The following is a 57,671-nucleotide window of genomic DNA, read 5'->3' as shown; positions in this document are numbered from 1 at the left end:
GTCGATTTGCAGCACATGAATGCCGGCGTGAAGCGCAGCCTCTGCCAGTTTGGGCAAATCAGAAAAACGATACATGATGCTGTCTTCGGGATAACTGATAATGGTGCTCTGCCAAGCATCTTCGTCCGTCAGCCACGTCCGCGCAGGTTTGGTTTTCAACACGGTGTTGTCAAACCATTGCCGGAAGAAGTCCGCGCCTTCACGCCACGTGCCGTCGTGAAAATGGACGACAATGGGTGCGCCTTGCAGCGTTTCACCCGGTTGGAGGAAGGGAAACGTCGACCAGCCAAGCATCATGCCAATCGGTGTACCGGGCATGTCCACCGGTTTGGGCCAACGGCTCTCACGTTGTTTTGCACGGGAGTTGATCCCCGGAAACAGTTGTGCATAAGCAGCACTGTGTCGCGGTGTTTTGTCGTGAACGCCAATATAAACGCCTCGGCTCCGCTTCGCGTCATATAGGTCAATCCAGGGGAGACTTTCGTAATTCTTGATCCACACCGGATTTTCTGGGCCAAGATACGTGCCGGGGAATGTTTTAAAAGCCGTCCACTCTCTTCCTTTTCCGCCCCAGTCCGCTGCGTGCAGCATCCAATCGTCAGATTCTTCAAAGTTTGCCAAACCGCCAATGGCAGGGTAGATGGTTTCTTCCACGATGAATTCGGAGTTGTTTTCGACGGACAAGGAAAACGTAAATGTTTCACTCTGTAATTTGACACGCAGTGTGACGCGTATTGGAAAATTGCCCTCCCTGGACGTCAGCGTATCCCAAACCAGCATACATTCATCTTCTGTCAATTCATAGGACGAGAGCATCTGATCTTTGCCGCTGATGTAGTGGCCGCGCCAGTGCGCGAGTGGCAGAAGAATGCGAAAATTTTCCGCCAGTCGCGTCTCTCGAACCAATGAGATGCCCCTTGACACGTCGCCCAAGGCCACGATATTCCCGTGCTGTTCGTCAAATTCAATGTACTGGCTTCCGTTGGCAAGCCGTATTGTTTTCCCCATGACAAGTCTCCTCTCAATTCACAGTCCAGCGGCATTGACATGCTGGAAAAGTACATGGAACAAGTGCGTTTTTTAGCAGAGTGTAAAATCATAAATGATTTATGATAAAAAATATACTTTGTCTATTGAATCTGTCAAGCAATGATAAGACATTGGGGGACGTATCAATTTTGCAAATAAGGGAGGCGACTGCCTATGCAAACCGCTGATACGAAGATAGAGCGCGGGAAGGGGGAGCGCATATTTGAGATTCTCATTCAGCATAAAGATGCAGTGAAATATATGACCATCATAAATGGACTAGTGTACCCATCTTTGATTCTCGGTGGTTAGCTGTTCAACCACCTGCATAGAGGTACGTACTGCGTCGAAGCCATATTGGATCATTTCGCTTTCGTAAGCGTGGATTGCCTGAAAAAGCGTTGTCAATCCGTCTCGTCCCAAAACAAGATTTTTGCACAGCAGTTCCGCATCTCGTAATGCTGTGTTGGCACCTATGCCTCGCATCGGTGTCATGCAGTGAATCGCATCACCGAGCAGTGTGATGTTCTTTGTTTCCCATGGATCGATTGGCACTGAAGTTCGAATGGGCAACAGAACTATCGTTTGCGGGTCGGACGCCTGAATGAGCTTCGTAAATCGCTCATCCCACGCTTGAATCATTTCGAGTACCACCTGCTGTAGTTGTCCATCATCCAGTGTACGCATGAATTCCCAGTCATATGGATACTTTTGTATCTTCGCTATAAAATACCACGTGATATAGGGTTGGTCGTTGTCGAAGGGCATCTCCTGCGAATGCGTGCTGTGATTCTTGCCAATTGTCACATGTAGTGTATTTGCGGGATCGAATTTTGCGAGAAACATCCCTGTTCCATGCGGGGAAACCACCATAGTTGAGTTCTTGGGTTCAAAAATACGAGTATGTTCTGTAAGTGGCACTTTTCCTGCAATGCCCAGGATTCCAGTATCTATCTGTCGTGCATGAGGGAGAAATTGCTGTCTAACGCTCGACTTCCCTCCATCAGCGCCAATCAAAATATCTCCAGTCGCTGAGGAGCCATCCGCAAAGAAAGCCGTAACTCTGCCGTCAGATAATTCTTCATAGCGTTCAAACGTTTTATCAAAATGGACAATGTCGTCCAAATCGCTTAGGAGCACGCGTCGTAGTGTCTTTCGACTGACAGATTTATAACTGTTAACCGGGTCTGATTCAATGTCTTCCGGACCTGCAGGGATAGACATCAATTCCTGCATTTTATGCGTGTACACACTGCTTCCTTTGCCGGTCTTGCCAGATGTGGCAACGAACATATTGAACAAATGGCTGGTTAGACAATAGTGGAGTGCGCGGCTGCCATCAGGATTGATACTGATACGATAGCCTTGCAATCGAGACGTAGGCGTGCGATCCCGTTCGTACACTGCACAGCTAATCCCCTGTTTTTTCAACCCCTGCGCCAAACTTAGACCGCCAATCCCTCCGCCAATAATCAGTACATGATAAGACATAGTAGAGCCTCCCTTGGTGATTCACGATTGGCGTCGTCACCCAAAAATATCTCTGTTTTATTCATCGTCCAATGGATTTCTCAACTTAGCTGTCTCTTCTATGAAGACACTACGAGCGCGAATGATAAAGTCGAAAATGAGTTTTATTTCGTCATTACTGTACGTCCCGAACAATTGAGACATCGACTGAGCGAACGATGCATACAACTTCTCAATGCGCTCTTGCGCTTCAGGTATCACTCGCGCGATTATGGAACGTCTATCGGTCTGATGCTTTTCTCGGGTTATGAATCCCGCTCTTTCCAACTTGTCGAGAATCTTTGTAATCGCCGCCGTGGTGAGGTGCATACTTTCGGCCAGTTCCTTCCCCGTGAGTGGACCTTTCCGTCGCAGAATTCCTGCACACTTCAAATCTGTTGCATTTAAGCCGAGCTGATCAGCCACTGTTTCATGGAAAAACACGAGTTGAGCAGCAAAATCCTGAATGACATCGCCATATTGTGGTTTTTCATCTCTTGACATTTTGATTACTCCTCAACATAATATGCAATATAGTTAACTAAGTTGATTATACACTTGGTTAAAATAAAATCAAATATAAACTTATTTGGAGGAGACGAACGTGATCAACAGGTCAAAATCTCATGCCGGACGTGCAGTCAATATGTTATTCACACAGATTGTTCTGGATGTAGTGATTCCCTACGCGATATATAAACTTGCTTCGAGTCACGGTTGGAGCCCTGTTCATGCACTGACATTGGGCGGTGTATGGTCATTGTGCATGGTCATCAAGAACTTCATTCGATCACGCCGGATCAATGGAATGGCTTTGTTCATGCTCATCGCAATCACACTTGGCATCGGTCTTGCTCTGATATCAAACGATCCACGCTATGTTGTCGCGAAGGATTCCATCTTTACTGGTGGCTTGGGCATTGTATTTCTTGTATCGACGGCATTCCGACGCTCTGTGATGTTTAACGCGTGCCAGGCCTTCGTGACGAAAGGAGATAAACAGGGGGTTAAAAGATGGGACGATTTATGGTCGCAGTCCCAAAGCTTTAAACGTGCCATTCTTCGTATGGACTACGTGTGGGGAGTCGCGTTGCTGCTTGAAGCGATGACTCGCGTCATTCTCGTTTACACACTACCCATTCATGATTCGATTTCAGCTTCTCCCATCCTAGCAATTGGCACTTTGGTCTTACTGATGATGTGGACTGGAGATCAGGGAAAAAAGATTCGTTTAATCGAGCAAACCGAGATGAGCACTGGGATACATGGGGAATAAGAGAATATAAGGGAACATTTCATCATTTGTTTGGACACCTGAGATCTGAGGATATCGATGGAATGTCCGAGGCAGTTGACACGTTACCAGAACAACAAAGAACCTACACATTCTCTCTGTGAAGGATTCTCCATACTTTGGTGTTATTATTGTACGAAAATTCCGTTGATATGATTGTCGTGTCGCTGATCTGCTTAAATGGACCCAAAGTTCTAATCCCAAAGCGAAATACTATTCGGCACATTCGACGCGATTACCACACAAAAAATATTGGCTCAAAGCGGATTTCTTGATTCTACAGCGCATGGAAACATATGAAGCCCCGGCTAACCAAAAAAAATTGGTCCGAAAAACAATACAAATATGGCTGAAAAGTGTCTCGTATATTGTCGATTTATCACTTTACAATCACGTCAAGAGAAAACGTATACCTACTAGGTACTACCACGTGCTTGACAGATGTAGCGCGACAAGTATATCTTGATCATAAATCATTTATGATTTATGGATGTGTGTCTCGACATGTGTCATGTCATGTGGCGCTATCTTGGCGTTGCGTTTCTGAAGGGAGGGAATGCTTGGCGATCACTGCAGTTTAATCGCTTTGAATATTTGAATCATTATCGGACGCAAATTTGATATGCAGGCGAATCTCAACATCCTATAACAAAGAATTTCATTGAAGTGCCAGTCACATTCTGGCATGAGAAGGTAGTTTGTCACTGGAAGTAAGGATTTCTTAAATTTGTTTTATAGAGGTAATCATAGACCTCTAGTCCGAAGAATGATCTTTTTCGAGATAACCAATGTAAGCGTATTCGGTTCGTGGATGAATAAAACCAGAGGGGTGTCCAGAAAAAGTGAAAAGAAGACATAAAATACTGAACTCAGTTTTTTGCATAGCAGGTGTGACGGGATTGTTGGCCGGATGTGGCAATTCAAGTTCAGGCGGTGGCGGATCAAACAAAACCGTGACATTAACGATATTGTGGAATGCCGGTCAAAATCAGGCGATCAAGGATGCTGCTGCTAGTTTTCAGAAAACGCATCCGAATGTGAAGTTTGATTTTCAATTCGTCAGCAACGCGCAGCAGAAATTCCAAGTTGAAACCGCGGGCGGAGATTCACCGGATATCGTGCACCTGGACAGCGTATACACGATTCCGTACGGAAAAGGAGGTCAGTTTTTAAATCTTGCTCAATTTGGGGCAAAAACTTTATCGTCGAAGTTCATTCCGATTACATGGAAAACTGTTCAAACGGGGAATGAAATTTATGGTCTACCATTTGATGCAAATACAGTCACTTTCATGTACAACAAAAAGTTGTTTAAACAGGCAGGGCTCTCTGGGCCGCCCAAAACTTATAATGAACTGGTTTCCGATGCTCAGAAAATCAAACAGGTCACGGGAAAATGGGGGTATGAGGTACCCAATTCTCCACAACAATCGGGCTGGATGCAATATCTGTTTTTAACTTGGCTCTGGCGTGATGGTGGACAAGTGTTAAACGCCTCGAATACCAAGGCCATCTACAATGATGCTGCTGGCGTGGATGCGCTGACCAAAATTCTCAACTTGGCAAAGGTCGGGGCAGTTCCGAAGAATCTGTATGACGAGGGCGGCTTCTTTGATGGCAAGTACGGCATGATAGACGACGGCTCCTGGCAATTGGTGAATTGGGAAAAGAATACGGGGGGCGAAAAGAATTTTGTCGCATTTGCGCCAATGCCTGCATTAAAGCCGGGGGAGAAAGATGTTTATGACTTGGGCCTCTACAATATTTCGATACCGAAGGCGTCCAAGAATCCCAAACAGGCCTATGAATTTATTAAATATTTGACGACATCAGAAAAGTACCAACTGCAATATGAGGAGCAGGCGGCACTGATGCCCAGCTTAAAAGCTGGACTGAACAATCCTTTCTACCAAAAAGCGCCTTGGCCCATTTTTGTCAATGCGCTGAAGCATTCACAAACGCGCCCGACCGTAGCAGCCTGGCCACAGATTGCCACAGATATGGGGAATGCGTTGCAGTCGGCAATTGCTGGCACAAAAACACCACAACAGGCCTTGAATGAGGCAGTCTCCGAAGATAATCAAGCGCTGGCTTCGCAGGCTCAATAAACGATATGAGCCTTTTGCAGAATTGCACTAAGGCAGGGGAACAAATGCTTCATTGTTGCGATAGATCACCGTGCGTGATGCGTCCCGTACCAACAGCATCATGAAAATGACAGTCAATCTAGACATCGCGGATGGTGCACGCAAAGGCGTCAACTTTATTTAAAGGTAGAAGATGAATGGAATAGGAACAGGTCAATTTGAAAATCAAATTCTGCAAAAGGCTCAGAAAATGGGTATGACGTATGATCAAAATCGCGGAGGTGACTTCATGTCCAAAAATCTAGAGATGAAAGCGGCGGGGATTCAACCCCAAAAGAAAGTCCGGAACAGATTTAGCGACAATGGATTTTCGTGGTTGATATTAGCTGTTCCGCTTTTTTTATACATCATCTTTAGGCTTCTTCCAGCATTTGAGGCAGTGTACCTCAGTTTAACGAATTATTCTTTGCTGACTTTGTCCGGAAAATTTATTGGATTGCAAAATTATGTGCAACTGTTTCATGATCCGGTGTTTTGGGCTGCGCTCAAAAACACCGTCGAATATATGATCGTCACCAATTTCGGAACAATTATCATCGGTTTAGGATTAGCCATGCTGTTGAATCGAAGGAAAAGAGGAACCGTGCTAGCTCGGGCCATCATCTATATCCCTGCTGTCTTATCGGTCGTTGTCATGTCCGAAATTGCCATCATGGTTTTTGGTCCAAGCAATACCAGCTTGATGAACTGGATCGTCCACTTCTTTGGCGTGAGTCAACAGAATTGGTTGAACAATCCCCGTGAGTCTCTGCCGTCGTTGATGGGCATGCAACTGTACCAGGGAATGGGAACGACCATGATTTTTTATCTGGCCGCATTGCAGGGCATACCGTCTCATTTGTACGAAGCAGCCAAACTTGACGGCGCGAACGCTTGGCAAGTGTTTTACCGGATCACGCTTCCTTTACTGCGACCGGTCACCATGATGCTTATCATTCTTGGGTATATTGCAGGTTTTCAAGCATTCACCCAGATGCAGATTATGACCAACGGTGGGCCGGACAACCACACAATGTCTGTGGTGTTATATCTGTATAATAATGGGTTCATCGATTATAAGATGGGGCTTGCATCTGCGATGGGTGTATGTCTATTCATCATCATCTTAGTGGTCAGTATTGTGCAGTTTAGGATTTCATGGCGAAACCAAATGAATTGAACCCATACAAGGGGGGGAAAGATATGACTTTTTCAACCAGGAGAATTGTCGCAAATGCGAGTTGGTATTTTGCGATAGGCGTCATCATGCTGATTGTGTTGATTCCTCTGTGGGTGAGCATCGTCGCAGCGTTTCAACCGAATTCGTATATTCCATCCAACGCAATTCACTTTTGGCCAAAACAATGGTCTTTCGGGAATATTATAGATGCGTGGAAACAAGGCGGCTTAGGTCGAGGCTATCTTGTAACGATTATGCTGACCGTTCTCAATATCATCCCGAATCTATTTTTTTCGACGCTGCTCGGTTACGTATTTGCGAAGAAAAGATTCTGGGGTAAGAATACCATCTTCATTTTGTTGCTGGCATCCATGATGATCCCTGGCGAAATCACGATGATTCCCAATTTTATTTTGTATCGTTATTTGGGGTGGATCAATACAATTGGCCCACTTGTGTTTCCGGGCGGGATCATCAACGTTTTTGGCATTTTCTTGATGCGGCAATTCATACAGGATATTCCGGACGAACTGCTGGATGCTTCTAAAATCGATGGTTGTGGATCATTCCGTTCCTATTGGAATGTGATTTTACCACTTTGTAAACCGGCGATCGCGACGCTCAGCATTCTCACGTTCAGTGGATTGTGGAATGACTACATGGGTCCATTGATTTATCTCAACAATGCCAGCCTCTATACTGTCCAGTTGCATGTGGCTGACATGGTCACACAATTTTCAGGGACGAGCTTTGAGGGAACCTTGCAACAAACGGCTGATATTATCGCGGCGGCGCCGATTGTCATCGTGTTTTTGTGTTTACAGCGTTACTTTATCAGAGGGATTTCGTTGACCGGATTGAAATAAACCGTGGGGGGTGACTTTTAATGAAGGAACAGTATGCTTGCACTTTATTTCAAGAGGGGCATCCATACCATCCAGCCATTCATATTGGTGTGGACAGGGTGATGGTATATGGGTTAAACGCCACATTGCCAGAACGCATCGATGGCTGGCGTCAACGTGGCTACAAGGTAGCCTTGATGACAGGGTTGGCTTGGGGGGCGTATGACGACTATCTTGACGGAGACCGGGATGGCATTCAGCATCGCGCGCTAGAAGTGCAATTGGCTGGTGACGGACATCCCATTTTACACGGTGATTCTAAAAATATTGCGTACTTGGTGCCGACACCTTCATTTCAATCGTATTTTATTGAGAAACTCTTGCCTGTCGTGGATCACGGCATTGATGAATTCTTTTTCGAAGAACCAGAGTTTTGGGTAGATGCCGGTTATTCGCCAGCTTTCAAAGCAGCATGGGAACAGAAGTACTCGACGCCGTGGCAAGGGCAACACGCGGGGCCGGAGGCACATTGGATGGCAGCGAAGTTGAAGTCTGAATTGTATTTGGAATTATTTGAACAAACAGCGAAAGCTTTGAAGGAATATGGAGCGAGAAAGAACCGCGAGATCAGCTGTTTCATCGCCACACACAGCCTTATCAATTACGCGCAGTGGCGTCTCGTCAGCCCAGAGTCTGGCTTCCTTCGCTCCAATTATTGTGACGGCATGATTGGACAAGTGTGGACGGGGACCTCGCGCACGCCGAACGTTTTGCGCGGAAAGCGTGAGACGCGCACATTTTTCACGTCGTTCCTAGAGTATGGTTATTTTGCTGCGTTACTTGCAGATGGAAAACGCGCCTTGTGGGCTTTGCATGATCCGATTGAAGATAACCCGGAGTATGCGTGGCCAGAGTACCAGTATCACTATTTGAGGACAGTTGTCGCATCACTGCTGCGCCCTGAGATTGCCCGGTTTGAGATATGCCCTTGGCCATGGCGCATTTTCTCTCGCGCCTATGCCGGTGAAATGATTCCAGAGGATTACCATGTTGTGCTCTTGACTTTATTTGACGCGCTGCGGCGAATGGGCCAGTATCAAGCCGAGTGGGCGACAGAAGTTGTGGAAGTTGGTCTGTTTGTAGATGACAGCGCATTATTCCAGCGACCAACCGCCGGACTTCACGCCGTAAAGTACGATGGCACCCGACCCGATAGTGATTTTGATGCGGAAATCCAGCGGATCGTGTGCTGGAATGAGTTTTTCGGTCTTGCTTTACCATTGATGGAGCAAGGCATTGTGGTGACACCGATTCCACTGAAAGCCGCGCTGCTACATCCAAATTTGCTGCAGAAGTACGGCGTCATTGCGCTGAGCTATCAATTTATGAAGCCGCTCGATCCCGCTTATCACGAAGTCATAGCCAACTGGGTCAAAAACGGTGGAAACTTGCTGTACGTAGGGGATGGCATGGATGCTTTTCAACATGTGCGCGAATGGTGGAATGATGAAGGTAAATCTTCACGCACCGCTTTACAAGATCTCAAATTGCAACTGGGCATTGAACTTCAAGATGAATCTGATACAAGCGACCTGAAAGTTGGCAATGGAACATTCTCCGAATGGGCTGTCGATCCGGCGGCGTTGGCCGAGGATGGAAACTTAGCAGATGAGTGGATAGGAAAAGTCAAACATGCGCTTGGTGTAAAACGTATCCAACCGTCGCCTTGGATTGTTCACCGGGGACCTTACGTCGCGGGGATGAATCTAGATCAGAAAAACCATGTATTACAGGGCTTGTACGTCGACCTGACACAAGGGAGTCTGCCTGTCGTCACAGACCCGCAGTTGGCCGCGGAAGAGGTGTTTGTGTTTTACGATTTGAATCAAACTGTCGACGACAACCAAGTGATTGCCGCCACCATGCCAATGGAGCGGATGGATGGAAATCAGTCATCCACATCTTCTGTTCGCTATCGCATCAACTCGCTTTCAGACGCGCCAGTTGTAGCGCTTTTTCATTTGACAAAGGCCCCGCGTGACGTTGTCTTGAAAGGGTTCGAAGACGGCAGCCACCAATGGCACTGGCATGCAGAGGCGAACATGCTGCATGTCAGGTGTGCGCGAGAAGCAGAAGAAATGGAGATTTGCATTCAATTGGACTGATGGGAGCTAGGACGAACGGATCGCCTGTGTGATGTGAATTTCTTTTGGGAGATTCGGCGATTACGAGGGCAGATGAAGCGCGGGTTTTCTTGTAGGATGTCGCCGCTTGTGCAGCCTTAGCCGCAAATCACCTGATTAGGTGCAATTTGCGGCTAGGCGGTTATCAGAGCAATATACAGCGCGCCACTCTGAAAGTTCTCGGGTTGTTTCTCATTCGTTTATCCATGTGGTGACAATATCTCATGGTTCATTCAGCGTAGTGTGCAAGGCAAACGTCGTTTGTTCCGTCCCAGGTAGAAAACCCAGATGATAATATACCGACTCTGCCGCGTTTCCTTGTGTGACAAACAGTCGCATGACATCGTAATGGCGCTCTAGGGAAGTCAGCGCCTTTTTAAGCAGTGTAGTTGCCATCTGCTTTCTTCTATATTCGGGAAGTACGACGATTTCATAAACTAATGGAAGCCCCTCCCACAGCGAGATTAGACATGCGCTGATCATTTTTCTTCGCGTACTGTCATATACGACACTGGCAGCATTTAGTAGGGTATCAGACAGGTTGTTGGCGAAATAATAGGCAACATCCTTTCGTTTTTCTTCAATTGTATTTACACTCGCAGCGCCAATGCCATCTAGACCTGAATAAGCGTGGTGTAGCAATTCAGCGATCTCCTCACACATGTGGGGAGCTGGACGTTCGACCGAGAAACCGCGCAAGGTTGCGCTTGAGAAAGCTTCCGTCGGCCTGATCATCACTCGCCTTGTTTCCGTCGGTCGAAAACCCAAGCGAAGAAAGTGTTCAGATTGATACGGCAAGATTCCATATGCCTCTATGGGCTTAGATGAATCAGACACACTCAGCAGAAACGCTTTGAGTCGTTTCAGAATCAAATAGACATCCACAAAAGGCGGTTCTACAAAAAATGCCCAAAGCGCATTTGGTTTTAGACATACACCGCCAACTCGCTGGTTGTTTTGGCGTATCCAATAGCAAGGAGCGTCATCGCCGATGGCGGCTAGGCGTTCATCCCATGTTTGTCTAAACCATATATTTTCGCGATAAGTGGCGAAATGCACTGCGAATTTGTGTGTGTCAGCCTTTGTTAATGTAAAGTCTGCATCAAGACGAATGTCTGTGGCTGACCAAATTGAATTGTTCATTAGGAAACTCCTCTCAAAGTGCACACTGTCGTCGGATCGTGGGCGTAACTAGTAGAAATCCCATTCAAAAAATCATGGCGCCCACCTCCCTGAAAACGCAAAAAGCCGTATGTGAACAGCATTCACATACGGCCTCATAGGATGGGAGAGCATCGTCGAACAATTCCACTTGCGCAGGAAACGGCAAATGGAATGCTATGAGCGTGTGTGAAAGTCGGTTCTACCCGTTTTCCTCAAAATGACGGACTTCTCCCTCGGGCAAGACCGTCAACGATAGAGGAACCTATGTTGGTTACAGGCAAAAAGCAACGACGATCACGACACACATCACCTCAGAAAACATCATCTTGGCATGATTCTACGCCGTTTAACGTGTGTTTGAAAGCCTTTTTGTGATCAGGGCAATTCAGAATATCGACTACTGTGACTTTTTAGATAATTTTTTCAACGCGGTATATGTTAGGCTAAACAGAGCGCGTGAAAGGGGTGGTGCTTTATGACGACAGCACAGGTGACAATGGTGGTTCGTAGTTAGGCTGCAGAAGCAGTTGCGAAATGAGAATTCAGTCATAAAGCGCAGGTGTGAGATATGGATGTGATTATTCGATCCCATGAAATCTTGCTCCGTAGAACCACAGCCAATGATTTAGATTTTTTGAAGGGATGCTAAGAGCGTTTTTGAAATCCGTCGACGGAGAATTTGAATCGCTTGTCATCATGTCTTTGTTGAAGAGAGAATACCAGAGCAACTTGAAAATCTAGGGGAGAACCTAAGTCATGGCTGTTAAAACAGCGTTCTCAGCAGATGAATTCACCAGGATATTAGAAAATTACGACTTGGGCGCATATATAGACTCTGGACCATTTAACGGCGGAACCGTACAAACAAATATTCAGCTTCAAACGACGAAGGGGAGGTATGCATTTAGGTTTTACGAAAATCGAACGAAGAACCAAGTGCTATTCGAAACGGAATTACTCAGTTATTTGAAGGGCAAACATTATCCTTGTGCTGCCCCATATAGAAATCGAGATGGATGTTTTGTCGGGATGTTCCATCTAAAGCCGTATGTCTTTTTTGAATATATGGATGGTCAACACGTCGAAGTGCCGAATGAGCGGCAGAAGCAGCAACTGATTCAAAAGGCTGCAGAATTGCATAACATATCACAAGAATATACATCGGTATATCAAGCGGATCGATGGAATTATGATATTGAATTTTGCCGCGCATTGGCGCGCCAGGCATCAGAACGTATTGATACTACAAATGCAAAAGAAAAGTGCGCATGGCTGGAAAATGAGCTGCTGACACTGGAATTGCCAGCATCGTTACCGAAAGGCATATGCCATGCTGACTTTCACTTTTCCAACGTTCTTTTTCAACAGGATGATTTTGGCGCCTTGTTAGATTTTGATGATGCCAACTATACATTTCTCTTGTTCGATCTCGTTGGATTGATCGAATCTTGGGCGTGGCGTTATGGTGAAGATGAGGTGCTTGATTTTAGTGCGGCCAAGAAAGTGCTGGCGGAATATACAAGATGGCGAACATTAAACAGTGTGGAAGAAGCGCATTTGTTTGATGTATACAAGTTGAGCATATTGATCGATTGTGTTTGGTATTTCGAAAGAGGAGATGTACAAGATTTCTATGAAAGAAGAAAGATTGAATTTTTGAATCAGGTGGGTAGAGATAATTTTCGTCAGAAGTTATTATGAATCACTTATCATATCTAATGATATCACTGAATATTTCGCTTTGGGCACAAAGAGCCGTTATCAGTGCTTAGGGCATCCAATCGAGTGCAGAAGGAGGCAATGATGCATATTCAAAGCTTAAATGGCAGCTTAACGCATATCTTTGAGGATGAAGAGAATCAGATTCTTGCGAAGTCTATTCTAGGCTCTACTGATGTGGATAAAATTGCAGAGGATATCAATCAGTTGTGCGCGTGCGAGCTCGGAAGTCCGATAGCGCACTGTCTGAATGTGGAGTTTAGTGTCGGCGCCTCTTTTGGCCTGGCGCTGCAAGATGGCCGAAAGATATTTTTAAAAATCCACAAAACCAATGAAGACGATAGACCAGCAGCTATAACATTGGCTTCCTTAACGATAATTTCAAAAATACAGCGTGATTTAGCTGCAAGTGGATTCCCTTGCCCCAGCGTGATACATGAACCCATTCAGACTCGTTACGGCGTTGCGACAGTGGATGCCTTTGAAAATATAGGTGAGCAAAAAGATGCGCACAATTCGATCATTAGAGGCGAGATCGCCCGAACGTTGGCGGATCTCATCCAAAGAACGCAGGCTTATCGGTCTATGCCAGGGTTACCTTGTGGGCGCCTTTTTAGCAGTAGCACACTCTATCCTGTACCCCACAATGTGTTATTTGACTTCGATGGAACGGCAAAAGGCGCTGCATGGATAGATGAGATTGCGCGGAAAGCAAAGATGAGCATTCAAGATACGAAAGGAGAAATGGTCTTAGGCCATACAGATTGGTCGTTAAAGCACTTTCGGTTTAAAGACAGCAAAATTGTGATGATTTATGACTGGGATAGTCTTAAATTGGAAGATGAACTGAATTTATTGGGCATCGCTGCCGCAACGTTTACGACGACGTGGGATATCAAAACGAAAATTACACCCTCGGTAGAGGAGTGTTACGCGTTTGTGAAGGATTACGAGTTTTATCGCGGCAGACCTTTCACAAAGCAGGCATTCGAAAAAATATCAGCAGCCATCACGTATTGCATGGCGTATATCTCCAGGTGTGAATTTGCTCTTGATGCAGATGGCGAGAAATTTGAAGGGAGTTTCCGACAGGCATTGCAAGAGATGAACCGTCGTAACGTTTCTATTTTTTAGCGAACGCATCGTATGGATACAACAACCGGAAAGGTTATGACCAATGCTCAAAAAACTGAATCAGCTACTTGAAAGAATTTTGCCTTTTATCACGCCCTCCAGTATCATCATCGGCGCTTTGCTTGGTGGGTGGTTGGCAAGGTATGCCGACTTGTCACCTGTGATTTTTGCCTTTATGACATTTGCAGGCAGTCTGAATTCGAAATTTTCGGATCTAAAACGTGTCTTCACACGTCCGATCCCGCTCATTGCGACTTTATTCATACTACACATCGCAATGCCTTTGGTTGCTTTGTTGGTCGGACATCTGTTTTTTCAAGATGATCCCTACGTCATTACCGGCTTGATCTTAAGCTTGGTGATTCCTGCGGGCATCACCAGTTTCATTTGGGTCTCCATTTACAGCGGGAACATCGGATTGACGCTGTCTGTGATTCTCATCGATTCGTTTTTGTCGCCATTTATCGTTCCTTTGAGTATCCATGTCCTTGCTGGCGCCAAAGTCAGCATAGATGCTTGGGCGATGATGAAAGGGCTACTGTGGATGATCGTCCTGCCATCGATTGTTGGCATGTTCCTCAATCAAAAAACGGGCGGGCGGATCAAAACAACTTTGGGAGATAAAATCTCGCCCATATCTAAAATTTGTATTGGCGTCGTAGTTGCCATCAATGGCGCGGTGGTCGCGCCTTATCTCAGGCATTTTGATATGCAGTTGGTAGAACTGATAGGCGTGGTGTTTGTATTGTCAGCGTTGGGGTACCCGCTGGGCCTGATGATTGGCAGATTATGCGGATGGGAAAAAGGGACAATTGTGTCCTTGACATTTAATGGGGGGATGCGCAACAACAGTGCGGGCGCGGTGATGGCGATTACGTACTTTCCTTCTCCTGTCGCTTTGCCCGTGATATTGGTCATGCTCTTTCAGCAAACATTGGCCTCTTTTTACGGCGCTGTACTGAAACGGTATGTACTGGGCGACAAGAGAATGAACAAGGCGCATGAATCATGAACCTTGTCGATCACGTCAGCGCAACGGTCGGTCGTTATCTAGTGCAGTGTTCCTCCTGTTATTTCAAAGAGAAGCACGAGAACTCAGGGAAGTTTATACGACCAAAGAATGATTGTTGAACGCACCGAGGGCAAGTATCTTTATGGATAAATGAATGGGTTCGAAGGGGGCTATGAGATGCTGATTTATGAACGTGAGCGCGACTTTGTCATGGTGGAACAGAACAAACACGCGATTTTATCTGGGGCGCTATTCAGCAATTGGAGTGAAGCATATCTTGTCGGGAAACAACGCAAATCTGATGTGCTTTTCGCCATCGAATATCATGATAGGGCATGGATAACACTTGATGCGACGCCGCTCTGGAATGATGGACAAGATGCGCCGTATTCGTTTATCGATTTGCCCTCACTTCTGAAACTTCCGCATTATCAACAAGGCGTGGATTGGGTGGAGTGTCAAAACAAATATGCTGCGTTGCTTTGCAGCATGCACTATGCAGCCTTTTTTAACGGAGCCAAGGAAGATGATGAGCAAGCGTACCATCGATTTGAGTTGGAACGTCAGCATCGGTTGCGTGTTGAAATCGGGGATGTGTCAGATGAGGAAAGCCGTGTGCATTTTGCGATATTGAAGTTCCTTGATAAGTTGTCGATTTACATTTGTATCAATGAACCAGGCGTGTCAAAGGCGCGTGAATTTGCTTGGTATCGCGATGGGTTTGATGGCACAGAAGCGTTTTTGCACGCGAATGGCGGGGGGATCGTCGCGCATTGGTTGGATGAAAAATACGTTGGGCTCACGCAATTTCCCTTTGCGCAAAAATTCGAAGTCTCCGTTCCGACGAAAATTGTCAGTAAGCATGCCATAGAGGAACAAGGTATTGCCAGAGCATACAGAGATACAGTTTCGACCATTCGGACCGTCGAAGTTGGTCCGATGCCTGTGTAGAGATCGTCATACAGATATGGTGAGGGAGGATTTTTATGCAGCCAATTCGCCTCGATATTCCGGAGCAATTCAAAACGGATCGCCTGATATTGCGGGCGCCGGAAGTGGGGGATGGCGCTATGGTGAATGAAGCCATCCGGGAGTCATTCGATGCGCTGAGTCAGTGGATGAATTGGGCGGTGAATCTGCCTGAAATAGAGGAAACAGAGGAGAGCGTTCGTTTCAATCGAGCAAAGTTCATGCTGCGGGAACGTTTTATGTTTTACATGATGGAGCCAATAACCAATCGTTTCATCGGCACTTGTAGTTTTGTCAAAGTGGACTGGACGGCTCTGAAATTTGAAATTGGTTATTGGATTCGCACATCCGCCGCAGGGGCCGGGTATATGACGGAAGCGGTAAATGGTCTGACGGATTATGCGGCACAACATTTTGGCGCCAATCGAGTGGAAATTCACTGTGATCCGCACAACACAGCCAGCCGCAGGGTTGCCGAACGATGTGGCTATCATCTTGAGGCAGTGCTGGTGAAGAGCGCTGTTGATCCGTTTAAGCAGATTCGCGATGACTGTATTTATGCGAAAGTGCGCTTAAGGGATGGGGCGCTTGGGTATCCGGTGTAGGTATGTGTTTGATCAGAGCGCATCAACGGAAATGAATTGGCAAACGGGGGGATACCATGTCGCTAGAACATGCAAGCGTGTCGCCTATTGTTTCATTTGCTGATGAACCTGTACATATTAGGATTCAGGGTTGGAGGGCTCATGTTGAACATAAGGAGAGTGCTGATTATCCTGTTTTCAATTGTTCTGTTTTGCTCTGTCGGCTTCAATGTGATGCAATATCAGAATAAACAAGTTTTAGGTAAAGATTTGCTCGATAGCAGTGATGGGATTTTTATTGATTTGAATGACGCTTCGGATGACATTGCAAAGAATAAAGGTCAGGATGCAATTGCCTTTTTGTCCTGGGCAGTAGGAGGACTTTTGGTCATTCGGCAGCCACTCACTCATTATGGTGTAAGCCAATTGACTGGAATCACGCTGGAACTACAAAAAGTGCAAGGTGTTCTGTCCGAACCACAAAACTTTAAAGCATCTGAAGTGAAAAGCATGAAGGCGTTCGTTACTTCCTCTGCTATGTATTTTAGAAATTGTATTGTGAACGACGAGGTATCGGTGCCAAAGTTGAAATTGGCGATTCAGCAGATTTACGCAGTAATGCCAAGCAATGATAGAGCACAGTTTGAGGGCGCTGGACCATAATCAAAAGATAGGCATTTGATTTAAAGGAAGTATGTATAATGACTCCTATTTTTCCGCAGATGAAAACCGAACGATTCATTCTTCGTAGAATTTCAACAAGTGATGCGAAGGATTTGTATGATTATTTTTCTAAAGACGAAGTCACCAAGTACTACGACCTAAATACATTTACAACTATCCAACAGGCCTTAGATCTAATTGAACGTTGGGAAGCGCGCTTTCAAGAAAATGACGGAATTCGTTGGGGAATTGCGACAAGGAAAGATAACAAATTGATTGGTTCTTGCGGTTTTCACAATTGGTCAAAGGAACATCACAAGGCTGAAATCGGATATGAAGTGTCACCAAAGTATTGGAGGCAAGGTGTAATCACTGAGGTTCTAAAGGATGTCATTCAACACGGTTTTGTGGAACTCAATCTTCACCGTATTGAGGCATTCTATGATCCAGAAAACATCGCGTCGAAGAGGGCGCTAGAAAAGGCCGGGTTTAGACATGAGGGTGTTATGAGGGAATGTTTTTGGGAAAAGGGCAAATTTGTCGATGCAGCGGTTTGTGCTTTGCTCAGACGAGATTTCATGGTTACAGTGTGATACAAAAGATTCTTGGGTGAGAAAGTGATTGCAAATCTATTATGGTGTCTATCGTTATGTTTTATCAGTTGAAAATCCCGTTATTTTAGAAAACGATGCGAGGAGTGACGAAGTTGGAATTTCACGCTACGCGGCTTTTGGTCGGTGATTTCCAAAAGAGTCTTGAGTTTTACAGAGATATTCTATCGTTTAACGGCTGGCATAACGATGAAATGGAGTATGCATATTTTGAAGAAAAGCAGTTGGCGCTGTTTGGACGCGAGAGAATGCCGGAGTCTGTCAGCCACGTGACTGGTCCTTCCGCCCCGCCGCATTTTGTGCTCCAATTCGAAGTCGATAGCGTGGATGAAGCGTATCGGAAGTTGTTAGAGAAGGGCATAGAATTCGTTGTTCCGCCGCTCGATATGCCGGAATGGGGTTCTCGGATAGCTCATTTTTGTGATCCGGATGGCAACCTGATTGAGCTTTATAAGTCAATCAGAAAATCGTTTGCGAAAGGCGAGGGGGAGGCTTATGGTCAGGGAAGCTGAAGCATTCATTGAACAATTTGTGCACGAAATGAAGGAAACATTTGAGCAAAACCTCAAGTCGATTACCTTGTGCGGAAGTTATGTGCGAGGAGACAACACGGAAGATTCAGATATGGACGTCTACTGTCTTTTTGAATGCTTAACGGCAGAAGATCTGTTTGCCGTCGGAGGGATTATACAAAAACTGCCTTCGTTATATGCCAAATTTGAATTAAACACACAATGCCTGACGGTTGATGAATATTTACACCAAGGATTCGCGAGAGCATTCGTATCGCCAATCAGTTACTTTGAATCCAGGGTGATCTACGGAGAAGATTTCAGAATTAGACCATCACGTGAGGATTTTATATCATTCTTCGAAAGCGTTATCTCAGAAACAATTATGAGCATCCGCCACTACATGACATCTTTAGAGTCGATGGAAAGCTTGATGGATGGACGACTAAAACGTTGGGTCTTGAAACCCTTATGCGTCGCCTTGCGCGCGGAACGATACATCATGACGGGGAACTATCCCCGCAATTACACTGAACTGCTTGGGCAATCAGCTGGGTTGTCGCAAACTAAAGCGATCGAATGGATTTTGGATAAAACTCAACTGCATCGGGACATCGCTGAATCTCCACAAAATGTACTTGCTACTTTGTTAAATATCTCCACTGAAGTATCGAGAAGAGTTGCGGATGTCGGAAAACAAATGGAGGACATGTAATGCACTGAAGGTGATTGCAACTTCTGTTGTGATCACAAAACTGAGTCTGGAAGCGTGTGCGGATGTATCCATCAGGAGCAATGATTTACGGTTGTCGAATCGCCGTTTGCGCACTGTGAATATGTCGCGTGATGCTGTGATGATGGATGGGATTGATGAGGGGAATAGGCTTAACTGAAGTCGTGTGTAATACCAGTTGGCGGCATATCCAATATGCCTATCGTGAGAAGTGTATTAGCGCATTTTGATAATTACAAAATATGCTACAACAAAGATGATGATATTTCTTTATTGATTTTAGGCGAGGTTCACGCAGAATCACTGAATCTACTCGTTCCACTCAACAATCGCAAATCATCTTGCGGTGTTAGGGGGGTACACGTTAGACGCGCCACTGATGTGGTATGCGGAGCAGGCTGCTTTGCACGCGGGCTGTGACGTCATTGGTGTGGAATACGGTTATCAAGCCAATCGATCCCAACTAGACATGGATGAGCTTGACAGTATGATTGGCGAAGTGGCGGATGCGTTGAATCGCATCGTGACGAGATCGTACGCAAATGTGGTTTTTATCGGGAAGAGCTTGGGGACCATTGTGCAGACAGAGGTATCTTCAAAAGTGCATTGTTTCGTGCGCAACCATATCTTTCTCACGCCGTTAAGGTATCATTTCCGCCATCTGCGCATCGGAAAATTCGCTAGTGGTTGTAGGTGACAACGACGGCGCGTTCACGGCGGCGGATATCGTCCAAATTACCGATTTACCCAACGTGAAAATAAATGTGCTCCCAGGCGCGGATCACAGCTTGGAAGCGAAAGACTATACTGAATCTATCGACATTCTGAAACAAGTTGCCAAACTATGCGCGGATTTTTGTCAACCATCAATGTGAACCAACAAACGTATCTTGTCCGGCGTAGATTTTCTAGCGGAATGGAGGACGCCAATTTCTATGGAAGATCACAAAAACAAGCGGCTCATCAAACAGTTTAAGCAAGCGGTTCAAAATCGCGATGCGGCGACCGTAGATGCATTGCTCAGTCAATACGCATTTCTTCGTGAGGATATCAATGAACCTTACTTTTCCTTTGACGCGCCGGCGATTGTCGTCGCCGCGCCCCATCGCGAACTGGTCGATGTACTCCTCAAGCATGGCGCCGACATCAACGCGAAAAGCAGTTGGTGGGCAGGCGGTTTTGGCGTTTTGCACCAGGATAACGACGAGATGGCGCATTACCTCATAACGCGCGGGGCACGTGTCGATGCGCACGCCGCCGCTGCATTGGGAATGCTGGAGACGCTGCAGGCGATGGTTGAGGCGGATCCCACCGTGATCAATCAGCGCGGCCCGGATGGACAAGGTCCGCTGCACTTCGCAAAATCCAAGGAAATCATCGACTTTTTGCTCGATCACGGCGCGGATATCGAAATGCGCGATGTCGATCACGGTGGCACCCCGGCTCAATGGGCGGTGAACGACCCGGAAAAATGCAGGTATTTGATTGAACGTGGGGCCAAAGTGGATATTTTCATGGCGCTCATGCTCGGTGATGTGGAACTCGTTCGCGCTGCTTTGACGGCGGATCCGGATTGCCTTCAAGCGCAAGTTGGCGAAGGCGAATTCACATCCGATGAATCGGATGGAGGGCATATCTACACGTATCAGATTGGCGTTGCTGCCCGGCCGCTAACGCTGGCGGCACGGTTGAATCAGCCTGAGATCATCGATTTGCTGGTGAGCCATAGCACACTGGAGCAGAAATTTCTCATCGCCTGTCTGCGAGCAGATGCGGCGACGGTGCAGGCCATCCTGGCTGATGCGCCGAAAATCGTTCATGCCTTGAGCCAAGAAGATCGGGCTTTGATCACGGACGCGGCATGGAATCATCAGGTGGACGCTGTGCGCACGATGCTGGAGGCTGGATTCGATGTGGACGCGCGCCCGAATGCCGAATCATCGACGGCGCTCCATCGTGCGGTCATTCGCGGCGACAGTGACATAGTCGCGCTGTTGCTCGCGCATGGCGCGTCTGTGGAAATCCGAAACGAGTTTGGTGGGACGCCGCTTGGCGGATGCATCTGGGGTTCAATTCATTTTCGGGATCCACAGGGGGATTATGCGGCTGTGGCAGAGCGTCTCATTCAGGCGGGCGTGGAACTGCCCGAATCCGCGTCAGGCAGCGAGGCTGTACAGAACGTGCTCAGCAAGCACGGGGTACCACGCTAGTTTCAGGTTGAGTGCGCCGTGCGGGTGCGTGGCCTTTGGGTGCTAGACATACCACGCATGGCGCTCTATTCTGAACGTACATACCTTCTGGAGGTGCTTTATCATGGCAGTCTGCAATCTATCATCCATGCAAAAATCAGTTGGTGGACGGATAGGTTAACTTCGAAATCACATCAACCTACCGTCCGGAAAGGACGGTATTGATTGCTAAAATCGTCACAGTCTTCTGTATACCTCATTGCTTCCATGCTGGTGCAGATGGCGAATGCCACCATGTTTACGACCTATGTTGTCTACTATGTAACGGGTCTTCACCTGAATCCATTTCAGTTGCTCATGGTCGGCACGGTGCTCGAATTGGTTTACTTTTTTGCGGAAGGCCCAACGGGCGCATGGGCGGATACGTTTGGGCGCAAGCGATCCATCGTCATTGGCGCCATGATTCTCGGCTGTTCGTACATCTTTGAAGGGTTGCTGCCTGTGGTATTTTCCATCGCGGCGCTGTTTGTGGGGCTCTTGCTCGCGGAGGGAGTTCGGGCGATTGGCGAGGCTTTTTTCAGCGGCGCCATGCAGGCATGGATAGCGGATGAGGTGGAACAAAAAGAATTGGGACAACTATTGCTTCGAACCGCCTCGATGGAGCGCGCGGCAAGTATTGTGGGCATTCTGTTGAGTGTGTTTGTGACTAGCTTTCACCTGAATTTGGGATATGTGTGTGGCGGTGTGATGTATCTTTGTCTCGGCCTATTTTTGCTTTTCTCTGTCAGAGAGACCGGATTTCAACCGGAGGCTCAGGGCGTGGATGGCGGTGTGGGGCAAGTCGCCAACACGTTGCTGCAGGGCATACGGACCATTCGGCGCATCCCCGTGTTGTGGGGGCTTTTGTTGGTCAGTCTGTTTGTCGGCGTGGCCTCTGAAGGCATTGATAGACTCTGGGGCACGCATTTCATCACCGATATTGGCTTTCCTGCGTTTGGACACTGGCATACGGTTGTCTGGTTTGGCATCCTGGCGGTGCTGGCGAATGCTGCAGGCGCCATTGCTGCTGGTATGAGCAGCAGGTATCTCGACACGGAGGCACCTGATCGCATGACGCGGATTTTGGCGCTCATCACCCTGTTGCGCATCGGCCTGATTGGCCTATTTGCGTTTGCCAGCCGGTTTTCAGTCGCCATTGTCGCCTACTTGGCGATCACGGTGACGGCAACGCTGTTCCAAACTTTGTTTGAAGTGTGGAAAATGCAAAACATTCCTAGCCCTGTGCGCGCAACCGTCATGTCTATGCTCGGGCAAATGGACGCATTGGGCCAGTCTTGTGGCGGGCCTGTCATTGGGATGATTGGCAGTCGCTACACCATCCGTACGGCTTTGGTTGCGGCTGCGTTGTTGCTCAGTCCGACCTTGGGGGCCTACGCGTGGTTTAAGCGGCTACGACTACGTTAGATATCATCAAATTCAGCAGAAATGTAGACCTGAAAAGTCTTTGTGAAGGGCCACCGCAATGGTGGCCCGAATTCCCTTTGCAACTGCTGTCATCTGTCTGTTGTGTGTGGCGTTCAAACACTTTTTTCATACACCGGCGCGTGAAATGTATCCACGTACTTTCCGCTTTCCTTCATGCGATGGTACGCTTCCTCCCAAGGAGATTCCCGCAATCGCGTCGGGCCATTGCGGACATCGTGTCCCTTGTCGATGCGTGATGGGTAGTGGCTGTAAATCATCAGGCGCCGTGGGAGATCCGTGGTGTTGGGACGTGAATTGTGCACCAGCAACGTGTGAAAAAGCATGACCGATCCCGGTGGCACAATCACATCGACGCCGCCTTGCGGATCCACCAAACCGGGTTTCACCTGTAGGCCAATTTCGCAGGGCTCGTGCTCCAAGTGAGTCCGGTGTGTGCCTGGCCAAATGTGCAGCGGGCCGTTGTCGACCGTGCAAGGATCAATCGAGATGGCCGAGGACATGATGTCCTGGGGATAGTCCTGCGCCGAGAAATACGCCCAGTCATTGTGGATGGGGAAGCGATCATCCCGTTGGCTGAATTCCAGCCCTTCGACGGGTAGTGGCAGTGGTTGTTTGTAGTTCAGTTTTTCCTCCATGAGAATGGGCTCGCATTGCATAATTTGGCGCATCGGCTCAAGTAGCCTGTCATCTGCGGAAACTTGGCTTAAATATAGCGAGAGATCATTGATTGGCTGAATCTTGCGCACATGTTGCGTGCCGTCTGGCAACTGGTTTAAATCGATGCGCCCGCTTCGTCGGCCATGCGCCAGTGAGGAATTGATGATGAGTTCCAAAATGTAGTCAGATTCTTCTTTCATGCGGTTCACTTCTTGTTCGTTGAACACGCTTTCCAAAACCAGGAATCCATCCTGCTCGAACTGTTCCAATTGCTGTTTGCTCAAAGCGCCCTTGGTCATGTGAAATCCCTCCTTGTTTCAATTATCAAACGAGTGCGCACAGGTGTGAATAGACCTGAACATGTTTTTTGTGGAGCCATTTGATATCCTGGAGAAATTTTTGTGGTTTCAGCGGAGGAGAGCAGGAATGGATTTGGCCGTCGCGAAGAACAGTTTATGACACCTTTAACGGACGCGCCAATGGATGAAAATGCACATCTGCCCCGGTTGATGATGGCGGGGGAATTCGTCGTGAAAAACGGGTGGTCCTTGGGGCCGAGAAAACTCCAAGAGTACGAATTGGTGTACTTTCCCAACACCTCCCAGACGATTTGTTGCGTGAACGGTGTGGTGTACACCTTGAATCAACCGTGCTTTATCTTCACGCGCCCCGGTGAACCGCACAATTATATTTTCGATCCGGCGCGCGCAACGAGACATCTCTTCGTCCATTTCACATGGTCATCTCCTGGAACCGCCACGGCGCAAGGCGGAGCCAATATGAGCATTCCTACATTTTCGCCGGGAACCAAGCTGTCGTTGTTGCCGACTTTGTTGCAGCATATTTTGTACTTGGCCAATGTCAAACCGGCGTTATGGATGCAGCGATGTAGTAAGCTGCTGTTTGCTGCGCTCGGTGAGTTGGAGGGCGCCGCACAGTCGTCAAGTGAACCCGATGCAGTGACCAATGAGACCATGCCGTCGCAGATTGCGCAAGCGATTCGATACATTGAGCAACATCTGCACGAAGCGCTGTCGGTTCAGCAAATTGCTGACCTTTGTGGCTGGACGCATGCGCATTTCACCCGCGTGTTCAGCCAACATACGGGCGCATCGCCGCGTGCTTTTATTCTGAGTCGCCGCATTGACCGCGCCTGCCAATTGCTTATGCAGGAATCCTGCACCATCAAAGAGATTGCGCACCGGGTCGGCTTTCAAGACGAGCATTACTTTTCCCGCACGTTCGTTCGCGAAAAGGGGATCACAGCCAGGCAATACCGAGAGGATTTTAGTGATCCGCGCGTGCAACATCTGGCGCCGATTGAGGCCTATGACACACTGTACCCGCTCAACCGATATTTTGTCTGTCCATAATCCATAGTTTCGCTTGCTCTTTGCCTTCAGGCAGAGTAATCGGCGGCGATGATCGCCGCTATTTTTTCGCTGTCCCCTGTTGTCGGTAGAGGCTGGGGGTCACGCCGTATTCCCGCACAAATGATTTGGTAAAGTGAAACTCGTCGTAGTAGTTCAGCGACAAGGCAATCTGTTTGATGGTCATGTCAGTGGATTTCAGTGCGATACAGGCTGATTTCAATTTCAGCCGGTAGAAATAACGAACCGGTGTATCCCCAGTGTTTTGTTTGAACATGCGAAAGAATTGGGTGCGCGATATATTACAGAGATCGACGAGAAAGGCAATATCCATTGGTTCATTAAGATGTTGGTGCATCCAGTGTATGGCCTTGTGGATACTTGAAGCGGTTTCGATTGTTGCTGGACTGCATTCTTGCGCGAGACAGACTAGGACGCTGTGAAATAGATGCGTCACTGCGTACATGTGCCCCACTTGATGGTCAATCACGGTGCGAATCAACATTTTGCACACGCTGGCCAAATAGTCGATTTGCGCTGTCGCGCATACTTGGTGGACGGGGATGTTCAAGTAATTGGGCATCGCCAGGTCGGTGAAATGAAGGAAGTAAAACCGCCATTCACTGCCCTCGACACATCCATAATGACAAGGCTTGTCTTGGTCCACGATGAAAAAGCTGCCCGGCGTGAGGGGATGGATGGTTTGTGGATCATCCAGCAGCCAAAGTTGCCCGGTCCCTTCCAATGTGATAAAAATGCCGGGCGCAGGCAATCCCGCTGTAAAGTGACACTGATAATCCTCGTTCGCTTCAACTTCCCAGATGGACAAAAAGCGCGTGAACGGAAATGTGTGCGGTTCAGGCAGCTCATAGGGAATGTTGTAGTAATTTACAGGCATTTTTCAGATCCCCATTTCCGTTGGGACGATAGGAAAATGTACGCTCATACATGTCATCGCACGTGTATCCATTCAAATTATACGGCTGTTGGCGGTAAAGTGAAGTCGTTAAAGGGCTTATTTCTATGTGGAGCTATGGCCTGTAACGGGATTGGGTCTGATCTGACATACGAGCATGAGGAGGATGGTTTTCTATGCCTGCACAGTTTGGCAATCGCACAGTGAAACTGGGGACAGCGGATCTGTCGGAACTGCGGAGTTCTAACGAATTGCTGCACGACGTCCAGCAATTGAGGGCGCGGTTGCAGGAAGATGGCTATTTGTTGTTGCGGGGGTTTCACGACAGGGATACGGTGTTGCAGGCGAGGATGGAGTTTATTCATAAACTTCAATTCCTTGGGCGGTTACATCCTGATTTTCCGGCTGCCGAGGGCGTCATTGGCGCTGACAATAAGTCGGCCATGTGGGGCGGGGGCACAAATCAATTACAAGCTGACTTTCCAGCCTTTTTACAGGTCGTGAATTCGCCAAAGGTCATGCATTTCTTTGATGAACTGCTAGATGGCCCGACTTTGACCTACGATTATAAATGGCCGCGCGTCGTCGGCAACGGGGGAAACACGGGCGTGCATTATGACATCGTGTACATGGGGAGAGGATCGAAAAATGTGTATACGATGTGGACGCCTTTAGACGATATTCCCCTGGAGCGCGGCACATTGGCTTTGTGTTTGGGATCACAGCACTTTGACATCGTCAGACAGACGTACGGGCAAATGGATGTGGATCGCGACAATGTCGCCACTGGTTGGCTGTCGGAAGATCCGTATGAAATCAGTGAGAAATTCGGCGGACAGTGGGCAAGCACCGAGTTTGCAGCGGGAGATGTCATTATTTTTGGTATGTTCATGATGCATGCGTCTCTCATCAATACGACGGATCGATATCGATTCAGTTCTGACACAAGGTACCAACTTGCATCAGAGCCAGTGGATGAACGGTGGATAGGCGCGCGACCAAAAGGACATTACGCCTGGGGGAAAACACCGCTGAAAACCGTCGAGAAAGCGCGGCAAGAATGGGGTATCTAGGCGGTCTTCTCTCACCATGCGCAGCATCCGGTCAATCCAAGCCGAATGGCCATAAAAATAATCAGCTAGATTGTATTGTCACATGGCACATTTGTGGATACCTATGGTAACATTTTTTATGGAATAGCTGGTATAAAGACCGATGACGACATAGTGTTACGTGCGCGAGTAATGCAGGTCGAACTGAAAGGGATCGGTTTGACGTTGTTGAAAACGCATACATGAATGGAGGCTGAAGGATGGCTGGAAATCGTGCGGTGGTGTACAAAGGAGCAGGTCGCGTGGCGGTGGAATCGATAGCGTATCCAGATTTGGTATTACATGACGGCCCTGGCGTCAATCCGCTGAATGTCGGGCGAAAATGTGAACACGGCGTCATTTTAAAAGTCGTGTCTACCAATATCTGCGGCAGTGATCAACACATGGTGCGCGGCAGAACAACTGCGCCCGAGGGGCTTGTTTTGGGACATGAGATTACAGGCGAAGTGATTGAGGTCGGCCGGGATGTGGAGTTTATCAAACAGGGCGACTTGGTTTCGGTTCCCTTTAACATCGCTTGCGGCAGGTGCCGCAGTTGCAAAGAAGGGGACACGCACATCTGCCTGAACGTCAATCCAGACCGCCCGGGATCTGCGTATGGGTACGTGGACATGGGCGGATGGGTCGGCGGCCAATCCGAGTATGTGATGGTGCCCTATGCGGATTTTCAGCTGTTGAAGTTTCCAGACAAGGATCAGGCTTTGGAGAAAATCCTTGATTTGACGATGCTCTCTGACATTTTTCCGACGGGGTATCATGGGGCTGTCAGTGCAGGGGTCACCACAGGATCGACCGTGTATGTGGCGGGGGCGGGACCAGTGGGGTTGGCGGCGGCGCATTCGGCGCAACTATTGGGCGCCTCTGTGGTCATTGTCGGTGATTTGAACCCTGTCCGTCTGGAACAGGCCCGCAGTTTTGGTTGTGAAACCGTCAACTTGAGTGAACACGATGATTTGGGAGAGATGATTGAGCAGATACTGGGCGTGCCCGAAGTGGATTGCGCCATCGACTGCGTGGGCTTTGAGGCACATGGACATGGCAAACAGCATACGGAAGCGCCTGCGACGGTGCTCAATTCCATCATGGAGATCACGCGTGCTGGGGGGCGACTGGGCATTCCTGGTCTGTATGTGACGGGGGATCCGGGCGCCAAGGATGAAGATGCGAAGGTGGGCTCACTGCGCATCCGCATCGGCTTGGGCTGGGCCAAAGCGCATCATTTTGTCACGGGCCAGACGCCGGTGATGCACTACCATCGCCAACTGATGAACGCCATTTTGAGTGGGCGGGCGCAGATTGCCAAAGCGGTCAATGCGACTGTGGTGGACTTAAGCGACGCGCCAGTGGGGTACAGTGATTTTGACAAGGGCGTTGCGCGTAAATTTGTGCTGGATCCACACGGATTGGTGCGCAAAGCGCATCCGGGGAGCGTGTATGTAAAAAGCTGATGAACAAAAAGGGCAATGAAATAGGCCGCAGCAGCCAGCTTTGCTGCTGCGGCCTATTTTTGTGTATGGCAGAAACCGCTTGCGTTCCCGTTCAGTCAGTTTGCGGGAATGCTACGTCGTCCGAACGGCGATAAGGCGAGGTCTGCGCGAATCTCGCTGTTTTGAATGGTTGTATATATGGCTACGGCGTAAGCTTGCAGTTCCATATCTTCATACCCGCTGTCAGGCATTTCGGCGGGCGTAAATCCCATCGCATAGAGTTTCTGTGTGTATAGCGATTGAATCTTCTGCGCCGCATCGACCATCTGGTTTGCATCATTCAACCCTGAGCTAATCCATGTGCCGACTTCCTGGCCGAATTCGGGGAGCTTGAGGAATTGGACGTATCGCCACTTGTCGTATGGGGCGTACTCGTGATTCAGCAGAAAACCAGCTTTCATCGCGTGTTCGCAAAATTTCCCCCATAGCAATTGTGCGGTGATGACGTCTTTTCGTTTCATGGCCCGCTCGATGTGACGCACTTTCCATTGCCAGAGTTCCCGTAAGGCTTTCACCATTCTATTCTTCCAAATCTCCTCCGGATAATTGGCAAATGATTGGATGCGATTGGTGATTTCAGCGGGTGCGTCGTAGAAAATTGCGGTATGTGAGAGTTCGAATAGTTGCTCCTCGGGAATCGTCAGCCATGTCGCATCGTCGTCGGGTCTGCGCACCACGCCGATCTTTGCTCTCATAAATGCTTTAATTTCAGCGATGGTGCATGATTTTTGCGCCGCTGTGACCTTTTGCCATCCGTAGCCAAGGTATTCCTGTGGAAGGGTGTCCAACATGGCGTGCAGTGGTTGGTTGAATCGATGAAACGCTACGTCATCAAGCCAGACGATGAAACCTGGTCCCCAGTCGTGATCGCGCGATTGTTCGTCGTCGTTGCCGTGGCATTGTGATCCTCCACTTAATCCTGCGGCGAGATGCGGCAATAGTTCTGGCAGTTGTTTTTGTATTTCCGGTAACCCGACTTCAAAGAAAAAACGGCGACAAAGTTCGAGCCCCTGCATGTTCATCCCTCCACTGTGAACCCTGGCGCCTTGCATCCGCGCCGTCCTTGCAATCATGATTCCACGGCGCGAATCCATGTCCCATCGCAGTCTAACGCAAGTTGGCCAGCACGGAAATGGCGTCGCGATTGCACCAGCTTGGCCCATTCTGGAAGTTCAAGGCGTACTCCAAGGCGGTGACCTGTTCGAAAACCTGGTTTTCGATTTCATCCCATCCACCTTGTGGGTGACGGATGGTTGCTCGGATGGTAGGGTCCGCGCCGTGAGCCAACAGAAATTTCGTGCGTTTGTCTGTCGGCGACTGGTTGGCGACAACCGCGTGGAACAAGGGCGTGTGCCCACCGCAGCCATCGGCGTCCATATCCGCCCGTGCGTTGACATCTGCCCCATGGTCGATAAGCCACTTGGCCATCTCAAACTCGTCATATTCCATCGCTAAGTGAAGCAATGTCGTTCCTTCAATGGACGTCAGCATCATAGCGTGGGAAAATCCCATCTCGGGACGATAGATGTCAGACGCTTGAAATCGTTGGTGAACGAGATTGGGGTTTTTGCGCCAATGTTTTTCCAGCAGGTCGATCCGTCCGCGATGAAAGGCCATCAGTGGTGTATCCTCACAGGGGATACCCGCGTCAAAAAGGACTTCGAGGCATTCATGTTTCTGTTGCGGTTTTCGGACGTAGGCGCTCAAAATGAAGCCTAACGGAGAGTGGATGCTCCCATCGTTCGTTCGATACTTGACGGTGGGGTCTGCGCCGAGATCGATCATTAAACGGATGGCATCTGGATTCATCGCCTCACAAGCGGCCAAGATGACAGGGCCATAGTGTGTTGCCGTATCGGAATATAGGCCGTTTGGATCTGCGCCCTTTTGGATGAGGTATTCCGACACTTCGCGATGCGCGCGCATCGCCGCGCGGGACAACGCCTGTTGCAAGTCTCTGGGGCCTAATTCGGCGAGGAATTTGACCATTTCTAAGTGGTTGCATTGCGCTGCCAAACAGAGTGCCGCGCCTCCATCGACGCGAGGCAAAGGCTCATTCAACAACGCCGGGTGCGCTGTGATGATGGACGTCACGGTGTGAAGGTCATTGTCTTTGATTGCTTCTATGAACTGCTCTTTGGACGCGAATAAATCCATCTCCATGACTTCACTCTTTCTTTTCTAAAGATAAGACTTGCCTTTCAACAAAAGGATGATCGGTTTTGTGATGTGGTTGGCTTGGTGATGGCTGATTTGTGTGAGGTTCTATGTTGTGGTTGCTCATTCAGATGGTTGGTGAAGCTGCAGTCCATTGCGCTGTCTGCCAAATGTTGCTTTCATTCGGAATTGAGTCGGTGAAACGCCATACTTTCGTTTGAACACCTTGTGGAAATACGCATAGCTTCCGAATCCACAGCTCTCGGCAATTTGTTCCAGACTCATGTGCGTGTAATTCATACGTTCTACGGCATTTGACAATTTGATCTCCAAAGCGTACTGCACCATCGTGAAATCGAAGCTCTCTTTAAAAAGGTGGACGGCGCGCGAGACGCTGAGTCCGACGTGATCGGCGACGTCTTGCACTTTGAAATCCTCTTTGGCGTGGTCTTCAATGTATCGCTTCATTCGGTCGCTGGTAAACTTCACGGTCAGATTTGACCGGCCTTGCAGGGAAGCGGTGCCGATGACGGCGCGCTCCAGTGAAATGCACAATGCGCATAGGAGATATGTGAGCAACTCTGGCTCGACGGCCGCCACCTTGTGTTTCTCCAAATGGAGTTGACGCCAGAGTGACAGGATTCGCTCGTCGAGATCGATACGAGTGCAGGTGGGTTTTTCGGAACGGTTCCACCAGTCGCGTATCCACTGCCCTTGGCAAAAGAGAAAATAGTCGCCGCTGACGGAACTGCCGTCTGGTTCAGCGGTGTCAACCCGAAGTTCGTAAGGGTCACCTTGTTGAAACAGCAGTAGATCACCAGGCTCCACTGTTCTCATTTTCCCTTTGACCAAGGCTTTGCAATGGCCATCCGTCTGTAAGCGAAAGAGAAAACTCGGCAATTTTTCGATAAATCCCATAGCAAATGGTTTGGAATGAAAGGAATACCCGCAGGCCAAGAGTTCCGCTTCCAAATATCATCACTCCCATGACAGCAAAATAGGAGATGTATGTAGTCATATCGAGTATGGTTTTCACCAGGATTCATTCATATGCTATAACCATATCCCACATCTGCAATTTTGTAAAGCGCTTTCATTTGCGTGAGGACGGGGTTACGCCAAGGTGTGGATCCGCCATTATTCGACTTGGAGCACCTCTGAGTCCACCGGAATCGCCTGCTGATGAAAGGGCTTCTATCGAGGAGAAAGGGGCAAATACTTTGAGCATCAAAGTCGGTGTGAACCTGTTTAGTGTACTGAAAGAAGTGAACGAGGATTACCTGGGCACATTGGAGCGGGTCGTCGAGATCGGCTACGAATACGTCGAACTGCTGGCGGCGAATTTCCGGACCGGTGTCCGATTCAGTGAGGCGTTTCCGTTGCAGGTGGTGCAGCGCAAATTTGAGGAACTGGGGCTGAAACCCATCGCGGCGCACGAGGGTGCAGCGCCAGGCAAATCCATCTCTGAACTGAATTGGGATGAAATCATCCGCTACAACTACGAACTTGGCTGCGAAGCGGTCGTTTTGCCTTCCGCCTGGATTCAGGACCGGGAAAGCGCGCTTCGGACCGCCGAGGAACTCAACGCGATTGGGAAAAGGTGCAGAGAAAACGGTCTGCAGTTCTACTTTCACAACCATGCGCACGAGTTGAAAAGCGTAGGTGACACCACACTGCTCGAACTGCTCTTGGAAAACACGGATCCTGAAAATCTAAAAGCGGAGCTCGATCTCGTCTGGGTCATGCGCGGTGGAGTAGACCCGTTGGCCTTGCTCGAAAAACTGGGTCCCCGCTGCGACATCATCCATCAGAAGGATTTGAGCCGCGATGCGCAACCGGTGAGTATCTTCGATGCTTTGCAGCCCGGAGAAGAGGATATGCCCATCTTCCAGGCTTATCGGAAGTACTTCAAGCCCGGAGATTTCGTGGATTTTGGCGAAGGCATCGTGGATTTTGCCGCACTCTACGCCAAGTTGAAAGAGATGGGCTATGTGCGCTATGCGATTGTGGAAAACGAGAGCCATCAGGAAGACAAGATTGGGTGCATTGCGCGTGATTTGAAATTTATCCAACAATACGTATGAGGGGTGCTGCGATATGTCCAGTGAGAAGCTGAAAATTGGCATTGTCGGTTGCGGTGGCATCGCCAATCAGAAACATATGCCTGCCTTGGCCAAACTCGGCCATTTGGGCGAGATGGTGGCTTTTTGCGACGTGATCGAAGAAAGAGCTGTCAAAGCAAAGGCGGAATATGGGACGGAATCTGCCAAAGTGTACACGGATTACAAGGAACTGTTGCGGGACGCGTCGATTGACGTGGTGCACGTGCTGACGCCAAACTTGTATCACTCCTTTATCTCTGTGGACGCCTTGGAAGCTGGCAAGCATGTCATGTGTGAGAAGCCGATGGCCATCAACTCTGCCGAGGCGAGGAAAATGATCGATGCGGCTAAGCGGACGGGGAAGAAGTTGACCATCGGCTACCAAAATCGCTGGAACAACGACTCGCAGGTTGTTTACAAAGCATGTCGAGAAGGGGAACTCGGCGACATCTACATGGCGAAGGCGCACGCGGTTCGGCGCCGCGGTGTACCGACCTGGGGCGTTTTCACGGACAAGGAGCAGCAAGGCGGCGGCGCGCTCATCGACATTGGCACGCACGCGCTCGATTTGACACTCTGGTTTATGGACAACTACAAGCCGAAGTCTGTGACAGGGTCCGTTTTCTACAAACTGAAGGACAAACCGGAAGGCAATACCATGGGGCGTTGGGATCCGGCGACATTCACGGTCGAAGACTCCGCTTTTGGGCTCATCAAGATGGAAAATGGAGCGACCATCTTCCTGGAGTGCGCCTGGGCGCTCAACACGACGGATGTGCGCGAAGCGAAGTCTTCCTTGTTTGGGACAAATGGCGGTGTCGAAATGAAACAGGGCGCGAATTGGCAACCTGACCTCGTCTTCAACACGGTCAAGTTCGACAAACTGATGGAGATGAAGCCACAGGTCATGGGCCGCAGGGGGGAGGATTCGGGTCTTCAGGAAGCTAGACAGTGGTTGGAAAGTATCGTGAATGACACGGAACCGCTCGTCAAACCCGAGCAGGCGTTTGTGGTGACACAGATTCTGGAGGCCATCTATACTTCGGCAGAGACAGGGAAGGCTGTAGCGTTTTAAAGGGGCCACACAGGGGTAATCAAGGGTTGCAGTGAAGTATATAGATAAGCTTGGTAGACTGGTGGTTGCCACCAGTCTACTATTTTGACATGGGTAGGCTTTAGCGGCTCATTGACTTCTCTGTTGGCAAACTTGGATGAAATGCACTCGTCGAACCTGTCCATGACCGAATGCCAATAAAAGTTTCGAGAGGTTGTGGCTTGATGGTTCAGTGCAAGATAAAGATTTCCTTACGGGGGTGTTGACCCCTCCCATTGCATATCGGGTCTATAGCTTCATTTATCACCAAAATTCCAATTCTACACCGTACTGTTTTAGTTCAAGTTTTCTTGCAACAGCTTGGGACGAGAGATTATTCCATGCAGTGCTATATAGAGCAGTACGCCCCTGATTTTGTATCTCAGCTGCCCATGCCGTTGTGACGTCTAACGCGTACGATTTTCCTCGAAAATCCTTGGCGGTTTTTAGGCTCGCTTCAGCACCAAAAGTCTGTACTGAACTGCAACAAAGTGACACTGCAACTCGATCACGAACGACTGCGAAGACAGGCCCAACATCGACGTCTTCGAACCAGTCCGAAAAATATTGTTTCAAAAGTTCGATATTTTCATGAGTGATTCGGACTGCCTCGGTATGTTTACCCCGTACGTCGTGGAACACGTACGTAGGTCCTGCATAAACTCGCTCAACTGGTCTTTCCTTATTTAAAACCTGAATGATTTCAACCATGTTTACCTTATTTGGAGTATCTAACCACGGGGATTTCTGGACAACATGCTTTAACTCATTTGCAATATCCTCATTGAGGTTTTGATGATATCTTTCGACGATGCCTTGTCTTGTGGTTCCGATAAAGATCCGAGGACCGGTTATCAATCGACCAGCTTCATCCTGTTTGAATCTGACACCAGCATGAGTTTCCATGAGTTCATAATTGGAAAGCATAAAAAACCTCCATATTCGTTGTCACAACCCTGCACGATTACGTGTGACTGTCGATATTATTAGGTAGTTACCGCTACCTTGATTTGAACCCTTCCTGAAAATGTGTATGATTTGGAATCGGCTAACTGAGTACTGTGTTGTGACTCTCCCGTACTCTACTCCCCTTATGAATCAAAATAAGCCACGAGACAGAGGCTGTCGCGTGGCTGAATTCAGGCACGAAAAAGCCCCAGGCTTGTATCCGTTGCCCAGGGCTGTCCAATCAGAACTCACTAAAAACTAAGTGAATCAATCTCCCGATAAGACGAGCGAGGACAACAACATGAATACGTCGCAACCACGATTCTCATTTTTCATACTTCCTCACTCCCCTTCATGTAAGCGTGTGACAATACTACACCACATGAATGAATTCTACAAGGGCTTTATGGAGCTCGCTCACGCAACCAGTAAAACATCATTCATCCTCCAAACGTCTGTTTCTGATATGCAATGACATCAGCAAGGAGAACCAGCCTAACGCGCTGAATCTCCTTGAAAACTGGCAGCTATATTCCCTGCGCTAATCCGAGCATTGTTCAGGACCATGACCATTTTCTCCTTGGGATGTTGGGCTGCCTTCGCCTTGAATAGTCTGGTTTCCAAAGTCTCTGGGTCGACTCTCGGATTCATCGTATTCAACGCTTTCTATGGTAATATTAAAATCACAGAAAGTTCCGTGATATAATGCTGATTCCTTTTATGACTTTTATCGCCGTCTATATAGGTCACTTTTAGCGGAAAGGGAAAATCAAATGGACATTCAACTACACCATGACTTCTCACTGGCAAACTTGGATGAATTGCAGCAAATTTATCTATCCGTGGGTTGGAAGCGACGTGACATAGGAATCATCCGCAAAATCTTAGCAGCCAGCACGCATGTGACCATCGCGATGGACGGCCAGCGGATGGTAGGGTTTGGCCGGGCCATTTCTGATGGGGTTTTCAATGCGGCGATTTATGATGTCGTCGTCCATCCGGATTACCAACGCCATGGCATCGGCAAACGCATCGTAGAGGATTTACTCCATCGTTTGCGTGACATTTCGTGCGTCCACCTGATAGCGACCACGGGGAACGAGCATTTTTATCGCGGGGTTGGCTTTAAGAAGGTAAAGACAGCGATGGCCAGATATTTGAGTCCAGCGTTGGATAGCGAATATCTTGAATAATGGCGCTACTTTCGCGAACCCAGACAGGTAAATGCAGCAAGGTTTGCGAATACATAAACTGGATAGTACGGCAGCATGGCGAGGTGGGTTTTCAAATTGAGATTTTTGATGAGCGCAAACCAAATGAGCGAGAATCTGCGGAGTGGGGCGCCGCATATGAACTCGGAGATAAAGCGCGTAAGGAGATCAGGGGCCACCCGTTGGAATTTTACATCGATAAAACATCACTGCCGTGCGGAACAGAACCTTGGCGGAGCTTAGAGAACGCCAGGATGAATGGCTGATGATTGAACGTTCATGGTCCGGTAACCCTTCGAACAATTATTTCATCTGGTTTCATGTCTTTGAAGATGAAATCAATCATCGAGGGCAAATTCGGATATTGAGAAAGCGGTTGCCTAAGTAACAACGCGTTCTAAGCTGTGGAGAAGTGTTCAGCGTATGTCGTTAAAAGGTATTGTTTGGTTGTTAAAATAGGTGTGAGAAAGTGTGTATGTTGCAATGATGTTGGCAGTAGAACATTCCATTCCGTCTGCTAGTGGCATTCTTCGAGAAATTCTGCCACTGTATGGACTCGAACAACTTGATTTAAATTGTCGTCTCATCAAGCATGGATCAAATGATACCTTTTTGTTGTATAACGATGCGACGAAGTTTATTTTTCGCATCTATCGTCATCAGTGGAGGACGGAGCATGATGTCCGCAACGAAATCGAATATATTCTCCACTTGCATGCCAAAGGATTAAAGGTTGCATTGCCGCTTCCCACCCTTTGCGGGGAACGGCTCCTTCATTTGCAATTTCCCGAAGGTACGCGTCAGGCCGTCATGTTTTCATATGCGTCCGGTTTGCCTCTGAAAGGGGATGAATTTGCTGATTTTGGCGCAACGTGTGCAAAACTTCATCTAGCGAGTGCGGATTTTTCGAGTGCACATTCGCGCTTTCCGCTCGACGCCGAGCATTTGCTTGTTGAACCGTTGCATTACATACGTCCATTTTTGACTGAGCGGCCGGATGACTGGCAGTGGTTGCAGCGGATTGCGCAGGAATTTCGAGATAGACTGGCATCTCCGGAACATGCGGGACTTGAATGGGGGATGTGCCATGGGGATCTCCACCCTGGTAATATGCACAGCGACGGCGGCGAACTGGTATTCTTCGACTTTGATTGCGGCGGGCCTAGTTGGAGAGCGTACGACCTGGCCGTGTATCTAAGCATATTGGCTAACGACGGCGGCGATGAAAAAAGCATTCAACCCTGGCGTACTTTTATCACCGGGTATCAAACAGTCAAGCCGCTTCGCGACATTGACCTCAAGGCGATTCCACTTTTCGTTGTGGTCAGACAAATTTGGCTTATGGGCTATCACACCCATGGTTCACGGACGTGGGGAAGTGACTGGCTTCACGACGACTATTTTGACGAGCATATCTCCTTCTTGAAGAGATGGATTGAAGAACACGAATTGCTCGGATAAAGGTGAACAATTGTGTACGCCGTGATGATGGCTTCAAAGTATTTCTACACCATCCGATGAAGGTTGGTGGAAAGTTTTTGGATATCTTGAGTGAAGATCCTGTAAATTGAGATTGATATAAGAAAGGTCGTGGCGTGTGGCGCATTTCTTGGAGACAGTTGAAGCCGTGCTCTCCTCGTGGAAAATGATGCGGCGGCCAATCGTTGGCGCGTTCATCCACGGATCAGTCGCCCAACGAGGAACTTGCGCACCAGGCAGTGATATTGATTTATCCATCATCACGCCGCAGGCGCCAGACCCAGCGTGGTTTGAAGAACGGGATGTTGCAGGGCACATCGTCGAGATTTATCCTCTCGGGTTACCGCAATTGGCGGATGAGGAGTCCATTTTGTCATCACCCGCATTGCCGTTCAATCTCTGTCAGGGCATCATCGTGTTCGATCCCGACCATAGCATTCAGCATATTCGCGAGCAAATCCGACCGCAGTTATGCCAGAAAACATACCTTTTGCGGCGGGCCGAACATTGCTACAAAGCGGCATCCACGAGTTATGCCGATGCCCGAGCGGCATTGGAGAAGAACGACGGAATATCCGCTGCGCAGTTTGGCATCACTGTCGGTTTGTGGAATGCCATTGGCCTCGCCTGCGCCATCGAGTGCAGATGTCCAACGATGAGACGGGGCTTTGTGCACATATGGCATGCAGCAGAAACCTGGAACCGTCCAGATGTCATCGTGCTTGCGCAGCGCGCACTCGGTTCGGCGGGGGTGACAGGAAATGACTTGTGCGGGTTAGCGGAAATTGCGGGCGTGATCAAGGCGCGCAATCGGGCGGGCATCCTCGCCATGGTGGAGAATGGGGAAGTAGAGCAAGCGGCATTTCCACTGCTTTGTGGCGCCATTTGGGCGCCGGAACGTGAAGAGAATTGGGAGGCGAGGCAACAAATTCTTCGCTTTTTTGGTTATCATCAACGCGAAACTTTGCAGGAAAGGCTAGAGGCGGCGGAGTTGCTGACGGAGTTGTTGTGGGGTATTGGACAGTCGTTGCACGCGTGAGGGGGTAAGCGTGACATGCCAGGCGTACGGGTTTTCGTCATGGATGACTTACAGCGGGTGTTGCTTGTAAAAAGCAACTATGAAAAACGTCCAGTGTGCGATGAATTTTGGGTTGCGCCTGGAGGGGGCATTGAGTTTGGCGAGTTTTCCATCGACGCCGGAATACGAGAGGTCAAAGAGGAAACCGGAATTCAGACTGTGATCACACATTTGCTGTGGGTGGTCGAGGAAAAGATGCCAGATGGCGCGATGAATTATGCGCACTATTTTCTGGGCAGAGCAGTCGGAGGTATGCTCAAAGTTGGCTCAGATCCAGAGTTGCCGGCGGATGAACAGGTGTTGCTGGATGCCGCGTTCTTTACCCATGACGAGGTTTTATCTTTGCCGCGAGTTTATCCTGAAGTTCTGCGTGATGAGTTTTGGGATGTCTTGAACGAACTGCCGCGCTATGAGTTCTATCGAACCAGACCAGCCCCAGGGTTCGGCATTCGCAGAGTCCTGCGTTGAGGCGAATGCTCCGAACCTAGATGGAGTGGAGGGTGCGAATGAATATCGATATCAGAACAATCAAACCAGCGGATTACAAAAAGGCGCACGCATTTCAGTGCGAGTATTTGGACGCAGAGGATTTTCGCGACTTTGTACATCGGGTTGAAGCAAATCCCGATTTGTACTTTGTTGCCAGCGACGGTGACGAACTGGTCGGCGTATGTTATGGACATCCATCTAAGAAAGGGCAGTCGACCATCAACTTGCAGGGGATCGCCGTGAATCTCGATGTGACCAAACGTTATGCCAGAGTGGGCATTGGCTCCAACATGATGCAAGTCTTTGAGGGTGCTGTCAAAAGAAAAGGGTATAGCAAAATTGGTGTTGGGGCTGCTGATGATCCGAAAGTAGAGCATTTCTACCTGAAAAACGGATTCAAACCCCGTGAATTGGTCGCAAAAGGTCGTGGATACGTGGAGTTAGCTAGGGTTCAAATCGACAATTTTACAGACGGGAAAATATTGCAACAGGCGCTGCGCCAAAAGTACGATGCGCTAGAGGTCATCTTCATATTCGAGAAGTCTGTTGTGTGATGGATGTTCGAGCGTGATCGAAAAGAAGATGTCTGAATAGAACGGGGGAAGTCTAGTGAACAAGGTTGAGATGTTGCTCCACTGTGAGCGCAAAATAGACGCACAATCGGTTCGCAATTTATACGATCACGTCGGATGGTGGCCACAACGAACGTTAGCCGACATCAACGTGGTTCTGAATTCAGGAGATGCTGCAATCGGCGTTTGGGCAGATGGACGACTTGTGGGATTTGCGCGCGTGGTGTCAGACGGCAAGTTTCGTGCTTTCATTGAGGATGTCGTGGTTCATGAGGACTTTCGCCATCGTGGGATTGCATCAAAAATGTCATCTAAACTGGCAGATGAACTTTCACATATCGAAACAATCACGTTGTTTTGTGGAGCAGAACTGGTGCCTTTATATCAAAGCCGGGGTTTTAAAGGTACCAGACAGGTGGTCATGCATCGAAAGGGAGCACAAAAAGGGTAAAGAGAAATCGGTTCGTGAACACGAGTGCGATCACGCCCTAACAACTCACTTGCTTCCGAATGGTTTGCTGCCCATCATGAGACAACAACCATTCTATATATGGCTTCTGAACCTTCATCTGTTCTGTTAACTCTTGCGTTGGATTCGCCGTAAAGGAAGCCGTGCATAGAAAAAATACACAGGCCCTCGCAACGGCGAATGGCAACAGATGCTTTTCAACAGGGGAGATTGCGCCATAGCCACGCATGAAATCCCTGCCAATCTCCGCGCAATCTGATCTGTTTCGAAGCGACCATATGAAGTAGGCGATATCGTGGATGCGCTCTCCTCGTTGGAGGCCATCAAAATCAAGGATATGCTCGACTTGATTGTGCGCGTTGAATATCACGTTCCACGCATGCCAATCGGCATGAATCACGGTCTTTACGCATTCATTCGCTTTTGCTTCCCATTGTTCCATCACTAATTGATGTAGCGCTTCGACTTCTCTCACAAGGCGTGGGTCGTGTAACCCATCCTGTTGCTGTTCGCGCAGAATGTCCATCTCTTCTAGCAAGATGGCATTGGACGGGTAGTTTGACCAATAGGGGATTGGAACGGCTTCCTCATCTGATAAAGCGTCATGAAACCGCCGCAACATTTTTCCAAGTGCATCTGCTTGTTGTTGCGTGTATTGAAATGGACTTCCCGTGATAAAGCGGGTGACTTGGACAAAACGGTTGTGCAGGGTGAGAAAAGTTTCGCCTCGCTTTGTCCGTAAAGGTGTGAGCGCAGGAACGTTGTTTTGCAAAAGCTTTGCCAGCAAAAGCGCTTGGGCATCCATATGATTCTTTCGACTGAGACCCGAATGAACTCGGAAGACATAATCACCTGTTGTGGTGGTGACCTGCACGTTCACATTGAACAGACCGCCCAGTTCTCCGGGCACAGCCAGCACATGGCCAATCTGATATTCAGCACACATACTGTTCAGCTCATCTTCAGTGGGTACGTATCGCTGCATTGGGTTCTCATCCAAAATGGAAAAGCTCACATGTCATTCCTCCGTAGATGAAAAAAAGACAACATGTCACATCCATCACACCGGCTTCTGCCACCCTGCCTGATAGGAAATCACCATGCTGATTTCACACATGGACTCGCCCAAATTTCGATATACATGCGTGATGTTCGCGGCAAAGGACAGCGCATCCCCAGGGTGCAATGTGTAGGTGTCACTGCCGATCTCGATGGTCAAACATCCGTGAAAAACCGTGATGTTCTCTAGGACGCCGAATCCATGTGACTCCGCATCACGTCGGCAACCGGGGTGCAGCCGAACACGAAACATCTCGAACGGAATTCCTTGCGCACAGTATGTGCTGTAGACTTCAAAACGCTCATTGTCCTCCACCACTCGGGTCTGTTCGTCTGCGCGCAACAGCTCGAGTGTTGGATTTTCGACGATCAGCGCTGTAAATGGGATTTGAAGTCCAGACGCAATCTTCCAAAGGGTGGCAACCGTTGGATTGGATACGCCGCGCTCGATTTGCCCCAGCATTGGCTTACTGACGCCTGTCACCTCGGCGAGCGCATCCAGGGATAGCTGACGCTGCTGCCGATAGTGGCGCAGACGGTGGCCAATCTGTGCAGACAACATTTCTTTCTCCATCTTGAACCTCCGGTTCGGATGTTATATCATACATCCGATATATTTTAACATACAGGAGGCGCTCCAATGCATGTTTCAGGCTATTCTCCCGTCAGCGTATCACAAGATGTATCCGGGCAAAAGGGATTCGGCCGCGCGCTGATGGATGCCTTTCCACTTTCCTTGAGCGTCTTTGCTTATGGGACGGCTTATGGCGCGTTGGCGCATAGCACCAACCATCTTTCTTTCATACAGACCATCGCCATGTCAGCCTTTGTGTTTGCTGGGGCCTCCCAATTCTCGATTTTGTCCTTGCTTCACCAGAACGCGCTCTTGTGGGTGATTGTCGGTAGCGTGTTTCTCATCAATGCAAGACAAATCTTATATGGCCTGACACTAGGGCAATCGCTAAAACACATGCGCAGTTGGCACCTTGCTTGGCTGGCGCACGGGATGACAGATGAAAGCTATAGCGTGACCATGGTTGAGGCGGGAAAGCGCCAAGTGCGCGTCGCCTATTTCGCAGGGGCTGGTACCGCGATATTTGGCCCGTGGCTGATCAGTTCTGCAGTCGGATTTGGACTTGGTGGCCTGATTGGCGATCCCGCTCGATTTGGCCTCGATTTTGCTTATATCGGCGCATTTCTCGGTCTCTTGATCTCACAGTTGAAACATCGGCGCCAAGTTGTCGCGGCGCTCATCGCTGCACTGGTCGCAACAATCGTTTACCATTTCTTCGGTACATCTGGTGCGGTGCTTGCCGGAGCAGTTGCAGCATTTTTCGTGGGGGTGTATGCAAAATGAATGGGATTGCTTACTTCGTCGCCATCCTTCTTGCCGCGTTGGCGACTTATCTGACGCGTTTTCCATCACTGCTGTTGGGGCGTTCTCTCTCGCTTTCGCCACGGATTGAACGGGGGCTACGCTACATTCCAATTGGTGTGTTTGCCGCATTGGTCGCACCTTCTATTTTGTTGCATGGGGCTGTGCACGGGCATTTGGATTACGCATTTTACGGCGCGAGCGTCGTAGCGCTTGTCACCGCCTGGCTGACTAAAAATCCGCTGTGGACCATGATGGCGGGCGTCATCGTCATCGCAGGGTTGCGCATGCTCTAACTGTATGGATGAGTTGTCTTTCTCGCGATATCGTCCTTGTCTTGCTTGATGAGGACAGCATCATGTCGGCACAGCATCCCCGGACTGTGTATGACTGGTCACCTTCCCTTTTGCGGAGACCGTATATATCCATTTGTGTTGGCGCTTGCCGTTCTGCCAAACCTCGATAAAAGTGATTTTTATATTGGCGCCGGACGGATCCGCTATACTTTCAACAGTGACGGGAATGGCCTTGCCCTGCTTAGACTGCACGGATGCCGAACGTTTGATTTCGCGTCGATTGATCCCTGGAAGGGCAGGAAAGATACTTGTAGGATGACCGCCCCACTTTGATTCTTTCGCGTCCGTGATTGCCTTTTGTTCAGATGTGGTAGACGATTCCTCGCGAAATTGGGCTCCCCAGTACTTATCCGCACTCAGCCAGTGGAAGAGTTGCGGCGCTTTTAAGTATGTCACGTGGTTGCCATCGTGATATTCTACGATATTTTTGAGTAGGGCAACTTCGTACCCAGTGCGCTTGTGTGCAATGGAATACGCAGGTTCAACCAGGATGCGATGGCCGGATTCATCATAGAAATACAGTTGTGCTGGACCGATGTAGTCCGCAAATTGAACGTTTTGATTGGTCTTTGGCGGGCGAGCGCTGGTTATGGATGCGGTGGATAACCGTTTCGCGAGATATTGAATGACGCTGGCTGGATCTTTCGGAAAAGTCCAGATTTGCGCTGGTGAATCACCTGCAATCATTGGCGCTTGAATCGAAGTTGGCGCATGAAATGTCGTCTTCTCTGTCACAGTGTGAATGATGCTCTGCGGTGAACCGCAGGCTGTCGCGAGTAACGACGAGAGAACCGTCACAGTGAGTCGCAAGGGTTTCAAATTCAATCACCTCAGGAATACAGACGTTGGCCGCCGCCGATTTGTTACCGATATGGAATGTGATATTAAATCGTGATTGTTGGCAACTCACTCACCGTGACATTTGTAGAGGCGAATGCATGAAAGGGGAGCGCTGTTATGGACTACACGCCATTTATCGAGATCGCAAGAGAGCGGTCATCGCAGGATCCCGCGCATGACTTTGCGCACGTTGCGCGCGTGGTGAAAAATGCGCAACGCATGATGCAAAAGGAGAAGGCGGATGCTGAAGTCGTCATTCCGGCGATTCTTTTGCATGAACTCTTCAACTATCCAAAAGACCATCCAGAATCTCGTCACTCAGGCGACGTTTGCGCCGAGGAAGCTCGCGTGGTGCTTGATAAACTTGACTATCCCCTGTCGAAACGCGACATGGTGTTGGATTGCATTCGATTCCACGCTTTTTCCCGCGGCGTGACTCCTGAGCATCTGGAGGGAAAGATTGTCCAAGACGCCGACCGCTTAGACGCAATCGGCGCCATCGGGATCGCCCGCTTGTTTGCCACCTGTGCAGGCATGAATCGCCCTTTTTACGATGTGGCTGATCCCTTTAGTGAGCACAGGGACTTGAACGATCACGCTTATGGCGTCGATCACTTTTATACCAAGTTATTCAAGCTCGCATCCGGCATGCACACAGAGACAGCTCGAGAAATGGCGGTGGAGAGAACCACGTTTATGCACGAGTACATACAGCAATTGCGTTCTGAAATCCACACTTTTGGCGCGCCATCTATGATGCCTTGATAGAATATTACCTTCATGTTTCCGCTGTAAATGTCACGCATGGCTGTCTAAGGCATCGCAAATGATAAAATATGCCGATATATCCATCATTTTTGTCACATTGTATCTCCACGTTTCGTCTTATAGGTGATGATATGAACTGATAGATGACGACGGACAAGTGGAAGGTGAATTTGGGTGATGAGATTGAAAAAAAGTTTGGCGGCAGGCATGGTGATGAGTGGTTTGCTGCTTGCACAGGGACTGTTGGCGACGCCAGTGATGGCAGCGACGGCGCAAAAAGCTTTGGTCACTCATGTGTATATGGATGGGACCAATGTGTCCAATCCAGCGCACGTGACGGCGGTGGATCCATCGAGCGGTGTGGAGACAAGCTATGTGCCGTTGTATTATTTGACGCAAGCGCTCAAATCTGTCGGCGTGACAACGCAGTGGAACGGTCAGGATCTGACGTTGATTGCGCCGTCCAGTTGGCAGGTGCCGACGGGAGAGGCGCCGCAAACGCGCCAATTGAAGGCCAATGAGATGGCTTTTATCGTGAATGGCACACAGTATCAAGTTGCGCCTAAGTTGGTCAGAAAAGATCCGGCGTCCGGCGTGCAGACCACCTATGTGCCCGTTTACTACATCAATCAATTTTTGCAAAACCACTTCGCTGTGCAAGGGAATTGGGACGGGCAGAATTGGACGCTCAACGAGCAAAGCGTGTTGACGCCAAGCAGTGTTGTCAATCAGGTGATGCAAGCGACGACAGAAGTTGGGGACAGTCAGGAAAATTTCGCCATGCCGTCCAAGCAGGTCGTTGTCTCTGACGGAAACGGCGGTTATCTGACGGCGGTCGTCGGCACGCGCAATCCGACGGCTGACGGCTATGGACAGTTGGTCTTTTTCTTCCACAACAATCAATTCATTGGTTTGAACGCCACCACGGAAGCGGCGCAGATCAATTCGGTAAAACCGAACGCCAAGCATGGTTTTGTGGTGACCTATGCCAACTACGCCAAAGATGATCCGATGGTCGCGCCGAGTTTGCCGCCGCAGTCTGTGACATATACTTGGAATGGTCAGCAGATGTCGCCTTCTGCAGCTTTGGCCGCAGGTGTGACCAACGGCATCGAGGTGCAGGCACCCGCTGCGGATGGGCAGTGACCACGCGGGCATGCACTTAGCAACTAGCGGAATCGTTTGAAACAAGGGTCGATCCGGCAGCGGATCGACCCTTGTTCATTTTCACAGCTTGCGTCATCATGTGATGCGGATTTGCTCGATCCCCTGGCGGTGCGCGTTGCGGCGAAAGGCAGATGGGGAGGCGTGTACCCATTTGCGAAATGCTTTGGCAAAGTAGTTGCCATTTTGAAACCCGGTCTGGCGGGCGATTTCATCGATGGTCAGCTTGGTTTCAACCAGCAGTTTGGCCGCGCTGCGGATGCGCCGTTTGATGAGATACTGGGTCGGTGATTCACCGACATGTTCGCGAAACAGCCGAATGATGTGAAACTTGGAAACCCCGGCTGTGTTGGCGATTTCCGGCAACCCGATGGGGGCAGACAGTTCCTGCTCGATAAATTGCAGTGCGCGGCGCACCGTGTACGGCAAGTGTTCGTCACCAGGCAGCTCGTAGAGTACACGGTACAATTCCATCAACAGCTCATACGCCTTCGCTGAATTGTGAAAGGCGTCACTGGTGTTGTTCGTCAGCGCTTGTTTGCAAAGCGCTTCTATTTTGCGGACAACAGGATGGTTTGCATCAAAGTGGACGAGTCGGCCCAGGCCAGTGACGATGTGGGACCACCACGGCAGGCATTCCCTAGATAGGGAGACAAAACGCAGTTCCCAGTGGTCGCTGTTCGCGGGTAAGCGGTAGTGAAACGGACCAGGCACCTCAATCAGGAATGCCCGTCCCGCCGGCACCGAATGCCACACACCTTCAATTTCGATCTCGCCCATCCCCGAGACGGTATATTGCAATATGCAGTGGGCATCTTCACGCGTTTCACACGGCCAGTCGTAGTTGTCCGTGACCGTCCGCAGTTCGTGCCCCACTGTCAGTATGGTGGGCAGCCCCTGTGCGCCTTCCATCATCGTGTGATAGCCAACCACCATATGATTGCCTTTTGTGCTTTCCATGCAGGTTCCTCTCCTGTGCGTCACAGCAAGATATGTCACAATTTTACCATGACATACAGCGAATCATAGATAAAATCAAGAAATCCAAGTGGACAAGCCGGTCAATTTTTTACCTATGATGAACGCCTTTTTACCCTTGAACCGCATCCGTGTCACGGGTTAATGTCACGGTATAAGTGAATTTATATGATAGTTTAGTGGGAGTGAATACAGTTGAAAATTACGTTTTTGGGTGCAGGCAGCACCGTTTTTGCGCGAAATGTGCTCGGTGATTGTATGACCGTGCCGAGTCTGCAATCGTTCGAGTTTGCTTTGTACGATATCAATGAACAGCGGCTGCAGGAGTCGCACAGCATGCTTTCCAATCTTAAAACCAGTCTGAAGAGCACCGTGACCATTCGTGCGTATCAAGATCTCAAAGAGGCGCTCTCCGGCGCAAAATACGTTGTCAACGCCATTCAGGTCGGTGGATATGATCCCTGCACCATCACCGATTTTGAAATCCCCAAAAAATACGGGCTGCGCCAGACGATTGCCGACACCATTGGCATTGGCGGCATTTTCCGCGCGCTGCGCACGATTCCGGTGATGCGCGAGTTTGCGGCGGCGATTCGCGAAGTTTGCCCGGATGCTTGGTTTCTCAATTACACCAACCCAATGGCTGTTCTGACCTCCACTATGAACCGCGAAGGCATCAAAACGGTCGGCCTTTGTCACAGTGTGCAAGCTTGTGTGCCGCACCTGTTCAAGAGTTTGGACATGGATGATACGGGTGTGCAGTGGAAAATTGCGGGCATCAACCACATGGCTTGGTTGCTCGAAGTCACGCGTGACGGGCAAGATCTCTATCCAGAAATCAAAAAACGGGCAAAAGAGAAGCAAAAGACAAAGCATCACGACATGGTCCGCTTTGAGATTATGAACCGCTTCGGCTACTATGTGACCGAATCCTCGGAGCACAACGCAGAATATATGCCATACTTTATCAAATCGACCCATCCTGAATTGATTGACCAGTTGAACATCCCGCTGGACGAATACCCACGCCGCTGTGTCAACCAGATTGAAGGCTGGGAAAAAATGCGCGACGAGGTCGTGAACAATGTCAACATCACGCACGAGCGCACACACGAATACGCGTCCTATATCATCGATGCAATGGAGACGAATGTCCCCTTTAAAATCGCTGGCAATGTGATGAATACGCAATTGATCACCAATCTACCGAACGAGGCTTGCGTCGAAGTGCCGTGTCTGGTGGACAGATCCGGCATTACGCCATGTCACGTCGGCGCGTTGCCGCCGCAGTTGGCCGCGTTGGATCGCACCAATATCAATACGCAATTGTTGACGTTGGAGGCCGCCTTCACTGGCAAGAAAGAGCACATCTACCACGCCGCGTTCTTAGATCCGCACACGTCCGCGGAACTGACCTTGGATGAAATCGTCTCGCTCTGTGATGATCTCATCGCAGCGCATGGCGATTGGCTGCCGAAGTTTGTCTGATCTTGAGTAAACAGTTGCATTACAAGTAAACGCCAGCAACCCGCCAAGCTGTTTTATCCGGCTTGGTGGGTTGCTTTTGTGTCTATCGTTACATTCGGTTGCTGGTAAAGTGTAGACGCCTCATCATTTATCCATGGCGCAAACAGAACAATTGCGGCAGTGTCCCTTTTAGACTGAGGGTCGCCAGCGCCTCATGTTGAAACCCAGTTGTCGCGATGGCGCGCGCAAGTGTATCGGTTTGATCCGTGATGGCATACACAGCACCGTCATCAGCCAAAATCCGCTTGAACTCTTGCAGCACATCCGCATATAAACCAGACAAGTCGTCATGCGGGAGAATTTGGCGGCCGAAAGGCAGATTCGTGACGATTTTGGTGATGGATTTGGCATCCACTGGCAGGTTCCGTGCATCCCATCGTTGAAATGCCGCTTGGGTGTGCGGGAGAGGAACGTTTTCTCTGGCGGCTGAAATCGCCTCTTCGGAAATATCGCTGCCACATATACGCGCAGCGGGATAATGCATCCGTTCGCAGACGAGGGTGCCCGATCCGCAAAAGGGATCGAGAAAGGAATCGGTCGGTTCAGGGGTTGAACACCACACGAGGGCGTGGGCTACAGTCGGGCGTAAGGCCGCTTTTGTAAACAAGCGCTGTTTGCCGCGAAAGCGAAAATCAGCCGCCGTCATGCGCAGAGAGAAGAGGGCATCTTGTTGGTCAATGTCCAAACGAAACTCCAGTTGATGCTCATCAAGCTGCCCTTTTACCCACCTCGGATGACGACGCAAAATGCCTTCGGCAGCAGAATCTGCGGCGTCGAATCGACTGTATGTCATCTTTCCTTTCTTGCTTGCGTTGACCACAAAAGTAGGGCTGTCAAGCGAGGAAGATACCCATTTTGCAAATGGCAGTAAGTCGATTTTGGCAACGGTGCTGCACAATTGCGCCAAATCTGCTTTATGCGGCCCGACTTTAAAGCGCTCTATCAGCATGTAGATGTTATCGACACTTCTCAGTTGGGTCGTATGGTCAAACGGTGGTTGAGTATTAAACAAAATTCTCCCACGATAGACGCCGACGATGGATGCTTTCGGCAATTTTGTTGTGATTTCGTCGATGGCCACCGATTCAAGCCCTGGCAAAACGGTCGCCAAGAGCGTCTGTTCATGAATAGATGTTGGCAATTTGATTCCTCCAATAATCCGCTGCAACGACAAAAAGAGCTGCAAATGAACATGTCATTTGCAGCTCTCTCCACATCGAATCTGCTGATGGTGACCCGAATATTCCGGCCTTTGCACAGCGCCGATACATCATATTTGGGTCAAAGAGATGACCATGTTCCAAGTGCCAATCGCCTTTTGCCTAAATCAAATAAGTAGGGGTGTTTACCGAATTCATCCGATGGCTTGGCGATTGCATGATTCAGTTCGCGGGAATGAACTTCACCTTCAGGAACACTGCCATTGTCATGTGGAGACCTCTTTTCCATATTGCAGATTCGTTGACATACGAAAACGCTTTTATGCTGTCCATGGTACAGGCGATGGATTGAAAAATCAAGCAAGTGCAAGGGTGGTTGGGTTGCCGTCAATCATTCAAAACTGCGGCAGGTTGTCCAAATTGTTTTCCTTGATTCCGTCCGGTTCGCTTCGTAAAATATCACGCCCGTACTTGTGAAAGACATCGACATGAGATAAGTTGCCTGCTTTCGCTTCGTTCAGCGCAGTCACATAATCCAAATCACGGCCTTTGTCTGTGCGAATGGCGATGATGTCGCCATCGTCATTTTTGCGCACAGCGACGATTTTTTCTTTCCCGTCATCCGCCATCTGTGTCGGTTTGTTTTGGTTCAGGTAATCCGCATATATTTGTTCAAATTTATCAGCCAACGTGATCCCTCCCAAGCTTATCATGTGCAAAACAAAGCATTCTAAGCCTGTTCGTTTGCATTTGAGGGAATTCCCCTCCTCTTTTTTTAATTAATTCCACATATATCGCATGCTTGATGGATAGTCAGTGGAAAAGTTTCGTGATTACATGTATACATTTAGATTGATTAGGTGTATACATGTAATTATAAACCATGCCCAAGAGGTGACGATGTATGTGGATGATGGAAGGTCAAATCGAGGAACAAAAGGAAGAACTACAGAGATTGCATGAAATCGGTGAAATCAATGATCAGCAATTCCAAAAAGCCATTGAAGGGTTAAACAAAGCTCAGAAAATTCGAGATGCGATGCATACACGTAGGTCCAATGTCATAACGGCTCGATTAAGCGACGAAGTGGTTAAATACCTTGACGACCTCGTATCCGCCAATATAGCCCAAAGCCGTTCTGAAGCAGCTTCCATTCTTATTATCGAAGGCATAAAAGGAAAATCTGCACTATTTAATGAAATCAGACAGCATGCCGAAGAAATAGACGATATCCGTAAAAAGATGCAGCTATCAATTGAAGAGAGTGGATTAGGGAAATTTGATTTGTCTTTGTATAATGACAACGACACTGAAGATTAATTGCTCAAGTTTCGTAGGCATTCGTATTATGAGGTCAACCAATTCGGTAGCGGATTGATTGACCTCTTTTAAGTTTTAGAGATTTATTACCAGTAGTAGGTTAGTGGCGTAATCAGATGGAGGTGAATGGGGTTGAAGACTCCTGTTTTATTTATTGACGATGGCGGCGTATTAAGTGATAACCGAGTCCGTGAACCGCAATGGGAAGACGTGTTAGCGGCCTATATTCCAACTGTATTAGATGGAACGACTGAGCAGTGGTCGACGGCAAACAAAAGTGTATTTGGCCGGTATACCGATGAATTCTTAATGGAATTGTGGATCCAGGCTGGCGGTAATTACGAATGTTTTATAGCTAAGGAAAGATATTTTTGGATGAAATCAATGTGCGAAATTGTGGGGATATCTACGCCCACGTTCGAGCGGTGTGTCGAAATTGCTTCAGACGCTAGTAGGTTTGTCTGCCCACGAATTCAAGCGACTATCGAAGGTGCTGCAGAGGCTGTTAAAATGGTATATGAGCAAGGTTTCACGATGCATACGGCATCGGGAGAAGCTTCACGAGATCTAGAAGATTATTTACAGTCCATGGGTATACGGCATTGTTTTGGAACGTTGTATGGTATTGACTTAGTCGGAGCATTAAAGTTGAGCGGTACGTATTATGAGCGATTGTTTGCCCGTGCAGGTGTAGACCCTGCAGATGCGCTAGTCGTTGAAGATAGGGCAAAGGCAGGCATTTGGGCGAGAAATCTGGGTGCGCGAGTCATGATTGTTTCTTCATCGCCTACTGATTTGAACGGGATGGAGCAGATTAGCTCCATTGTTGACCTTCCGGAATTTCTAAGTACGAGTGGTTAAACTGTAGCTTGTGATAACGCACGTAGAGCTTTTAATATATCAGTTCTGATTATTCAGCTATTCGGCAGCAATACCACATATAGTAGCGTATGTATTCGCCTAAATTGGAGGTGCACTTTTGATGCGAAGTTTCTTTATCATAACGGATCTTGAAGGACCAGCGGAAGTAGACAGCTTCAAACAGACGCGACCGGGAGATGGTACGCCTGAACAGATACAGAATGCAAAAGAGCGGCTGGCCAGAGAGGTAAATGCCTGTATCCAGGGAATACGCTACGTTTATCCAGATTGCCGCATTGACGTATGGGATGGTCACGGACCAGGTGGCTTGAACCGTGAAAATTTGGTCGGTGGCAATTACCTTAGAGAAGGTCATCCGTACAAAGAACTGAAGGGATATGATGCACTCTTGTTTGTCGGGCAACATGCGATGGCAGGCACCATTAATGCCCCTTTGTGCCATACCTATTCTTCCAGAACAATCGCCTATTATAAGTTAAACGGCATATTCATTGGAGAATTTGGAGCAAGAGCGCTCTTGGCAGGTTTACAAAACGTACCGACCATTTTTTTATCAGGTGATGATAAAGCGGCGTTGGAGGCGCGTATGTTCATTCCAGAAATTGAAACCGCGATCGTCAAGCATGGGCTTGGCATAGAATCAGCTAGCCATTTAAGTTCGGATAAAGCATGTTCTGTCATTCGTGAAGGCGCTACTCGCGCTGTTAAGAGAATTTCAGAAATTCCACCTTTCTCACAAATTGCTTCACCTTTTGTCTTGGAAATCGGGTATTTGAATCCGTTACAAGAGGGTGAAGGCGCCAAGGGACCTACAGTCGAGCGAATCAACGATAGAACGATTCGCATCTATGGCGATGATCTTAGAGATTTCCCTGTGTAATGGTCTTCGTTCCGGGCGCATTTTTTTGTGGATGCCTCAGATGCCCCGCTCAAAAGGAGAGGATAAGGGATGTTATCACAAGACCAACTAGATGAGTTCGATCACTCCGGTCTTCTAAGGTTACCGGGTGCTGTAGCCGCATCCGAGGCCGGAACGATGCGCGATGGGATCTGGACGTATCTGAAAGACCACCAAGGCATCGAGCGCGAGCGTAAAGGAACCTGGCCGGTCACAACAACGCCACTCAGCGGTTTTCAACCGCTTGTTCGCTCCGGGGTCTTTGACGGGATTGGCAATGCGGTTGTATCCGATGTGATCGACGATTTACTCGGAAGACGTTTATGGCGAAGGGAACGTGGCCGAGTCTTGGTCACATTTCCGCAGCCGGATATTCCCTGGATCATTCCGACCGCTGGCTGGCACATTGATGTCGGTTCATCGCACCCAAGGGCGGTTCAACTCTTTGTCCTGTTGGACGACCTAGACCACCAGGGCGGAGGTACGCTCGTCCTTACCGGCTCTCACCACCTCGTTAACCAGTACGTGGCTAGCACTGGTCTGGCGCCACATCCACGGGCGATAAAGTCAACGCTTGCTTCCACTTATCCGTGGCTGGCGGGATTGCTGGGTAAGCATCCCGAATCTGATGAGTCTGATCGGGTAAGACGGTATATGAAGGAGGGCGAGGTCATCGACGGCGTGGACCTTCGCGTTGTGGAACTGCATGGGTCTGCTGGAGACGCCTTCATCATGAATTCAGACTGCTTCCATACGGGTGTACCCAATAATCGGGAGATACCGAGAATGATGGTGACGACCATGGCAACGCGCATTGAACCACCCAAGAATATTTTGGCGTGATTGGTGAGGGGCGAAACGGGCAGAGCCCCGTCAAGTAAAGGGAGGACGAGATCAGAGGCTAACCTGTGTATTTTATCAGAAGAGCCGTAAACCCCCTTGCTTTAGCTATGGGGATATAAGGCGCTCGCCGTTAGCTATTGCAGATTCCAAACCAGCATCTCGTCCATAGAGGCTGGTTCAAGGAGGGTATCTTGAGTGAAACAAGGGATATTCGTTCAAGAATACGGTGATTTTGAGATTAGGACCACACAACATGCAGAGAAAAATTAAGGGCCGCCCAATGCGTCCAAACATTTCGCGAATCGTTCTGTAATACGGATGCCCTCGGACCAGTTTGAGCCCCCATTCTCCAGGATCCAACATGCCTCAAGGATACCGCGTGCGACACCCCACATGGCGATGCGATGCGGGTCTAAATCCAAATGTTTGGAGATGATGACTATTCGGCGATATAGTAGCGTATCGACATCGCTGCCACGGTCCTCATAATTAAGCAAAAATTGAATTGCGTCAAAGTGCGGATCGCCTACGATTCCCTTCGGGTCGATAACGACCCAGTTCCCTATCCCTTGTCGCAAGATGTTGTCATGGTGCAGATCTCCGTGAAGAAGCACGGGTTCCTTGGTTGTCGAGTTGAGATGTTGTAACGTTTGCATCGCGCGCTTCACCCAATACGTCGGAAGAGGGCCTTGCAAAGCGCCGGATCGATCATAATATCTTTTGATGGCCTTAAAGTGCTCCTTGATGGACGGATATAAATCATGATTGACTGGCGCGCCATGAAGGCGCCGAAAGACGTCCGTGAAAATCTCCGTTGCCAAGTCGTCGTTTTCGATGGTGGATAGCGGTGTGCCCGGCTCCGCGCGTTCTAGCACAAGCGCCCCTAGATTTTCATCCGCTTCGATGACGCGGATCGCTCCATGCGCTGCGTGTGCACGGAGCACACGCAGTTCCTTAGACACTTCTTCCTTCAGCACTGCAAGCTTAAACACGACAGGCGTTTCATCGTTCAACTTTGCCTTCAGAATGAGATTCCAGGAAAGATTCTCAAATGGACCCTCGAAGCGGATACCAAACCGGCGCTGGCATTGGTCCAGAACTTGAGGCAACGCTTGCAACCAGTCTTCACCTGCTTGTCCGTATAACTCTCGTACTCTTGTTTTAAAGTTGTCAGGTACTAACGTCATCCTCATTTATCTCCTGTTCTTAGTACTAGAGAATGTCCAATATCGGGTGTTACGTCGACTTCTTGAACTAAAATGGATCGTAATATTCAAAAAATGATTGACAATTTAACGTCGTATGATAGTTTATCATAATCCGTAGTACCAATTTTTCTCTGGGAGGTCTGTGTATGCAAGAGCAACTGTCCCATACAAACAAGACTGCATGGGAAACAAAGGCGTATCAGGCTTGGATTCATGAATTTGGGACACCAAGTCAGCTAGCCGAGGAACTCAAGCAAAAACTTACACATACTCTACGTTACTGGCTGAAGTACATTGGTGATCCAACAGGCAAACGAGTGCTGAATCTCCTTGGCTCCCACGGCCGTAAAGCTATTTCTTTAGCCCTGATGGGCGCTGATGTAACTGTAGTTGATATATCCGAGGAAAATCGAGCATACGCTACACAGGTAGCAGAAGCCGCAGATGTACAGTTGAATTACATTTGTTCTGATGCCTTAAATATACCCAACGAGGACACATTGGGGCATTTCGATATCGTGTTAATGGAGTTTGGTATCCTTCACTATTTCACAGACCTCAATCCTATTTTTTCTGTAGTTAATCGTAGATTGGGTACAAACGGTCGTTATCTCCTCACCGATTTCCACCCCTTTGCCAAAGCATGGAAAGTCACCAACCTTCTCAAACACCCGACTGGCAACTACTTCGACGATAGCATTCATGAAGGTCCAGTTGCGTTTGCTCAATTGCTCCCGGAAGGGGAACGCTCTGGCTTAAGTCCGACTGCAACACGAAGTTGGACTATAGGGGATATCATTACTTCCATTGCATCTCAAGGGCTGTTCATACGGACATTCGAGGAAATACGAAACGCTCAAGACCCCACATTCCCTGAGTTTTATACGCTAGTTGCTGACAAGGTTGATGTGCAGTTGACCCCATTAAATCCATGAACACTGACAACATCGTTATTAAACTATAGGAGACTTTTTAACGACAGAACCTAAAGAAACACAATGGTATTGTGTTTCCTAAAATAGAGTAAAGACCGAGGATAGGCCCTTCGGTCTTTACATGACTTTTACCTAAAGATATTTTTGCACCAGTTCCACTTCGAACAGTCCACTATCACGAAAGAACTGCTTTAGAAGGTAATTATGAGCTGATCCGAAAATGACCAGAACCCTATCCGTGTTTTCCGTTGCCAAACGCACCACGTTTGAATACACAATTAGATTTCTTTGATACCACCACCGCAGCCAATGAGTTCCCACATATGCCGGATGCTCCCCAAGGAGCGCTGTATGGCGAATATTGGTTTGGTGAGTTAGAAATTCGTATTCTTCGTTATTATGACTACGTATTGCATCCGTTACTGTTCCATCAGACAATATTTCGCTTGCCTGTTGAACCCATTTTTTTTGTTCTTCTAGGATTTCTGCTTGAATTTTCTCAGCTCGTGCAAATCCTTGTTCCATGAATTCCTTATCATCCTGTTCGACTGTCATCCAATCGATGGCATAGATACTCTTATGACCGAGGTCACGAGCTACACGAAAGCCTAGTTGGTATACTTCGTTACCAGGGGAATCTAAAAGACACTTATCATCACCTGTCCACCCATTACCAACAAACTTCTGGTATTCTCGATTGAGATCTTCATTTTGCTCAGCAACTACCTCTACAACTACCTTGGTAGGCTGAAATTTTTTGATGTGCTCTACCAATTCTTCAATTTCCTTCTGACGACGAGGGTGCATTACATCTTCAAGATATCTAAAATGGAATACTCCGAGTACCATTACAGCAGGCATAGCGTCCATACGTATCCTTGTAACCTCCTCTTAAAGCAACCAAACCCCATTCTTTTGTTGACTCTCAAGATCCTTTGATTGGTTGGATTATGAATGTACGAATCAACCGTCCTCCCATGCTCTTCGTATATTCAGCGAATTTCACTTTTATAGCCAAAGTTAAACCTTTGATAGTTGGAATTCACTTCCTTTAAGGATAGTGCTTTAAGAAGGCGATTACATCAGACTACAGACGCATTTTCTTACTAGGAACAGAACATGAAAGAAACACAACTATATTGTGTTTCCTAAGATAGAGCAAAAGACCCAGGAGAAATCTCCTCGGTCTTTGTTTGTCTTTCGATGCTTTTAATTAGGCCAATAACCGGTGTTTCGTCCCCTTTTTGAGTCTCCTCTAGTGCCACGTCTGCTATCGGAATTATCTACGAAGATGAGCCATTTTAGGTACGCTCGTTTAATCCGTTTTTTCGTACTGAAGAACTTTCTTCAAGCCATTTTTGGGTGTATAGGCTAAAGCGCCTAGAGATTTCTAACTGCTTTATAACGGTCGAATAATCCGTATCCGTTACATTCTCAGCCCAGTTCAGTAGTTCCCCCTCATCTGTACCCTTCAGCTGTTGTTTTAGGTCGTTGTACGTTGCTGGAATGGCACCCGTTCGAATCGCCACTAGATTTCTCAAAGCCCACTTAAGCATATATTTGGCGTTCAACTGCTTTAGGAGGCTTATCCTTCTCTCACTCGATTCCCAATGGTAATATTCCCGAGACCGTGCATACAGCCCCATTGTACTTGCGACGTCCGCTAGGTTTTGAGCATATCTCTCCTTTGTTGGCTTAGGAAACGGGTTTGTACCAAAGAGTACAGTGTGATGATCAGACATCATTGCCATTAATTCTGTTGGTGCGGATGCGATTTCGCATAAATCGACAACATTAGCACACCCCATGTTTGTCTCTTGCCAAACCTTTTGTAATGCGTTAGAAGTTTGTTCATCGATTTTGTCGATGATAACCATTAAGTCTACATCACTCTCTGGTGGGTTAGCTTCTCCGCGTGCCCAACTACCACACAAATGAATACTAATCAAACGATCCCTTAGATACTTTTGTAAGGCTTGGATGAAACGGTTGCAGTATTTATCCAGTTCTTCTTGAGTTGTCGGATATGGTGGTTCCCCCTCGACTCGAATACCCATATATATAATCCCCCCTAGCTATAAGGCGCATTAAAGATACAAAAGGTTCGCACCACTTTTGTGCAACATAATATATTCACCTTTTTTAGTACAGCCTGCTAAAGAAACACAAAGCTATTGTCAGGCTGTTGAGAAACCCGGTTGGATTTCAACAGCCTTTTTCTACAGCATCAGTGTTACAGTTCTTGGATCATAAAGGGTATTATTATCGTGTAAGCG

At 48.5% G+C, this 57,671-nt stretch carries 58 protein-coding genes (1 of these 58 running past the window's edge); 39 read left to right on the top strand and 19 right to left on the bottom strand.

What is annotated here, in order from left to right:
* The 3 genes from ACFSB2_RS11200 to ACFSB2_RS11190 form a co-directional block, all read right to left on the bottom strand.
* Window positions 1-1,008 carry the 5' end (the start) of a DUF6259 domain-containing protein gene (locus ACFSB2_RS11200; RefSeq protein WP_377943135.1) on the bottom strand. 1,092 nt of this gene lie to the left of the window's left edge, so 1,008 of the gene's 2,100 nt are visible here — the first part of the coding sequence; the start codon lies at window positions 1,006-1,008; its stop codon lies off the left edge, out of view.
* Between the two features lie 300 nt (window positions 1,009-1,308).
* Entirely contained in the window at window positions 1,309-2,520 is a 1,212-nt protein-coding gene (locus ACFSB2_RS11195) for an FAD-dependent oxidoreductase (RefSeq protein ID WP_377943134.1), read from the bottom strand.
* Window positions 2,521-2,577: 57 nt separating this feature from the next.
* Window positions 2,578-3,042 (bottom strand): MarR family transcriptional regulator, encoded by a 465-nt coding sequence (locus ACFSB2_RS11190; RefSeq protein WP_377943133.1) that lies wholly within the window; start codon window positions 3,040-3,042, stop codon window positions 2,578-2,580.
* A 100-nt stretch (window positions 3,043-3,142) separates the two neighbouring features.
* On the opposite strand from ACFSB2_RS11190, the gene ACFSB2_RS11185 reads away from it, so the two are divergent.
* The 5 genes from ACFSB2_RS11185 (at window position 3,143) to ACFSB2_RS11165 (ending at window position 10,148) form a co-directional block, all read left to right on the top strand.
* On the top strand, window positions 3,143-3,814 hold the full coding sequence (locus ACFSB2_RS11185; protein ID WP_377943132.1) for a VC0807 family protein: 672 nt from the start codon (window positions 3,143-3,145) through the stop codon (window positions 3,812-3,814).
* A gap of 860 nt (window positions 3,815-4,674) precedes the next feature.
* Complete coding sequence (locus tag ACFSB2_RS11180) at window positions 4,675-5,940, top strand: ABC transporter substrate-binding protein (RefSeq protein WP_377943131.1); 1,266 nt, start codon at window positions 4,675-4,677, stop codon at window positions 5,938-5,940.
* Between the two features lie 268 nt (window positions 5,941-6,208).
* On the top strand, window positions 6,209-7,138 hold the full coding sequence (locus tag ACFSB2_RS11175; protein ID WP_377943130.1) for a carbohydrate ABC transporter permease: 930 nt from the start codon (window positions 6,209-6,211) through the stop codon (window positions 7,136-7,138).
* Between the two features lie 23 nt (window positions 7,139-7,161).
* Window positions 7,162-8,004 (top strand): carbohydrate ABC transporter permease, encoded by an 843-nt coding sequence (locus tag ACFSB2_RS11170; RefSeq protein ID WP_377943129.1) that lies wholly within the window; start codon window positions 7,162-7,164, stop codon window positions 8,002-8,004.
* A gap of 20 nt (window positions 8,005-8,024) precedes the next feature.
* Entirely contained in the window at window positions 8,025-10,148 is a 2,124-nt protein-coding gene (locus tag ACFSB2_RS11165; protein WP_377943128.1) for a hypothetical protein, read from the top strand.
* 240 nt (window positions 10,149-10,388) lie between these two features.
* Here ACFSB2_RS11165 and ACFSB2_RS11160 read toward each other — a convergent pair whose 3' ends face one another.
* Entirely contained in the window at window positions 10,389-11,309 is a 921-nt protein-coding gene (locus tag ACFSB2_RS11160) for a GNAT family N-acetyltransferase (protein ID WP_377943127.1), read from the bottom strand.
* A 777-nt stretch (window positions 11,310-12,086) separates the two neighbouring features.
* Between ACFSB2_RS11160 and ACFSB2_RS11155 the strand changes: the two genes are divergently transcribed.
* The 13 genes from ACFSB2_RS11155 (at window position 12,087) to ACFSB2_RS11095 (ending at window position 22,920) form a co-directional block, all read left to right on the top strand.
* Window positions 12,087-13,031 (top strand): homoserine kinase, encoded by a 945-nt coding sequence (locus ACFSB2_RS11155; RefSeq protein ID WP_377943126.1) that lies wholly within the window; start codon window positions 12,087-12,089, stop codon window positions 13,029-13,031.
* Window positions 13,032-13,133: 102 nt separating this feature from the next.
* Window positions 13,134-14,183: a hypothetical protein gene (locus tag ACFSB2_RS11150; RefSeq protein WP_377943125.1), complete on the top strand. Its 1,050-nt coding sequence runs from the start codon at window positions 13,134-13,136 to the stop codon at window positions 14,181-14,183.
* Window positions 14,184-14,226: 43 nt separating this feature from the next.
* A complete protein-coding gene (locus tag ACFSB2_RS11145) occupies window positions 14,227-15,195 on the top strand; it encodes a bile acid:sodium symporter family protein (RefSeq protein WP_377943124.1) in 969 nt (322 codons plus the stop codon).
* 177 nt (window positions 15,196-15,372) lie between these two features.
* Window positions 15,373-16,146, top strand: a complete 774-nt coding sequence (locus ACFSB2_RS11140; protein WP_377943123.1) for a DUF3891 family protein — start codon at window positions 15,373-15,375, stop codon at window positions 16,144-16,146.
* Between the two features lie 35 nt (window positions 16,147-16,181).
* On the top strand, window positions 16,182-16,769 hold the full coding sequence (locus ACFSB2_RS11135; protein WP_377943122.1) for a GNAT family N-acetyltransferase: 588 nt from the start codon (window positions 16,182-16,184) through the stop codon (window positions 16,767-16,769).
* A 144-nt stretch (window positions 16,770-16,913) separates the two neighbouring features.
* Window positions 16,914-17,411, top strand: a complete 498-nt coding sequence (locus ACFSB2_RS11130) for a hypothetical protein (protein ID WP_377943121.1) — start codon at window positions 16,914-16,916, stop codon at window positions 17,409-17,411.
* Between the two features lie 38 nt (window positions 17,412-17,449).
* Window positions 17,450-18,004: a GNAT family N-acetyltransferase gene (locus ACFSB2_RS11125; protein ID WP_377943118.1), complete on the top strand. Its 555-nt coding sequence runs from the start codon at window positions 17,450-17,452 to the stop codon at window positions 18,002-18,004.
* A gap of 113 nt (window positions 18,005-18,117) precedes the next feature.
* Window positions 18,118-18,534, top strand: coding sequence for a VOC family protein (locus ACFSB2_RS11120; RefSeq protein ID WP_377943117.1), 417 nt, complete (start codon window positions 18,118-18,120; stop codon window positions 18,532-18,534).
* A complete protein-coding gene (locus ACFSB2_RS11115) occupies window positions 18,518-19,249 on the top strand; it encodes a nucleotidyltransferase domain-containing protein (RefSeq protein ID WP_377943116.1) in 732 nt (243 codons plus the stop codon). The genes ACFSB2_RS11120 and ACFSB2_RS11115 overlap by 17 nt, the downstream gene beginning before the upstream one ends.
* A 397-nt stretch (window positions 19,250-19,646) precedes the next feature.
* The gene (locus ACFSB2_RS11110) at window positions 19,647-19,964 is read left to right on the top strand and encodes a hypothetical protein (RefSeq protein WP_377943115.1); all 318 of its coding nucleotides are present in this window, start codon (window positions 19,647-19,649) and stop codon (window positions 19,962-19,964) included.
* The gene (locus tag ACFSB2_RS11105) at window positions 19,951-20,142 is read left to right on the top strand and encodes a hypothetical protein (protein WP_377943114.1); all 192 of its coding nucleotides are present in this window, start codon (window positions 19,951-19,953) and stop codon (window positions 20,140-20,142) included. Before ACFSB2_RS11110 ends, ACFSB2_RS11105 begins: the two co-directional genes overlap by 14 nt.
* A gap of 60 nt (window positions 20,143-20,202) precedes the next feature.
* Complete coding sequence (locus ACFSB2_RS11100) at window positions 20,203-21,477, top strand: ankyrin repeat domain-containing protein (RefSeq protein WP_377943113.1); 1,275 nt, start codon at window positions 20,203-20,205, stop codon at window positions 21,475-21,477.
* Between the two features lie 204 nt (window positions 21,478-21,681).
* Window positions 21,682-22,920, top strand: coding sequence for an MFS transporter (locus tag ACFSB2_RS11095; protein ID WP_377943112.1), 1,239 nt, complete (start codon window positions 21,682-21,684; stop codon window positions 22,918-22,920).
* 113 nt (window positions 22,921-23,033) lie between these two features.
* Here the strand turns inward: ACFSB2_RS11095 and ACFSB2_RS11090 are convergent, their stop codons facing one another.
* On the bottom strand, window positions 23,034-23,897 hold the full coding sequence (locus ACFSB2_RS11090; RefSeq protein WP_377943111.1) for a phytanoyl-CoA dioxygenase family protein: 864 nt from the start codon (window positions 23,895-23,897) through the stop codon (window positions 23,034-23,036).
* Between the two features lie 102 nt (window positions 23,898-23,999).
* On the opposite strand from ACFSB2_RS11090, the gene ACFSB2_RS11085 reads away from it, so the two are divergent.
* The gene (locus ACFSB2_RS11085; RefSeq protein ID WP_377943110.1) at window positions 24,000-24,971 is read left to right on the top strand and encodes a helix-turn-helix domain-containing protein; all 972 of its coding nucleotides are present in this window, start codon (window positions 24,000-24,002) and stop codon (window positions 24,969-24,971) included.
* A gap of 58 nt (window positions 24,972-25,029) precedes the next feature.
* Here the strand turns inward: ACFSB2_RS11085 and ACFSB2_RS11080 are convergent, their stop codons facing one another.
* The gene (locus ACFSB2_RS11080) at window positions 25,030-25,866 is read right to left on the bottom strand and encodes a helix-turn-helix domain-containing protein (protein ID WP_377943109.1); all 837 of its coding nucleotides are present in this window, start codon (window positions 25,864-25,866) and stop codon (window positions 25,030-25,032) included.
* A gap of 194 nt (window positions 25,867-26,060) precedes the next feature.
* Between ACFSB2_RS11080 and ACFSB2_RS11075 the strand changes: the two genes are divergently transcribed.
* Window positions 26,061-26,957 carry a phytanoyl-CoA dioxygenase family protein gene (locus ACFSB2_RS11075; RefSeq protein ID WP_377943108.1) on the top strand — a complete coding sequence of 299 codons (897 nt, stop codon included), beginning with the start codon at window positions 26,061-26,063 and terminating at the stop codon, window positions 26,955-26,957.
* A 239-nt stretch (window positions 26,958-27,196) separates the two neighbouring features.
* Window positions 27,197-28,444 (top strand): formaldehyde dehydrogenase, glutathione-independent, encoded by a 1,248-nt coding sequence (fdhA, locus tag ACFSB2_RS11070; protein WP_377943107.1) that lies wholly within the window; start codon window positions 27,197-27,199, stop codon window positions 28,442-28,444.
* Window positions 28,445-28,539: 95 nt separating this feature from the next.
* Here the strand turns inward: fdhA and ACFSB2_RS11065 are convergent, their stop codons facing one another.
* The 3 genes from ACFSB2_RS11065 to ACFSB2_RS11055 all read right to left on the bottom strand — a co-directional run bounded on the left by ACFSB2_RS11065 (window position 28,540) and on the right by ACFSB2_RS11055 (window position 31,612).
* Window positions 28,540-29,499, bottom strand: coding sequence for a DUF4037 domain-containing protein (locus ACFSB2_RS11065; protein ID WP_377943106.1), 960 nt, complete (start codon window positions 29,497-29,499; stop codon window positions 28,540-28,542).
* Window positions 29,500-29,590: 91 nt separating this feature from the next.
* The gene (locus tag ACFSB2_RS11060; protein ID WP_377943105.1) at window positions 29,591-30,646 is read right to left on the bottom strand and encodes an ankyrin repeat domain-containing protein; all 1,056 of its coding nucleotides are present in this window, start codon (window positions 30,644-30,646) and stop codon (window positions 29,591-29,593) included.
* 117 nt (window positions 30,647-30,763) lie between these two features.
* Window positions 30,764-31,612 (bottom strand): helix-turn-helix domain-containing protein, encoded by an 849-nt coding sequence (locus ACFSB2_RS11055; RefSeq protein ID WP_377943104.1) that lies wholly within the window; start codon window positions 31,610-31,612, stop codon window positions 30,764-30,766.
* A 248-nt stretch (window positions 31,613-31,860) separates the two neighbouring features.
* On the opposite strand from ACFSB2_RS11055, the gene ACFSB2_RS11050 reads away from it, so the two are divergent.
* Together ACFSB2_RS11050 and ACFSB2_RS11045 are read left to right on the top strand one after the other, a co-directional pair.
* Window positions 31,861-32,724, top strand: a complete 864-nt coding sequence (locus tag ACFSB2_RS11050; RefSeq protein WP_377943103.1) for a sugar phosphate isomerase/epimerase family protein — start codon at window positions 31,861-31,863, stop codon at window positions 32,722-32,724.
* 13 nt (window positions 32,725-32,737) lie between these two features.
* Window positions 32,738-33,817: a Gfo/Idh/MocA family protein gene (locus ACFSB2_RS11045; protein WP_377943102.1), complete on the top strand. Its 1,080-nt coding sequence runs from the start codon at window positions 32,738-32,740 to the stop codon at window positions 33,815-33,817.
* Between the two features lie 282 nt (window positions 33,818-34,099).
* Here ACFSB2_RS11045 and ACFSB2_RS11040 read toward each other — a convergent pair whose 3' ends face one another.
* Window positions 34,100-34,762, bottom strand: a complete 663-nt coding sequence (locus ACFSB2_RS11040; RefSeq protein ID WP_377943101.1) for a GNAT family N-acetyltransferase — start codon at window positions 34,760-34,762, stop codon at window positions 34,100-34,102.
* 794 nt (window positions 34,763-35,556) lie between these two features.
* Here ACFSB2_RS11040 and ACFSB2_RS11035 point away from each other — a divergent pair.
* The 6 genes from ACFSB2_RS11035 to ACFSB2_RS11010 all read left to right on the top strand — a co-directional run bounded on the left by ACFSB2_RS11035 (window position 35,557) and on the right by ACFSB2_RS11010 (window position 40,063).
* Window positions 35,557-35,976: a GNAT family N-acetyltransferase gene (locus ACFSB2_RS11035; protein WP_377943100.1), complete on the top strand. Its 420-nt coding sequence runs from the start codon at window positions 35,557-35,559 to the stop codon at window positions 35,974-35,976.
* A gap of 489 nt (window positions 35,977-36,465) precedes the next feature.
* Entirely contained in the window at window positions 36,466-37,455 is a 990-nt protein-coding gene (locus ACFSB2_RS11030) for a phosphotransferase enzyme family protein (protein ID WP_377943099.1), read from the top strand.
* Window positions 37,456-37,603: 148 nt separating this feature from the next.
* Entirely contained in the window at window positions 37,604-38,512 is a 909-nt protein-coding gene (locus ACFSB2_RS11025; RefSeq protein WP_377943098.1) for a hypothetical protein, read from the top strand.
* Between the two features lie 15 nt (window positions 38,513-38,527).
* Entirely contained in the window at window positions 38,528-39,019 is a 492-nt protein-coding gene (locus tag ACFSB2_RS11020; RefSeq protein WP_377943097.1) for an NUDIX domain-containing protein, read from the top strand.
* Window positions 39,020-39,057: 38 nt separating this feature from the next.
* On the top strand, window positions 39,058-39,594 hold the full coding sequence (locus ACFSB2_RS11015; protein ID WP_377943096.1) for a GNAT family N-acetyltransferase: 537 nt from the start codon (window positions 39,058-39,060) through the stop codon (window positions 39,592-39,594).
* 70 nt (window positions 39,595-39,664) lie between these two features.
* The gene (locus tag ACFSB2_RS11010; protein WP_377943374.1) at window positions 39,665-40,063 is read left to right on the top strand and encodes a GNAT family N-acetyltransferase; all 399 of its coding nucleotides are present in this window, start codon (window positions 39,665-39,667) and stop codon (window positions 40,061-40,063) included.
* A gap of 37 nt (window positions 40,064-40,100) precedes the next feature.
* Here ACFSB2_RS11010 and ACFSB2_RS11005 read toward each other — a convergent pair whose 3' ends face one another.
* Window positions 40,101-41,096: a phosphotransferase enzyme family protein gene (locus ACFSB2_RS11005; RefSeq protein ID WP_377943095.1), complete on the bottom strand. Its 996-nt coding sequence runs from the start codon at window positions 41,094-41,096 to the stop codon at window positions 40,101-40,103.
* Between the two features lie 45 nt (window positions 41,097-41,141).
* Window positions 41,142-41,714 (bottom strand): helix-turn-helix domain-containing protein, encoded by a 573-nt coding sequence (locus tag ACFSB2_RS11000; protein ID WP_377943094.1) that lies wholly within the window; start codon window positions 41,712-41,714, stop codon window positions 41,142-41,144.
* 66 nt (window positions 41,715-41,780) lie between these two features.
* On the opposite strand from ACFSB2_RS11000, the gene ACFSB2_RS10995 reads away from it, so the two are divergent.
* Both ACFSB2_RS10995 and ACFSB2_RS10990 read left to right on the top strand, forming a co-directional pair.
* Window positions 41,781-42,497: an AzlC family ABC transporter permease gene (locus ACFSB2_RS10995; RefSeq protein ID WP_377943093.1), complete on the top strand. Its 717-nt coding sequence runs from the start codon at window positions 41,781-41,783 to the stop codon at window positions 42,495-42,497.
* A complete protein-coding gene (locus tag ACFSB2_RS10990; protein ID WP_377943092.1) occupies window positions 42,494-42,811 on the top strand; it encodes an AzlD domain-containing protein in 318 nt (105 codons plus the stop codon). Before ACFSB2_RS10995 ends, ACFSB2_RS10990 begins: the two co-directional genes overlap by 4 nt.
* 60 nt (window positions 42,812-42,871) lie before the next feature.
* Here the strand turns inward: ACFSB2_RS10990 and ACFSB2_RS10985 are convergent, their stop codons facing one another.
* Window positions 42,872-43,690: a hypothetical protein gene (locus ACFSB2_RS10985; RefSeq protein WP_377943090.1), complete on the bottom strand. Its 819-nt coding sequence runs from the start codon at window positions 43,688-43,690 to the stop codon at window positions 42,872-42,874.
* A gap of 138 nt (window positions 43,691-43,828) precedes the next feature.
* On the opposite strand from ACFSB2_RS10985, the gene ACFSB2_RS10980 reads away from it, so the two are divergent.
* Both ACFSB2_RS10980 and ACFSB2_RS10975 read left to right on the top strand, forming a co-directional pair.
* On the top strand, window positions 43,829-44,476 hold the full coding sequence (locus ACFSB2_RS10980) for an HD domain-containing protein (protein ID WP_377943089.1): 648 nt from the start codon (window positions 43,829-43,831) through the stop codon (window positions 44,474-44,476).
* Window positions 44,477-44,656: 180 nt separating this feature from the next.
* The gene (locus tag ACFSB2_RS10975; protein ID WP_377943088.1) at window positions 44,657-45,625 is read left to right on the top strand and encodes an LppP/LprE family lipoprotein; all 969 of its coding nucleotides are present in this window, start codon (window positions 44,657-44,659) and stop codon (window positions 45,623-45,625) included.
* A gap of 96 nt (window positions 45,626-45,721) precedes the next feature.
* On the opposite strand, the gene ACFSB2_RS10970 is transcribed toward ACFSB2_RS10975, so the two are convergent.
* A complete protein-coding gene (locus ACFSB2_RS10970) occupies window positions 45,722-46,603 on the bottom strand; it encodes an AraC family transcriptional regulator (protein WP_377943087.1) in 882 nt (293 codons plus the stop codon).
* A gap of 213 nt (window positions 46,604-46,816) precedes the next feature.
* Between ACFSB2_RS10970 and melA the strand changes: the two genes are divergently transcribed.
* Complete coding sequence (melA, locus tag ACFSB2_RS10965) at window positions 46,817-48,109, top strand: alpha-glucosidase/alpha-galactosidase (protein ID WP_377943086.1); 1,293 nt, start codon at window positions 46,817-46,819, stop codon at window positions 48,107-48,109.
* A gap of 127 nt (window positions 48,110-48,236) precedes the next feature.
* Here the strand turns inward: melA and ACFSB2_RS10960 are convergent, their stop codons facing one another.
* Both ACFSB2_RS10960 and ACFSB2_RS10955 read right to left on the bottom strand, forming a co-directional pair.
* Complete coding sequence (locus ACFSB2_RS10960) at window positions 48,237-49,289, bottom strand: methyltransferase domain-containing protein (protein WP_377943085.1); 1,053 nt, start codon at window positions 49,287-49,289, stop codon at window positions 48,237-48,239.
* A gap of 414 nt (window positions 49,290-49,703) precedes the next feature.
* The gene (locus ACFSB2_RS10955) at window positions 49,704-50,021 is read right to left on the bottom strand and encodes a DUF3892 domain-containing protein (RefSeq protein WP_377943373.1); all 318 of its coding nucleotides are present in this window, start codon (window positions 50,019-50,021) and stop codon (window positions 49,704-49,706) included.
* A 191-nt stretch (window positions 50,022-50,212) separates the two neighbouring features.
* Here ACFSB2_RS10955 and ACFSB2_RS10950 point away from each other — a divergent pair, with 191 nt between their 5' ends.
* From ACFSB2_RS10950 to ACFSB2_RS10935, 4 genes are all read left to right on the top strand, one after another.
* Window positions 50,213-50,629 carry a hypothetical protein gene (locus tag ACFSB2_RS10950; protein WP_377943084.1) on the top strand — a complete coding sequence of 139 codons (417 nt, stop codon included), beginning with the start codon at window positions 50,213-50,215 and terminating at the stop codon, window positions 50,627-50,629.
* Between the two features lie 132 nt (window positions 50,630-50,761).
* Window positions 50,762-51,490, top strand: a complete 729-nt coding sequence (locus ACFSB2_RS10945) for an HAD family hydrolase (RefSeq protein WP_377943083.1) — start codon at window positions 50,762-50,764, stop codon at window positions 51,488-51,490.
* Between the two features lie 121 nt (window positions 51,491-51,611).
* On the top strand, window positions 51,612-52,391 hold the full coding sequence (locus ACFSB2_RS10940) for a M55 family metallopeptidase (RefSeq protein ID WP_377943372.1): 780 nt from the start codon (window positions 51,612-51,614) through the stop codon (window positions 52,389-52,391).
* Window positions 52,392-52,460: 69 nt separating this feature from the next.
* Window positions 52,461-53,252 carry a phytanoyl-CoA dioxygenase family protein gene (locus tag ACFSB2_RS10935; RefSeq protein ID WP_377943082.1) on the top strand — a complete coding sequence of 264 codons (792 nt, stop codon included), beginning with the start codon at window positions 52,461-52,463 and terminating at the stop codon, window positions 53,250-53,252.
* Between the two features lie 266 nt (window positions 53,253-53,518).
* On the opposite strand, the gene ACFSB2_RS10930 is transcribed toward ACFSB2_RS10935, so the two are convergent.
* Complete coding sequence (locus ACFSB2_RS10930) at window positions 53,519-54,439, bottom strand: aminoglycoside phosphotransferase family protein (protein ID WP_377943081.1); 921 nt, start codon at window positions 54,437-54,439, stop codon at window positions 53,519-53,521.
* Between the two features lie 167 nt (window positions 54,440-54,606).
* Here ACFSB2_RS10930 and ACFSB2_RS10925 point away from each other — a divergent pair, with 167 nt between their 5' ends.
* Window positions 54,607-55,395 carry a class I SAM-dependent methyltransferase gene (locus ACFSB2_RS10925; protein ID WP_377943080.1) on the top strand — a complete coding sequence of 263 codons (789 nt, stop codon included), beginning with the start codon at window positions 54,607-54,609 and terminating at the stop codon, window positions 55,393-55,395.
* Between the two features lie 132 nt (window positions 55,396-55,527).
* Here ACFSB2_RS10925 and ACFSB2_RS10920 read toward each other — a convergent pair whose 3' ends face one another.
* Both ACFSB2_RS10920 and ACFSB2_RS10915 read right to left on the bottom strand, forming a co-directional pair.
* Complete coding sequence (locus ACFSB2_RS10920; RefSeq protein WP_377943079.1) at window positions 55,528-56,265, bottom strand: DUF5694 domain-containing protein; 738 nt, start codon at window positions 56,263-56,265, stop codon at window positions 55,528-55,530.
* A 431-nt stretch (window positions 56,266-56,696) separates the two neighbouring features.
* The gene (locus tag ACFSB2_RS10915) at window positions 56,697-57,452 is read right to left on the bottom strand and encodes a nucleotidyltransferase domain-containing protein (RefSeq protein ID WP_377943078.1); all 756 of its coding nucleotides are present in this window, start codon (window positions 57,450-57,452) and stop codon (window positions 56,697-56,699) included.
* Window positions 57,453-57,671: the final 219 nt, after the last annotated feature.

The organism is Alicyclobacillus fodiniaquatilis, from assembly GCF_042678105.1.
Taxonomy (GTDB): Bacteria; Bacillota; Bacilli; order Alicyclobacillales; family Alicyclobacillaceae; genus Alicyclobacillus; species Alicyclobacillus fodiniaquatilis.
This window is presented reverse-complemented; position numbering and strand designations above follow the sequence as displayed.

Coding starts and splice junctions, on each gene's coding strand:
- ACFSB2_RS10925 (WP_377943080.1), top strand. CDS start 54,607: ATGCAAGAGCAACTGTCCCATACAAACAAGACTGCATGGGAAACAAAG.
- ACFSB2_RS11010 (WP_377943374.1), top strand. CDS start 39,665: ATGTTGCTCCACTGTGAGCGCAAAATAGACGCACAATCGGTTCGCAAT.
- ACFSB2_RS11075 (WP_377943108.1), top strand. CDS start 26,061: ATGCCTGCACAGTTTGGCAATCGCACAGTGAAACTGGGGACAGCGGAT.
- ACFSB2_RS11165 (WP_377943128.1), top strand. CDS start 8,025: ATGAAGGAACAGTATGCTTGCACTTTATTTCAAGAGGGGCATCCATAC.
- ACFSB2_RS11000 (WP_377943094.1), bottom strand. CDS start 41,714: ATGGAGAAAGAAATGTTGTCTGCACAGATTGGCCACCGTCTGCGCCAC.
- ACFSB2_RS10955 (WP_377943373.1), bottom strand. CDS start 50,021: ATGATAAGCTTGGGAGGGATCACGTTGGCTGATAAATTTGAACAAATA.
- ACFSB2_RS10935 (WP_377943082.1), top strand. CDS start 52,461: ATGTTATCACAAGACCAACTAGATGAGTTCGATCACTCCGGTCTTCTA.
- ACFSB2_RS11035 (WP_377943100.1), top strand. CDS start 35,557: ATGGACATTCAACTACACCATGACTTCTCACTGGCAAACTTGGATGAA.
- ACFSB2_RS11175 (WP_377943130.1), top strand. CDS start 6,209: ATGTCCAAAAATCTAGAGATGAAAGCGGCGGGGATTCAACCCCAAAAG.
- ACFSB2_RS10920 (WP_377943079.1), bottom strand. CDS start 56,265: ATGGACGCTATGCCTGCTGTAATGGTACTCGGAGTATTCCATTTTAGA.
- ACFSB2_RS11100 (WP_377943113.1), top strand. CDS start 20,203: ATGGAAGATCACAAAAACAAGCGGCTCATCAAACAGTTTAAGCAAGCG.
- ACFSB2_RS11045 (WP_377943102.1), top strand. CDS start 32,738: ATGTCCAGTGAGAAGCTGAAAATTGGCATTGTCGGTTGCGGTGGCATC.
- ACFSB2_RS11135 (WP_377943122.1), top strand. CDS start 16,182: ATGCAGCCAATTCGCCTCGATATTCCGGAGCAATTCAAAACGGATCGC.
- ACFSB2_RS10940 (WP_377943372.1), top strand. CDS start 51,612: ATGCGAAGTTTCTTTATCATAACGGATCTTGAAGGACCAGCGGAAGTA.
- ACFSB2_RS10970 (WP_377943087.1), bottom strand. CDS start 46,603: ATGGAAAGCACAAAAGGCAATCATATGGTGGTTGGCTATCACACGATG.
- ACFSB2_RS10990 (WP_377943092.1), top strand. CDS start 42,494: ATGAATGGGATTGCTTACTTCGTCGCCATCCTTCTTGCCGCGTTGGCG.
- ACFSB2_RS11160 (WP_377943127.1), bottom strand. CDS start 11,309: ATGAACAATTCAATTTGGTCAGCCACAGACATTCGTCTTGATGCAGAC.
- ACFSB2_RS11015 (WP_377943096.1), top strand. CDS start 39,058: ATGAATATCGATATCAGAACAATCAAACCAGCGGATTACAAAAAGGCG.
- ACFSB2_RS10995 (WP_377943093.1), top strand. CDS start 41,781: ATGCATGTTTCAGGCTATTCTCCCGTCAGCGTATCACAAGATGTATCC.
- fdhA (WP_377943107.1), top strand. CDS start 27,197: ATGGCTGGAAATCGTGCGGTGGTGTACAAAGGAGCAGGTCGCGTGGCG.
- ACFSB2_RS11065 (WP_377943106.1), bottom strand. CDS start 29,499: ATGCAGGGGCTCGAACTTTGTCGCCGTTTTTTCTTTGAAGTCGGGTTA.
- ACFSB2_RS10915 (WP_377943078.1), bottom strand. CDS start 57,452: ATGGGTATTCGAGTCGAGGGGGAACCACCATATCCGACAACTCAAGAA.
- ACFSB2_RS11020 (WP_377943097.1), top strand. CDS start 38,528: ATGCCAGGCGTACGGGTTTTCGTCATGGATGACTTACAGCGGGTGTTG.
- ACFSB2_RS11080 (WP_377943109.1), bottom strand. CDS start 25,866: ATGCCTGTAAATTACTACAACATTCCCTATGAGCTGCCTGAACCGCAC.
- ACFSB2_RS11155 (WP_377943126.1), top strand. CDS start 12,087: ATGGCTGTTAAAACAGCGTTCTCAGCAGATGAATTCACCAGGATATTA.
- ACFSB2_RS11140 (WP_377943123.1), top strand. CDS start 15,373: ATGCTGATTTATGAACGTGAGCGCGACTTTGTCATGGTGGAACAGAAC.
- ACFSB2_RS11145 (WP_377943124.1), top strand. CDS start 14,227: ATGCTCAAAAAACTGAATCAGCTACTTGAAAGAATTTTGCCTTTTATC.
- ACFSB2_RS10980 (WP_377943089.1), top strand. CDS start 43,829: ATGGACTACACGCCATTTATCGAGATCGCAAGAGAGCGGTCATCGCAG.
- ACFSB2_RS11060 (WP_377943105.1), bottom strand. CDS start 30,646: ATGGAGATGGATTTATTCGCGTCCAAAGAGCAGTTCATAGAAGCAATC.
- ACFSB2_RS10975 (WP_377943088.1), top strand. CDS start 44,657: ATGAGATTGAAAAAAAGTTTGGCGGCAGGCATGGTGATGAGTGGTTTG.
- ACFSB2_RS11150 (WP_377943125.1), top strand. CDS start 13,134: ATGCATATTCAAAGCTTAAATGGCAGCTTAACGCATATCTTTGAGGAT.
- ACFSB2_RS11115 (WP_377943116.1), top strand. CDS start 18,518: ATGGTCAGGGAAGCTGAAGCATTCATTGAACAATTTGTGCACGAAATG.
- ACFSB2_RS10950 (WP_377943084.1), top strand. CDS start 50,213: ATGTGGATGATGGAAGGTCAAATCGAGGAACAAAAGGAAGAACTACAG.
- ACFSB2_RS11110 (WP_377943115.1), top strand. CDS start 19,647: ATGTGGTATGCGGAGCAGGCTGCTTTGCACGCGGGCTGTGACGTCATT.
- ACFSB2_RS11195 (WP_377943134.1), bottom strand. CDS start 2,520: ATGTCTTATCATGTACTGATTATTGGCGGAGGGATTGGCGGTCTAAGT.
- ACFSB2_RS11090 (WP_377943111.1), bottom strand. CDS start 23,897: ATGACCAAGGGCGCTTTGAGCAAACAGCAATTGGAACAGTTCGAGCAG.
- ACFSB2_RS11125 (WP_377943118.1), top strand. CDS start 17,450: ATGACTCCTATTTTTCCGCAGATGAAAACCGAACGATTCATTCTTCGT.
- ACFSB2_RS10930 (WP_377943081.1), bottom strand. CDS start 54,439: ATGACGTTAGTACCTGACAACTTTAAAACAAGAGTACGAGAGTTATAC.
- ACFSB2_RS11170 (WP_377943129.1), top strand. CDS start 7,162: ATGACTTTTTCAACCAGGAGAATTGTCGCAAATGCGAGTTGGTATTTT.
- ACFSB2_RS11040 (WP_377943101.1), bottom strand. CDS start 34,762: ATGCTTTCCAATTATGAACTCATGGAAACTCATGCTGGTGTCAGATTC.
- ACFSB2_RS11190 (WP_377943133.1), bottom strand. CDS start 3,042: ATGTCAAGAGATGAAAAACCACAATATGGCGATGTCATTCAGGATTTT.